This is a genomic window from Microbacterium sp. MPKO10 (assembly GCF_026107415.2).
Taxonomy (GTDB): Bacteria; Actinomycetota; Actinomycetes; order Actinomycetales; family Microbacteriaceae; genus Paramicrobacterium.
The window spans coordinates 461,374-519,044 of sequence record NZ_JAPCHX010000006.1; the positions used below are offsets into that span (position 1 = coordinate 461,374).

Genomic DNA, 57,671 nt, shown 5'->3' on the forward strand with positions numbered 1-57,671 from the left:
GCTGACAATCAGCGCACTCGCCGTCGCCCTCGTCCCCGCCGTGACCTCGGGGATCACGGGTTCGATCGCGCACGCGGCCGTCCTCATCATGGCAAGCACTGTGCTCTGCGGTCTCGGTGCGTTCCTTCCATCTCTTGTCCGTGGGATTCATCTCGGCCTCTGGATGTGGTTGGGCGGCCTCATCGCTGTGGCCGTGATGACGAGCGTTCGTTCCTATGCCCTCGTCGACCGCCGCCCGTTCGCCTGGGATGAGCTCGTGGTGTGGTCCGTAGCCGGTGCCGCTTTCACAGCGCTTGCCGGCGTCCTCTGGCTGCGGCGCAACCATCCCCAAACACGTCCCGCCATCGCCGCGATCGCCGTCGCGCCCCTCCTGCTCGCGCTTCCACTCGCCAATGTGTCCGCCATCTTCGCGGTTCCCGGGTGGATGCTCGCGCTCGTCGCCGCCGGCACCACAGGCTTCGTCGCGTATTCTCTCGACACCGCCTCTCGCCGCCGCGACCTGATCGTCTGGACGGCGACGATCGGCGCGGCTTTCCTGGCCGTCGGCACGATCACGGGCGCGCACACTGCTGTCGAGTTCGTCTCTGCACCTGTCGGTTTCGTCGCGATCGCTGTCAACCTGCGGCTGCTCGCGCGCGTGCCCGATGCGTCGTCGATGCGCACGCTCGGCGCACCCCTGGCCGCTCTGGTGCTGCCCAGTCTGCTGCAGTCCCTCTCAGATCCAGCTCCGCCCCGCATCGCCTGGCTCGTGCTCTGCATCGCAGCGATTGCCGCGTTCGGCGTGGTCACCCGGCTGAAGGCGCCGCTCATCGTGGCTGCGGCGGCAGCATCCGTCGTCTTGCTCTCATTCATCGTTCCCGTCGCGCGCACGGTGACGTCGGGGTGGACCGTTGCCGCGGCGCTCCTCGTGCTCACGGCGCTTTCCTCGGCCGTCATTCTCCGCTCACAACTCAGCGTCGCCCGGGCGGTCAGACGTATTGCGCGCATGCGCTGACGATGCAGGGTTGGCTCACCTCATGAAGGTGAGCCATTGCTTCCTTGCGGAATACTCATGGCGAAGTAAAGTTGAATGTATCAAGAGAAGAAGAGGGACGGTATGACTACTTCACAGACTGAGAAACTCACGAACGTCAACCCCGATGTCGCATCGGGCACTGCACAGTTCCTTTCACCGCTGGTCGTCGACCTCGAGGCCCTCGTCGTGAACGGAAAGCAGGCGCACTGGCACCTGCGCGGAAACAACTTCATCGGTGTTCACGAACTGCTTGACACACTTGTCGCTGACGCGCAGGGCTGGGCAGACATGGCAGCGGAGCGCGTCGTCGCTCTGGGGCTTCCTGTCGACTCGCGTCTTGCGACGGTCGCCGCGAAGACGTCGGTTCCTGAGCTGAGCGCCGGATTCCAGCAGTCGGAAGACAGCATCGCCGAGGTCGTCGCAATGCTCGATGCTGTCATCCAGACCGCTCGGACCGCCGTCGACGAACTCGACGAGATCGACCTCAACAGCCAGGACGTGGCGGTTGAGATCGTGCGGGGGCTCGAGAAGGACCGCTGGCTTCTGCTGGCGCACATCGCCAAGTAACACACACATGCGGGGCCGGATGCCGTGGGGCGTCCGGCCCCCGTGCTGTCTGCGCTGTCTGCGTGGCTTAGACCGCGGAGTGCGTCCAGCGTCCGTTCAGCAGCGTGGCTCCCAAAGGCATCGCTCTCAGGTCTTCCGGGCTCGCGGCAAGCGGGTCGCGCTCGAGAATTGCGAGGTCAGCGATGTCCCCGGTGCGCGGAGCCAATCGGCCACCCCGAGTGGATGCTGTCAGCGCATCGCGCACACTGATCGCCTGCTCCGCGTGCCATGGGTCGCGGCCGTCGCGCGAGCGCGTCACCGCCGCCGCAATCGCCACCCACGGATCCAGCGGCGCCACAGGAGCGTCTGACCCGAGTGCGATGCGCACACCAGCATCCACGAAGCTGCGCATCTGAAACGCGCGGTCCGTGCACCCTTCCCAGTACAGGTCGGCGATGTCCCGGTCGTCCATGGCGTGCTCGGGCTGGAGGCTCGCCGTCACACCCAGATCGGCCATGCGGGCGATGTCGCCGTCTCGCATGAGCTGCGCGTGCTCGATCGTTCCCGTCGCTCCCGAAGCCGCGAATCCGTCGAGCGCCAGAGCGTTGGCCCCGTCGCCAATCGCATGGACCGCGCAGGTGATTCCTGACCGTGTGGCCCGCCTCATCAACGCTCCGAGGTCCTCGGGTTGAATGTTCAGGATGCCGTGACCGGCGTCGGACCCTCGGTACGGAGAGTCGCAGAAGGCCGTGCGGGCATTGAGGGAACCGTCGGTGATGAACTTCGCGGGTCCGGTGCTCACGAGCCCGTGCGTATGCGGGATCACGAATCCCGACTGCAGTCTCTCGTCGATTGCGCGCTCTAGATCCTGCGGGTAGATGCCGAATTCCACCCGCAGATGCGTGGACCCGGCCTGCGTCCGGCGCGCCCACACGTCGTGATTCCAGGTCATCTCCAGGTCTGTGATGCCGGTGATGCCCCGGCTCGCCGCGACACGTGCTGCCTCGTCGGCCCACGCATCCGACACTGTCTCCGGGATTTCATCAAGCTGTTTCTGCACGGCGAAGGCGGCATCCTCCGTGAGCAGACCGCTGTGGTCGGACGGATAGCCGAAGCGTCGCAGAGCCGCCGTGTTGAGCCATACGGCGTGGAGGTCACCGGACAGCACGATCACCGGGTTCTCGCCCAAAACGGCGTCAAGCAGCGCCGCTCGCGGACGATCCGGCCAAAGCGCATCGCGGAATCCCACGCCGACGAGCGGCCCCTCAACGTGGTCACCCGCGGCCGCGGTGAGAAGGGCTGCCGTCTCAGCGGCGCTGGTCGCACTCGACACGTCGACGCGTCGACTCGCGATCGACCAGAGAGTGAAATGCACATGGTGATCCCAGAGCCCGGGCATCACATCGCGCCCGTCGAGATCCGTCACCTCCCCCGCGGCCGGCCGAGCGGCGGCCGGGCGGATGTCTGTGATGACAGCATCCGTGATCTCGATGTCGACGGGCTGTCGCGCCCCAATCAGCCGCGCCCGGGTCAACGTCTGCACGATTCCCTGGCCCGGATGGGCGGCCCTCAGCCGAAATGCGGTCACGAATCAGCTCACTTCTGGCAGACGGGGCACCAGTAGAGCTTGCGCGCGCCCATCTCCTCCAGCACGATATTCGTGCCGCATACCCGGCAGGGAAGTCCTTCACGCTTGTACACCCAGTGACGGTCATCACGATTCGCCATCGCGCGCACGTAGTCGTCACCGGTGAGGTCGTCCATGGTCATCATCTGGCCCGTCTCGATGCCGATGCGCAGCAGCCGCACCCAGTCGCGCCAGATTTCGCGCACCGTCTCCTCGGGCACGAGGCGTCCGGGCGTGTGCGGGTCGACCCCGGCACGGAACAGCAGTTCGGCACGGTACACGTTGCCGATGCCGCTCACGACTGACTGGTCCATGAGAAGCAGCCCGATGCGCGTCGGCTTGCGCCGGACGACGGCGGTGAAAGCGTCTTCGGCCTCGCGAGAATCGTCGTGAATCGGATCTGGACCCAGCTTCGCGATCACCGCGTCGATCTCGGCGCCAGAGCGAATCTCGCACGCCGTCGGTCCGCGCAGATCGGCGACCGTGTGCTCTGTGAGCAGACGCAGGCGCACGGCCCCGACCGGAGGAGGGGGGAAGGTCTCCCACTCCACGTCTGTGTCGCCCTTCGTCTGCTCCGACATGCGCACACGCGCCTTGCGCGGTGCGCCGATGCTCGACAGCGAGTTCTCGCCTGCGGAATCCAGAACCTCGAGGGCCACATCCGTGCCGCGCTGGTTCGTTTGCCCCATGCGGCCGTTCGCCGAGGCGATCGTGGAGTCGACAGCGATCTCGCCGGCGAAATCCCACGCTCCGTACATGCCGAGGTGGACGCGCAGCCAGACGTCGTCGCCGAAGTCGGCGAACATCTGTTTGCCCACAGCAACCACGTTCACGAGCTCACGCCGGTCGAGAACGGCGGCGCCCTCGGCGAAACGCCCCTGGGGTGAGGATGCTGTGACGCGCCGCCCCGCGAAATTGCGTGCGAACTGCCGGGCGATGCGATGAACCGAATGGCCCTCGGGCATCAGCGATCGATGTCCTTCCCCGCGATGGACCCGGTCTGCTCGTATTCCGCCAGCTGCCCGATGCGGCGGGCATGGCGCTCCTCGCCGCTGAAAGGATGCGCGATGAAGGCGTCGATGAACGAGAGGACCTCATCGTAGCTGTGTTGACGCGCGCCGATCGAGATCACGTTCGCATCGTTGTGATCGCGCGCCAATTCGGCCGTGGAGAGATTCCAGACGAGTGCGGCCCGCACCCCGTCCACCTTGTTCGCGGCGATCTGCTCACCGTTGCCCGAGCCGCCGAAGACGACGCCGAGCGCATCGCGTCCGTCACGCTGGTCGACAACGACCGCGTGGGCGGCGTTGATGCAGAACGCCGGGTAGTCGTCCTGCGGATCGTATTCCGTCGGTCCGTGGTCGATGACCTCGTGGCCCTTGTCCGTCAGGTAGTCCTGAAGCTTTCGGCTGAATTCGAGGCCGGCGTGATCCGTGGCGATGTGAATGCGCATGTGTCTATCTTGCCCTGTGCTCAGTCGAACTGCGGTCCGACGGTGCGAGAGCGCTTGAGCTCGAAAAAGCCGGGATACGAGGCAGCGGCGACGACGCCATCCCAGAGCGTCACTGCCTCCTCCCCCTTCGGAGCAGGGGAGACGACGGGGCCGAAGAACGCGACGTCACCGATCGCGATCACGGGGGTCCCGACGTCCTGCCCGACGCGGTTGATTCCGTCGAAGTGGGAGGCACGCATGGCCTCGTCATACGCGTCGCTCTCCGCAAAACTCGCGAGAGAGGCGTCGAGTCCGATCTCGGCGAGGGCGTCGGGGATCACAGCATCCGGGTCTGTTTGTCCCCCGGGATGAATGCGTGTTCCCAATGCGTCATAGAGAGGCTTCACGTACTCCTGACCATGACGCTGCTCGACAGCCGCGACCAAACGGGTGTACTTCAGCGCCCGGGGAAAGAACGCGCGGTAGTCGTCAGACACGTCCTGATCCTCGTTGAGCACGGCGAGGCTCATGATGTGCCACGTCACATCAAGATTGCGATGCTTTGCCACCTCATCCACCCATCGGGACGTCATCCAGGCCCATGGGCAGGAGGGGTCGAACCAGAAGTCAACTGCTGTCGGTGTCGATGCGCTCATACCCTCAGCCTAAGACACCCGGGGCGGCAGTACGCTGGATCACTGGACACGATCCACGCCATCGAATAGGAGATTTGAGTGCCAGGAGAAAACCTCACGCGCGACGAGGCGCGTACCCGCAGAACCCTCGTCCAGACGCACAGCTACGCGATCGACCTCGACCTCACAACCGGCCCCGACGTCTTTCGCAGCGTGACGACGATCCGCTTCAGTGCCGAAGCCGGGGCGTCGACATTCGTTGATGCACTCACGGAGACCGTGCATGCCATCACTCTCAACGGCACCGAGCTCGACACCGCGGTCGCAGACGGAGTCCGAATCGCACTCGACGATCTGCAGGCCGACAATGTGCTCGTCGTCGACGCCGACATGCGGTACACAAACACCGGCGAAGGCCTCCACCGCTTTGTCGACCCGGTTGACGGTGAAGTTTACCTGTACAGCCAATTCGAGGTTCCAGACTCACGCCGGGTGTTCGCTGTTTTCGAGCAGCCCGATCTCAAGGCCACCTTCCAATTCACGGTGACGGCTCCGGCCGCGTGGCAGGTTGTGTCGAACTCGCCGACGCCCGAGCCCTGTGATGCCGGCGACGGTGCTGCTCGGTGGGAGTTCGCACCCACTCCCCCGATCTCCAGCTACATCACGGCGATCATCGCGGGCCCCTACGAAGTCGAGCGCAGCACGCTCACGAGCCGCGACGGTCGAACGATCCCGCTCGGCGTCTTCGCGCGCAAGAGTCTCTTCGAGCACCTCGACGCCGACTACATCTTTGAGAAGACCCGGCAGGGCTTCGCCTTCTACGAAGAGAAGTTCGACCGGGCCTACCCCTTCGAGAAGTACGATCAGCTCTTCGTCCCCGAATTCAACGCCGGGGCCATGGAGAACGCGGGGGCCGTGACGTTCCTCGAGAGCTACGTGTTCCGCTCGAAGGTGACCGACGCCATCAAGGAGCGACGCGTCGTCACCATCCTGCACGAACTCGCGCACATGTGGTTCGGCGATCTCGTCACGATGAAGTGGTGGAACGATCTGTGGCTGAACGAGTCGTTTGCCGAATGGGCGTCGACGATCGCGACAGCGCAGGCCACGGAGTGGACCGAAGCGTGGACGACCTTCCAGGCGATGGAGAAGAGCTGGGCCTACAAACAGGATCAGCTGCCGTCAACACACCCTGTCGTCGCGACGATCACCGATCTCGAAGACGTGCAAGTGAACTTCGACGGCATCACCTATGCCAAGGGCGGCTCGGTGTTGAAGCAGCTCGTCGCCTGGGTCGGCGAAGAGGCATTCTTCGCCGGAGTTGCAGCGTATTTCGCGAAGCACGAGTATTCGAACACCGAGCTGACCGACCTGCTGGTGGAGTTGGAGGCGACAAGCGGACGTGACCTGTCCGAGTGGTCGCAGAAGTGGCTGGAGACGGCCGGTGTCAACACGCTCTCACCGGATATCACGGTGGATGATGACGGCACGATCACGGGCTTCGCAATTCGACAGACAGCTCCGGAGGACTACCAGACCCTGCGGCCGCACCGGCTCGCCGTCGGCTTCTACACCGTGCGCGATGGTGCCCTCGTGCGTACGGAGCGCTTCGAACTCGACATCGACGGAGCACGCACCGAGGTGCCTGAAATCGTCGGGCGTCGCCGCCCCGACCTGATCCTTCTCAACGACGATGACCTCGCCTACGCGAAGATCCGCCTTGACGAAGCGTCCCTCGCCGTCGCTATCGAACGTTTGTCGACGATCGAGAGCCCGCTCGCGCGAGCGCTCGTCTGGGGCGCGGCATGGGACGCCACACGGGATGCTGAAACGACCGCGTCCTCGTATGTCGATCTGGTCCTGGGCAACATCGCCGCCGAGACAGAGTCAACGACCATCCGGACGACACTCAGTCAACTCGTTCTCGCTGCGCGACAGTACGTTGCACCCGGCCGCCGCGCCAGCACCATCGAACGGGTCGCTGACGGACTCTGGGAGCTCGCCCGCGGTGCCGTGCCCGGCAGCGACGCGCAGTTCCAGTTCGTGAAGGTCTTCGCCACGGCAGCCACGACGTCCGAACAGTTCGACATCATCGACGGGCTGCGACAGGGGTCAACGGCGCTCGACGGGCTCACGATCGACACCGACCTCGACTGGGAGCTGCTCATCGCGCTCGCTGCCGGCGGGCGCGCAGATGACGCTGCCATTGACGCTGCCCTCGAGCACGACAACACGGCGTCGGGCCAGCAGTTCGCCGCCCAGGCACGCGCATCCCGTCCGGGTAGCGACGACAAGCGGGCCGCGTGGACCCGCATTATCGACGATGAGTCACTCCCCAACACGATCGTGGCGCACACGGCCCTCGGATTCCGACGTGCACTCGACCCGAGCGTTCTCGACGAGTTCGTCGACAGCTACTTCGACGTGCTGATCGATGTGTGGAACACCCGCACCTACAAGATCGCCGAGTATGTCGCCGAAGGACTGTACCCGGCATCTCTCGCCAACGAGCGGCTGCGTGACGCGACAGCATCCTGGCTCGACACTCATGCAGAACCCGTCGCGCTTCGTCGCCTCGTCGTCGAGAACCTCGCGGGTGTCGAACGAGCTCTCGCCGCGCAAGCCCGCGACGCTGGCTGACGATTCGTGTGACCGTCGGGCCCGTGCGACATTCGCACGGGCCCGACGACTTTTCAGCGAGATCCGATCAGACGCGGATACACTCACAACGTGCGTGCTACCGACTTCTGGCAATCCCTCGATGGATTCTTCGCGACCCCGCTCGGCGTGCTGGTCCGCGTCGTCGTCATCATCGCCGTGGCCATCGGGGTCACCTGGCTGCTCCACATCGTGATCCGACGCGCCGTGGTCTCGATCGTGAGCGGTGTGAAACGAGGGCACGGTGTCGATGACACACAAGCGCTCGCCGTCTCTCCGCTCGCTGCCGTCCGCGTGGTGCAGCGCACACGAACACTCGGGACCGTTCTCTCGAACATCATCAACGTGATCGTCGTCGTCATCACGGTGCTGCTGCTCATCCATGTGGTCGCACCGGGGATCCTCAGCTCGTTCGCTCTGCTGTCCGCCGCAATCGGTGCGGGCCTCGGATTCGGTGCGCAGAACATCGTGAAAGACACGCTCAACGGCATCTTCATGGTCATCGAGGACCAGCTCGGAGTCGGTGATGTCGTCGACGTCGGCTTTGCCACGGGCGTCGTCGAGAAAGTCGGCATCCGCATCACCCAGATCCGCGATGTCAACGGCGTTCTCTGGTTCGTGCGCAACGGAGAGGTGCTGCGGGTCGGCAATATGTCCCAGGGCTGGTCTCGGCTGATCATCGATTTGGCGATTCCTCGGGAGACAGATCTTGATGCAGTGAAACAGCAGCTGCTTACCGCCGCGCGTGCACTCGCCGATGAGCCCAAGTGGCGGCCTCACTTCCTCGACGCCCCCGAAGCCTGGGGGCTCGAGTCCATTTCTGACGATGCGGTGGTTCTGCGCATGGTCGCCAAGACGCGCACCTCGTCGAAGGACGATGTCGGGCGAGAACTGCGCCTTCGATTCGCGAGCGTGCTCGAGGCGGAGGGCGTTCCCCCGCTGTCTCTGGAGACCGTCATCCTCGCCGGTTGGGAGGGCGCAGCGAGTGTTGGCGGTGCCCGTCCGCCTCGCACGAAGCCCGTCGTCGTCAACCCGGCGAAGCTCGGCCGGAAAAAGCGCACGCCGAAGGGAGATCGATGACCGACAGCCAGGTCACCACGTTCTACGAACAGGTCGGCGGTCATGAAACCTTTGCCGCGCTTGTCCACGAGTTCTATCGAGGTGTCGCAAACGACCCAGTGCTCAAGGCCATGTATCCGGAGGAAGATCTCGGCCCAGCCGAACAGCGCCTTCTCATGTTCCTCGAGCAGTACTGGGGTGGTCCGACCACGTATAGCGAAACACGGGGCCACCCACGTCTCCGCATGCGTCATGTGCCGTACAAAGTGAACCCGGATGCTCGTGACCGCTGGCTCGGCCACATGCGCGCCGCCCTCGACGCCATCGACATCGCCCCCATCCACGAAGCGACCCTGTGGGATTATCTCGTGAGAGCAGCACACGCACTCGTGAACACGTTCGACGACTGAACATCCCTCAGCCACAAAACTGACATCCCCAGCGACAAAGGAGCCGCTTACGATGACCGATCCTCACTACAACGCCATCATCGTCGGCGCAGGACTCGCCGGCCTCGTCGCAGCATCCGAGCTTGCCGACGCCGGGTGCCGCGTCGCGATCCTCGACCAGGAGCCGCCAGCGTCATTCGGCGGCCAGGCCTGGTGGTCATTCGGCGGGCTCTTTCTCGTCGACTCCCCCGAGCAGAGGCGCATGGGCATCTCTGACTCGGCCGAGCTCGCCTGGCAGGACTGGGAAGGCACGGCAGGCTTCGACCGTGCCGAAGACGACTGGGCGCGTCGCTGGGCACGCGCCTACGTGGACTTCGCCGCAGGCGAGAAACGCTCCTGGCTGCGTGAGAAGGGGATATCCCTGTTCCCTGTCGTCGGGTGGGCCGAGCGTGGCTCCGGTGCGGCATACGGTCACGGCAACTCCGTTCCCCGGTTCCACATCACCTGGGGCACCGGACCGGGCGTACTCGGTCCGTTCGTGAGCCGCGTGCGGCAGGCGCAGGATGCCGGAACCATCGACGTCCTGCACCGTCACCGCGTCGACGAGCTCACGCTAACCGATGGCACTGTGTCCGGCGTTTCCGGCAGCATCCTCGCCGCCGACGCGTCCCCTCGGGGCGTTTCAAGCTCCCGAGAAGTCATCGGCGACTTCACGCTGAGCGCTGACTCCGTGCTCATGAGCACCGGTGGAATCGGAGGTAACCCGGACATGGTTCGCGCCCAGTGGCCCGACCGACTCGGCCCGGTTCCCGCCCGCATGCTCACCGGAGTTCCCGCGCACGTTGATGGACGTGGTCTTGCGATCGCCGAGCAGGCCGGCGGTCGCATCGTCAACGGCGACCGCATGTGGCATTACACCGAAGGCATCGCCAATTGGAACCCCGTCTGGCCAGGCCACGGCATTCGGATTCTGCCCGGGCCCTCATCGCTGTGGCTGGATCCGACCGGGGCGCGCCTTCCCGCGCCTCTCTACCCCGGCTTCGACACGCTCGGCACCCTGTCGCACCTCACAACGTCCGGGTTCGATCACTCCTGGTTCATCCTGACCCAGCGCATCATCGAGAAGGAGTTCGCGCTGTCCGGAAGCGAGCAGAACCCCGACCTCACCGGCAAGGATGTCCGGATGCTGCTGAGCAGGGTGGCGCCAGGTGCCCCGGGCCCCGTCGAAGCGTTCAAGCGCCACGGCGAAGATTTCATCGTCGCCGACACGCTCGACGAGCTCCTAGACGGCATGAGCGAGCTCGACTCCGACAACATGCTCGATGCCGCCCGGGTTCGGCGCGAGATTGAATGGCGCGACCGGCAGCTCGACAACAGCTTCTCGAAGGACGCACAGATCACTGCGATGCACGGTGCGCGCAATTACCGCGGAGACCGGCTTCTGCGCGCGGCACCGCCGCACAAGCTTCTTGATCCGAAAGCCGGCCCGCTCATCGCCGTCAAACTGCATCTGTTGACCCGCAAGACGCTGGGCGGTCTTCAGACGGACCTGGATGCGCGCGTCCTCGGCGAGACGGGCGAACCGGTTCCCGGACTCTACGCGGCAGGCGAAGCATCCGGATTCGGGGGCGGAGGGCTCCACGGGTACCGTGCTCTCGAGGGGACGTTCCTCGGCGGCTGCCTGTTCTCAGGTCGCACCGCGGGCCGGGCCATGGCTCGGGCCGTCAATCGCTAACGTCGACGCACGAGGACATGGCCGCGGTGCAGACTCACACGAAGCCAGGGTCCCGATCGCAGAATACGAGCTTCTTCGGGCTCGCCGATGAAGCCGAGGCCCTCGGCGGCGAACGCCGCACCGGCGGGCAGGTCGGGCACATCGTCGATGTCGGCGTTCCACACCGAGGCACGAATGCGCTGAACGACGGGATCGCCGGCATCACGCGGCAGATCCGCGGCGATAGTGTCGGCTCCGGAGCGCGCCGTGGACGACAGCACCTCGGTGCTGATCGACCCGATGTGCTCCCAGGCGGAGCGCGGTGGGGCGATCCCCGTCCACGATGCCTGCACGTCCGAAGGCGGCATCGTGAGCTGCGCCGAGCCCGATCCGGCGATTCGCGCGATCCGTTCACTCATTGAGTCGGGGATGACCGTGCGATCGAACTGCGCATCGCTGCTTTCGGCGAAGGTTCGCAGGCCGAGAACAGTGGCGCTCGTATCGAGAAGCCCCCGCGAGTACAGCACAGGAGCGTAGACGGCGAGCACCCCGCTCGAGGCAAGGAATCGCACGGCATCCTTGTCTATGCGCTTGGCCCGCCCGACGAACGTGCCCAGGTCTGCGACTGCATCGGCATCGTCCAACGTGAATGTCTCAGTCATGTGCTCCTAAACTTATCTCACGCCGCACCAACACCGCCCGTGAGGAGAACCCGTGTCAGACCCTGTCGAGTCGTTGCTCGGAGCCCTGGATCTCACCGATACCGGTGCCCGTACCCTCGAGGATATCTTCACGGGGCCCTCCCAATGGATGCCACAGGGTCGTGTCTTCGGCGGACAGGTGCTTGCCCAGTCGATCGTGGCAGCGGGCCGCACGGTCCCGGATGACCGCTTCATCCATTCGATGCACGGATACTTCCTTCGTCCTGGGGATGTCGACCTTCCCATCACCTTCGCCGTCGACCGCATCCACGATGGACGATCTTTTATGACCCGCCGTACCCAGGCGTATCAGAGGGGGCTGCCCATCCTCTCGCTCATCGCCTCGTTTCAGGACGATGACAGCGGCCTCGACCACGCGACGTCGATGCCCGATGCTCCCGACCCGGAGTCACTGGCGAGCGATTCCGACCTGCTCGCATCGATCGATGATCCGCGCGCACGGGCCTGGGCTGCCGATCGTCCCTTCGAGATCCGCCATGTGACTGAGCCGATCTATCTTGCGGCGCCCACCGAGACAACCTCAGAACAGGTTCTCTGGCTTCGGGCGAAACGCGACCTCCCTGACGACAGACGACTCCATCAGGCGGCACTCGCCTACGCCAGCGATTACACGCTGCTGGAGCCGATTCTGCGCAGCCACGGTCTCAGCTGGCTGACGCCGGGACTGAAGATGGCGAGTCTCGACCATGCCATGTGGTGGCACCGACCAGCCCGTGTCGACGAATGGCTCCTCTACGTGCAGGAGTCGCCAAGCGCGACGGGCGGCAGAGGGCTCACCAACGGGCGCTTTTACACGCGCGACGGCTCTCTCGTTGCGTCCGTCGCCCAGGAGGGCATGGTGCGGGTCCCGCAGGGTGACTGAGAGCCGTCACCGACGTCCGGTGAACTCGATCGGGCCCTCCGCGTAGTCCTGCCACGCTCGCCGTTCATTCGCGCTGACCCGGCGCGGCGAACCTGTCTCGGCGTTGACGAGAACGACTGTCGTTGCCGCGCAGGCCGCGGGCTCATCACCATCCTGTGTGAACACCTCGTAGCAGACATCGAGGCTCGCGCCTCCGATTCGGCCAATCCATATCTGTACATCCAGAGGCGCACGCTGATAGGAAATCGGCTTCCGGTACTCGACCTCATGGCGAGCGACGAGTGTGAGTGTTTCCGCGCCCGGCTCGGCATCGATCAGCGCCATGCCCTGATCGATGCCGTCCGAGTGGTCATCGCTGCGCCAGAACACGCGGACACGAGCTTCTTCAAGCACCCGCATCAATTCCACGTTGTTGACGTGGTTATATGCGTCAAGGTCTCCCCACCGCAAATGAACGGGAGCGTGAACCCGCATCAGTCGCGGGTCAGCTTGCGATACGTCGACCGGTGAGGCTTCGCCGCATCGGCCCCAAGGCGCTCGACCTTGTTCTGTTCGTACGCCTCGAAGTTCCCCTCGAACCAGTACCAGTTCGCGGGGTTCTCCTCTGTGCCCTCATAGGCGAGGATGTGCGTCGCAATGCGGTCGAGGAACCAGCGATCGTGTGTCACGACCACAGCACAGCCTGGGAATTCGAGAAGCGCGTTCTCCAAGCTGGACAGGGTCTCCACGTCGAGGTCGTTGGTCGGTTCGTCCAGCAGCAGCAGGTTTCCGCCCTGCTTCAGCGTGAGAGCCAGGTTCAGCCTGTTGCGCTCACCGCCCGAGAGCACGCCCGCGCGCTTCTGCTGATCGGGCCCCTTGAACCCGAATGTCGAGACGTACGCTCGCGACGGGATCTCGGTCTTACCGACCTGAATGTAGTCGAGCCCGTCGGACACGACTTCCCACAGAGTCTTGTTCGGGTCGATGCCTCCCCTGCTCTGATCGACATACGAGATCTTGACGGACTCGCCAACCTTGAGCTCGCCGCCGTCGAGTGGCTCGAGACCGACGATCGTTTTGAACAACGTGGTCTTCCCCACGCCGTTGGGGCCGATGACGCCAACGATACCGTTGCGCGGCAGTGAGAATGAGAGCCCGTCGATGAGCACACGGTCGCCGAATCCCTTGCACAGGTCACGGGCTTCGATGACGTTCTGCCCGAGCCGCGGCCCCGCGGGGATCTGGATCTCCTCGAAGTCGAGCTTCCGCGTCTTTTCAGCCTCCGCCGCCATCTCCTCGTAGCGAGCGAGGCGGGCTTTCGACTTGGCCTGGCGCCCCTTCGTGTTCGAACGCACCCAGTCAAGTTCGTCAGCGAGCCGCTTCGAGAGCTTCGCGTCCTTCTTGCCCTGCACCTCAAGCCGTTCACGCTTCTTCTCGAGATACGTCGAATAGTTGCCCTCATAGGGGTACAGGTGGCCACGGTCGACCTCGGCGATCCACTCGGCAACGTGGTCGAGGAAGTACCGGTCGTGGGTCACGGCGAGGACAGCGCCGGGGTATTTGGCCAAGTGCTGCTCGAGCCAGAGCACGCTCTCGGCATCGAGGTGGTTCGTCGGCTCGTCGAGCAGCAGAAGATCCGGCTTCTGCAGCAGCAGGCGACACAGGGCGACACGCCGCTTCTCACCACCGGAAAGCACATTCACGACCGCGTCGGACGGAGGGCAGCGCAGGGCGTCCATCGCCTGCTCAAGCTGAGAATCGAGATCCCACGCGTCAGCGGCGTCGATTTCTTCCTGCAGCGTCCCCATCTCAGCGAGGAGCGTATCGAAGTCGGCGTCGGGCTCCGCCATGGCCGCCGAGATCTCATTGAAGCGGTCGACCTTGCGCTTGATGTCGCCGAGGCCGTCCTGCACGTTCTCCAGGACCGTGCGGTCTTCGTCGAGCTCCGGCTCCTGCATGAGAATGCCGACGCTGTAGCCGGGGCTCAGCGTCGCTTCACCGTTGCTCGGGGTGTCGAGGCCCGCCATGATCTTCAAGATCGTCGACTTTCCCGCACCGTTCGGACCGACAACACCGATCTTCGCACCGGGCAGAAATGCCATCGTAACGTCGTCGAGAATCACCTTGTCCCCGACTGCCTTACGCGCGCGGACCATCGAGTAAATGTATTCGGCCACTCTTTTCCCTACACTGCTTTCATGTCCGTGAGACCGTCAGATCTCGTGGGCTCGTGATGCGTCGAACTGCCTGTTCACGCCGCACGACGACCATCGACCCGGCCGCAGATGGCCATTCGATGCGTCGTCGCATCTTCGAGGATAACGCCTCACCCTGCGTATCTGCGACGAGTGCGCAGCCCAGCACGTGATCGGTTATTCGATTGGGCGGGTGTTACCGACGAGGCAGGTGCCCGAGTCGAGCACGGGCATCACGACAGAATGGTATCCCCCGACGGCGTCACCGTTCTGCCCGATCAAACAGGCATCCTTCCAGCGCACGGAGAATTGAATGGACTCGGCACGGTTGCCGACTGTCGAATAGTCTTCGGTGACTTCCATCGCAGATTTGTCGAAACCCGCCTCGACGAGGGCGTTGATGAAGTCCATCCCCATGGCGTCAGAATTCTCGTTGAGTACGCCTTCGTTGACGGCATCGAAGTAGTCGATGTTGTCTTCGGCCGTGCCATCAGGGTTCAGCGTTGGAGCGGCATTGGGCGTTGCTGAGCTCGACGGCGCCGGTGCGCCGCTGGTCTCGTCCGGGCCCGGAGCGTTGTCTGGCTCCTCCGCGGGCGCACAGCCGATGAGTCCAAGAACGAGGAGGAGCATCGCGCCATAGGCGACTCCCCGATTTCCTCTGCGGCTCACGCTCGGCCTCCGGTTCCGGCGACACCGTGTCGCCGGAACCGAGTCTAGAAGACGACAGTGTCTTCCGCTCTCACGCGGCGTCGTGGTTGCCGCTTCTCACACCGACATCGCCCCAGCCGTTGTGCGCGAGCGGTGCGGCAGCTTCGGCAAGCGGCGATGCCGTGTCGCTCACGAGCGAACCAGTTGCCGAATCGGGTACTGGTGACGACGCGTCATCCTCGCCCTCGTCGGCATCGTCAGTGCGGGGCATCGCCGCGTCAGAGTCCTTGTGCCTACTGAACGCTGTCGTACCCCAAGAAAGGTCGTGTCCCACAGACGTCGCATCGATATCGACGGTCATTCCTTTGCCGCCTTGGTTTGACCATTCGCGGAGACGAACGCGCCCTGTGACGACGACATGATCGCCCTTATGAACGCTTGCGGCGACGTTGGTGCCGAGGTATCGGTAGGCCCCGACCGAGTACCAGTTGGTTCCGTACTCGGACCATGTGCCCGTCTGCTTGTCGTACCGCCGCAGGCTGGAAGCCAGGCGGAAATTGCACACGGGCGTTCCCGCCGCATCTCCCAATTGAGGCTCCGTCCCGACGACGCCGGTGACAGTGATCGTGTCTGCCATGTTTGCTCCTCTCGCTGTGCACCGTCCGGTCGGGCGGTGCGGCCCCGGAGACGACGCTCGTGCCGGATCAGTCGTCTCCGGAGCCGTGCAACGAGTGTGTCTCCTCGCCAGCAACTCGGCCAGGGCACGTTCTCGAATTGTGGAGCCGTGTTCTGCAGACCATGTCTGTGGACGACGAAACACGGCAGCGGGCGAGCCAAGACACCGCTCCCTCTCATCCCTGGCTATGCCGATGCCGTTCCACCAAGAACTCGGGCCGCGCTCCCGAGCCTTCCCCTGGCCGCTGCCGACCGGTTGTCGCTTCCGCACGTCACCGAACGCATCGCTAGCATTGCGCTATGACGTTCATCGCAGACACTTCCCGGTACGACTCCATGCACTATCGCCGCGCAGGGCGCTCCGGTCTTCGACTCCCCGAGCTCTCTCTCGGGCTCTGGCACAATTTTGGAGGCGAGCGCCCCCTTGAAACGCAGCGACAGATCGTCCGGCGCGCGTTCGACCTCGGCGTGACGCACTTCGACCTGGCAAACAACTATGGCCCGCCCGCGGGCAGCGCTGAGTCGAACTTCGGACGAATCTTGGCCTCTGACCTCGCCTCCTACCGCGACGAGATCATCATCTCCAGCAAGGCGGGCTATTACATGTGGCCCGGGCCGTATGGCGAGTGGGGGTCCCGCAAGAACCTGCTCGCATCACTCGACCAGAGCCTTGCGCGGATGAACGTCGACTATGTCGACGTGTTCTACTCGCACAGGCCAGATCCCGAAACCCCGATCGAAGAGACGATGGGCGCCCTCGCCTCCGCAGTGCACGCAGGCAAGGCGCTTTACGTCGGCATTTCTAACTATTCGCCGGAGCAGACGGATGCTGCAGCGGCAGCCCTTGCCGAGCACAAGGTTCCCCTCGTGCTGCACCAGCCCTCCTACAGCATGTTCAACCGGCACGTGGAATATGGGCTTTTTCCTGTGCTCGACCGCACGGGTACGGGCTGCGTCGTCTTCTCGCCGTTGTCGCAGGGCCTCCTCACCGACCGCTACCTCGCCGGCAGCATCCCCGACGGGTCACGCGCCGCCACAAGCCCGTTCCTTTCGGGCGATCAGATCGACGACACGTATTTGGAGCGTGCTCGCGGACTGAATGAGATCGCGGCGGGTCGCGGTCAGAGTCTTGCCCAACTCGCGCTCTCGTGGATCCTTCGCCAGAAGAACATCACGTCTGCGATTATCGGCGCCTCTTCGGTCGCGCAGCTCGAGCAGAACATTGCCGCTCTCGACGCACCAGCGTTGACGGCCGACGAGCTCGACGCGATCGAGCCGCTCGCCGTGGACGGCACAGGGAAGCGCTGAACCCGCTTACCCCTCGCCGTCGCTGCCGAATGTCAGTGGCCGGCCCTACCGTGGAATCACATCAACGATGGGGCCGGCCACGACATCGGGAGGAACAATGCAGACAACGGCAGCAGACACGCGACACGCTGTGACGGTTCGCGTCAACGACTACCTGTGGCGCGTCACCGCAAACGACGGATTCGTGTTCGGACATATCGAGCGCGTTCCCACTCCGCAGGGCGACCGTTATGAGGCAAAAAGGTATCAGCTCGCCGCATCGCGCTTCGTTGCGCGTGGTCGCTTCTGGCGGTTTGACGATGCCGTGGACTGCCTGCGCTTCGGGTGAGTGAAACTTCGGTGCAACCACGGCACGCCTCGCGGGAATTTGGCCCGTTTCGGGTTACTCTTGCCGCATGAACTGGTGGAACGATTTCATGTCCTGGCTGACGGCCGCGGATACACGGTCAACGATCTTCATGGCCGTCGTCATTGCCGTGTCAATCATCGTGTCGGGACTCATTGCCGCTGCCATCGGCCGTTCCGGTGTCAAACACCTCATCGCCCAGCGCGACCGCGAGCAGCGTTCTGCAGCCATCGCCACACTCATCGACGCAGCCACCGAGGCCACCGTGTGGAATGCGCTCACTCCTCAGGAACGCGTCCTTGCGGACCGCGCTGTCGGCCAGGCGGATACCACTGTTCGCCTGCTCCCGGTACGGGGCTCATCAATCGCCGCAGATTGGGCCTCCCACCAGCTCGCCGAGATGAAGCGCGCGTCGACCCGCAACGAGCCCGACCTCGCGCCTGTGATCGGTGAGTTCCGGGATCGCCTGCTCGACTGGCAGGAGCGCCCAGGCCGCGCTAAGAAGATCTTCCAGAGCGACCTTGAGCGCTGGGCATTCGGGGACTCCATCGCTGATCCCGTTCCCACCGGTCAGACGGCGAAAGCCGACTCCGCCGCTGGTGCCCCGACCCATCTGCCGGACCCGGCCCGCACGGATGCCACGACGCAGAAGCTCATCGACGACGTTGCGGCGCTCGATGCGGCGAAGAAGCGCCAGGTGCCCCCTCCGGCCGACGATGACGAGAAGACCGCGTAGCTGCTACCGCCACCACGTGTCTGCTGGTGAAACCGGCATCGTACGTTTGTGTCGCGTGCGCATGAACGCTGCTTCGATGCGCTCGGCGGTCTCGGGAGCCACGTCCTCTCCCTCGAGATAGTCGTCGATGTCCGCGTAGGTCAGCCCCAGATTCGCTTCATCCGCCTGCCCGGGGTCGTCGTCGAGAAGATCCGCCGTCGGCACTTTCTCGTACAGCCGTGCGTTCGCATTGAGCGCGCGCAGCAGATCGGCGCCCTGCCGTTTGCTCAGCCCGACAAGAGGAGTCACGTCGGCGGCGCCATCGCCGAACTTCGTATAGAAGCCGGTGATCGCCTCTGCCGCGTGATCAGTGCCGACGACAAGCCGACCGTCGCGCCCGGCAAGCGCGTACTGAGTGACCATGCGAGCGCGTGCCTTGACATTCCCCTTGTTGAAGTCGCTGATCGGCTCTCCCAGCGCACGCGCGAACTCGTCGACGACGCCGTCGACGGAGGCCTTGATATCGAGCACCGCCGTCTGATCCGGGCGAATGAACTCGAGAGCCAGAAGGGCGTCGTCCTCGTCGTGCTGAACAGCGTACGGCAGACGCACGGCGAGGAACTCCGCCTCGACACCGCGCGCTCTGCGCCGTTCGACGGCACGCTGACACAGCCGCCCCGCCAGCGTCGAGTCCTGACCACCGCTGATGCCGAGAACGAGTCCTCTCGCCCCGGTCGCCGTCAGGTACTCGTCGAGAAAGCGCACGCGACGCTCGACCTCTTCTGCGGGGTCAATCTGGGGCCGGACGCCGAGGGCGGCGATGATCTGAGCCTGGATTTCACGCATAATGTCACTGTAGCCGAGGGGATGTTTCTGACTGATGTCGCGCTATTGAAAATCACGCGATCGTGAGGGGGCCCGAACCCCCAGCGTCTCGAACCCGTCAGCGATGATGTTCACAACACCTTCGGGAGATCTTTCGAGCATGCCGCGCACGACGAGGGCAGGACTCTCACGCGCCACACGGCGGTAGCGGTTCCAGACACCGGTGCTGCACACGACGTTGACGAGCCCCGTCTCATCTTCAAGGTTCAGGAATGTCACATTCCGTGCCGTGGCCGGCCGCTGCCGATGCGTCACAACACCCGCGACGAGAAGGCGACGTCCCGTTTCTGCCGAGCGCAGATCAGCAGCGCTGCGCACGCCTCGTGAGGCAAGCTCAGCGCGCAAAAACTCGAGGGGATGCCCGTCAGGTGAGATGCCGGTCGCCCAAATATCTGACACCGTCTGCTCTTCCGGAGTGAGCAGAGAAAACAGCGGCGGCTGCACCGCGAGAGCTGTTCCCTCAAGCTGTTCCGGGCGTTCCTGTGCTGCATGCTCGGCCTGCCACAGGGCCTCTCGACGGCGAAGCCCCAAGCAGTCGAAAGCGCCCGCGTCGGCGAGCGATTCCAGCACCGTCGTCCTGACTCCCGTTCTGCGCACCAGATCGTACATGTCACGGAAGGGCCCGTTCTCGTCGCGCTCGGCAACGATTCTCTGCGCTGTCTCCTCGCCCACTCCGCGCACGGCAGCAAGGCCCAGACGAACGGCGAACGCCCCGTCACGACGATGCTGTTCCTGCGCGTCTGGTGCTCGAGGATCAAAGGGACCGACGGGAGGCTGCTCCGGAGCCACACACTCCGCCCGTGGCTCCGGTGCCGGGCCCGGCATCGCTTCGAGTGCTGGATGGATCTGCGAGAGATGCAGGTCGGGATGCCGCGTCGTCACCCCGTGCCTGCGGGCATCCGCAACGAGGCTCTGCGACGAGTAGAACCCCATCGGCTGCGCTCTGAGCAGTGCCGCGAGAAACGCCGCGGGGTAATGCAGACGCAGCCACGCACTTGCGTAGACAAGAAGGGCAAAGCTGATTGAATGGCTCTCGGCGAACCCGAAGTTCGCGAATGCCTGGATCTTGGCGTACACGGCATCCGCTTCTTTTCCCACGAGTCCGTTCGCTGCCATCCCCGCGTACAGCGTCTCGCGCAGCGTGTCGATACGTTCGGTTCCGCGCTTCGACCCCATCGCACGCCGCAGCAGATCGGCATCATCTGCGGAACATCCGCCGACCGCCATCGCCATCTGCATCAGCTGCTCCTGGAACAGCGGCACACCGAGGGTTCGCTTCAGCACGGGCTCGAGTGCGGGATGCAGATATGTCACGGTGAACTCCCCCGAGACCTCCCCCGCTGCTTTCCGGCGCTCCCACTCACGCTGCTGCATGCGCCGCTTGATGTACGGGTGCACTGCGCCGCCCTGGATCGGGCCGGGGCGTACGAGCGCCACCTCGACGACCAGGTCGTAGAACTCCCGCGGCTGCAGCCGAGGCAGCATTCCCATCTGCGCACGACTCTCCACTTGGAATACCCCGACGGTATCGGCGCGGCAGAGCACGTCGTACACGGCGGGCTCCTCCTTTGGGATCGTGTCGAGCGCCCAGCGCTCACCGCAGGAGTCAGCGACCAGATCGAAGACGTGCTGGATCGCTTCCAGCATCCCGAGCCCCAGCAGATCGAACTTCACCAGGCCCATCCAGGCGCAGTCGTCTTTGTCCCACTGCAACACGGTGCGGCCCTCCATGCGAGCATGCTCGATGGGACTCACCTCTCCAACGGGCCGATCGGTGAGCACCATTCCGCCCGAATGGATGCCCAGATGGCGTGGAAGCTTCAGCGCTTGGTCGGAGAGCTCGAGAACATTCTCGGGAATATCGTGATCCTGCGCCTCGACAGTGGCTCCCCAGCGCTCGATCTGCGTGCTCCAGGCGTCCTGCTGCCCGGGGCTGTGGCCGAGGGCCTTCGCCATGTCACGCACGGCTCCCTTGGGGCGGTAGCTGATGACGTTGCAGACCTGCGCCGCGTTGTACCGCCCGTACGTCTCGTAGACATACTGGATCACCTCTTCGCGCCGCCCCGAGTCGAAGTCGACATCGATGTCGGGCTCTTCCTCGCGCATGCTCGAGAGGAACCTCTCGAACGGCAGTCCGTAGAGGATCGAGTCGACAGCGGTGATGTCGATGAGGAAGCACACGGCAGAGTTCGCAGCCGAGCCTCGGCCCTGGCACAGGATGCCGCGGGACCGCGCGAATCGGACGATATCGTGCACGATGAGGAAGTATCCGGGGAAATCTTTCTCTTCGATCACCTGAAGTTCGCGCTCGATGCGCTCGGTCTTCGCCCGGTCGAGATTCGGGTATTTGCGTGCAGCGCCCTCCCACACCAGGTGCCGGAGCCAGCTCATCGGCGTATGCCCGTCTGGCACGGGAAGCCGGGGAAGCCCCGGGGAGACGGCGCGCAGGGGGAACGCAACCTCATCGAGCAATTCGACGCTGCGCGCGACGGCGCCGGGGTACGCGGCGAATCGGCGCGCCATCTCGTCGCCGCTGCGCAGGAAGGCGTCACCCGAAGCCGGCAGCCAGCCCTCAAGGTCATCCAGACTGCGACGGGCGCGCACCGCGGAAAGCGCCTGGGCAAGGCGGAACTGTTCCGGTCGGCCAAAGTGCACGTTTCCCGTCGCCACGACAGGCAGCCGGCGCTCGGCAGCCAGCTCTGTGAGCGCATCGTTGCGGGCGTCGTCGAGCGGCTCACCACGTGAAAAGAGCTCGACGGTGACGCTGTCCTGCCCGAAGAGGGCAGTCAGGGTGTCAAGCTGTTGTGCTGCGGCAGCGCGACCGCCGGTTTCGAGCGCCTGCCGCACAGCACCTTTGCGGCATCCGGTCAACACATGCACGTGGCCTGACAGCTGTTCGCCGAGGCTGTCGAGGCTGTAGCGCGGGCTTCCTTTCTGCGCTCCGTCTGCGAGGTTCGCATCGGTAATCGCACGCGCCACATGGCGGTACCCCTCTGCCCCGCGTGCCAGCAGAAGCAGATGAGTCCCCCGCGGGTCGGCCTCCCCGTTCTGCGGCTGCGAGAGGTCGAGCGAGAGTTCCGCACCGAATGCCGTCCTGAAGCCTGGGTGCAGCGCTGCCGCCTCAGCGAAGCGGACTGCGCCATAGAAGCCGTCGTGGTCGGTGAGCGCCATGCCGGGCAGCCCGAGATCGACGGCATCGTCGACGAGCTGCTCCGGCATGCTGGCGCCATCGAGAAAGCTGTAGGCGGAATGAGCGTGCAGTTCAGCGTAGGGCACTCCGGTTTCCGGCCGCACCGACCGCACGCGGCGCTCACTGTCGCCCTCGGGCTGCTGTCTCGTGTTCCGTTCCGCAGCGACGTGGGCGGCAGCGACGTCGGGGTCGTCTGAGAGGCGCCTCGCGAACTCGGTCCAGGGAACCGGTGGGTTATGCCATCCCATGTGTGCCCCTGATCTCAGTCATACCGCGCCTCGATGCTCCAGCGGCCGTTCTGTAGGGTCAACATCCACGCATCACCGCGGTCGTCAACGGCTTGAAACCGGTGAACCCGCTGATGTGTCCGGGCGTCCCACCAGCGCACATCGATCTTCCAGGGGCCGGCCCATCCGCGCAGCAGCCGCACCGTTCCCCCGATGGAGAGCGCAGACAGGGGCGCTGTGAGCGTCCCACGTTCAGTGATCGAGGCGACGGCGCCCTCGGTGTCGAGCACGGTCACCTCTGCGGCTTTCTCGAGCACGAGGCTCGGCGCGACACCGGTCTGTGCTCCCGGCCAGGGCTGGCCGCTGCGGTCTGCTCCCCTGCGCTTCTCTCCCCAAGGGACGAGAAGCTGGCGCTCACGCAGAAGGCGGCCCGCACCGGGCTCGATCGTGCAGACCTCGGCGTGACCGACCATGCTCTGCACACGCGTAAGTTGTGCGTGCACACGCTGATCCGCCGCATCGCCCCACAGCCCCGCTTCGTAGTGCGCACGGTCATCGAGCCCGACGACGGCAATGCGCACAGCGGCGATCGGCGCCGCCAGCGCCGCGGCTCCCGTGTGTGCGCCCTGCACCTGCCAGCGCACACGATCAACAATGTCTGCGGCCCGGAAGAACCGGGGATGCAGCCAGTGTCGCTCGCTGAGCCTGCCGCTCTCGTCGCACAGCTCGACCGAGATGCTCGTCGCCACCTTCCCCGTCGCAGTGACCTGCTCGGCCAGGGCGTCGATGTCGGCGCGCAGACTGAAAGCGATCTGATCGACGCGGTCGAGTGGTTCGTCGAACTCGCGCCGAATCTCATGCTCGACAGTGATTCCCGTGGGCACGACCATGCGCGGATCATCGCCGTTCGCCAGGCGGTGCACACGCACAGCATCCGGGCCGAAACGATCACGCACCTGATCGACGTCCAACCGGGCGTAGTCTCCGAGGAGATGAATGCCGAGCCGGTGCAGAAGCGGTCCTGCCCCCGCGAGTGCATCGGCGGGCAGCTCGTCGATCGGAACAGCGGCGACGAACCGTGCCGTCTGCTCCGAGGGAATGGCGACGATCCGCCCCGGCTCCGCTCGCCGGGCGGCGAGTTCGGCGGGAAAGATGCCGTCGGCGATGCCCGCCCGGATGTCACGGATTCCCACGGACCGCACGGCGTCCACAAGTGTCTCTGCCGCCCGGTGCTCGCCGCCGTAATACCGGCTCGGGCCGCGCACTCGCAGCACGCACAGACCCGGCTGCAGAATCTGCCCGCCGGGCGCGCGTTCCTCGACATGCTGGAACACACTCTCGAAGGCCCGATAGTCGGCGTCGATATCGTACGGTCGGATCTCGATCTGTGGACAGGCGGCCTGTGCCTCCCGCATCCGCTGCCCCGCCTTCACTCCCCAGGAAGCCGCCGCATCATTGCACGCGAAGACGGTGCCACCCACCACGAGTGCCAGAGGACTCTCGGGTGCGAGACCGCGCGCCCGCGCCTCTGCCGCTGTCGACCACCCCGGGAACCACAGCACAAGCGAGCGTGTCATCGACTGAGTCACAGGCCCTCCTTATTCGTTGCTGTGTTCGAGTCCATCACGAGCATCTGACATCTCAGAGAGCACGAACGTCACCCGCCGAGGCGCCGCCGCTCGCCCGCGCGCCGTCGCAGTCACCTGGCATGCGGCCAGGTGGCCGTGCCCGGCGCGGATGCCGCTCCACTGACGCTCCGCGACAGCCAGGCGGTCTTCGGCTCCCGCCCACTCCCCCAACCGAAGCAGTACGCTGCCCGTGCGCCGGAGCCTGGCCTCCAACCGCTGCGCCTCACCCGCTCCCACGTCCGCCGCCTCACCGAGGACGACGATGCTCATCACGTCGGCGAGCGTTGCAGACACACGAATTCCCTGCCCGCCCGGGTGCGGAACCACCACCACACGCGCGATATCAACGCCGGCGGATGCCGCTGCGGCGGCCGAGAAATCGGGCATCCCGACCACGGCGACCCAGTCGCCCGCGCGCGTCGCCTCCGCGAGAAGCATCGTGGCCAGCAACGGCGACAGCACCTCGTACACACCGCCCGGCCTCAGCCCGCCGCCCGGAAAGAGGTCGCGCAGTTCGGAGACGACGGGAACAACGGGCGCCTCGGCTCCCGCGCCGAGCGTCGCCTTCTGCATGCTGCGGATGCGGCCGTTCAGCTCTGCGAGCACTTCGGCACGGCTCGATGCGGATGCATCGACAGCATCCCACGCTCGTGCCGCACCTGTTTCCATATCGCTATAGTCGAATATTTGTTCGGCAGAGTCAACCTCGCCGACCGGGACTTCTGCCTGTCAGACGGACAGGCTACTCTGAACGCATGTGCGGACGATTTGCCATGGATGAAACCGTTGACGAGCTCATCACAGAGTTCGTCATCGTCACGGGCGAGCAGCCCGAGAACTGGACACCCGACTGGCGGAACAGCTTCAACATCAAGCCGACGCAGCACGTGGCGACGGTCTTCGAATCCGCCCGCGATGGCGCGGCTCCTGTGCGACGTCTCGAGGGTGCGCGCTGGTCGCTTCTGCCGAGTTGGGCACGCGAAGAGAAGCTCAAATACCCTACATTCAACGCACGAAGCGAGACGGCGGCGTCAAAGCCGACGTTTAAAAGCAGCGTCGTCTCGAAGCGCGCCATCATCCCCGCGCGCGGGTACTTCGAGTGGAAGACCGTCGGAAAGACGAAGACGCCGTTCTTTGTCAGAGACCCCGACCATTCCCTCGCCTTCGCCGGACTGTATTCGTGGTGGCGCGCCTCTCCTGATGACGACTGGATGCTGACAGCAACCATCCTCACCCGGCAGGCCGAGGGTCCGCTCGCCGAGATCCACGACCGTACTCCCGTCACGCTTCCGGCGCACATGCGCGACGTCTGGCTCGACGCCACGGTCTCCGGTGATCAGCAACTGGTGGATGCCGCCGTCGATACGTCCCGCCAGGTCGAGCTCGACCTCTACGAAGTCGCGCCGATCGGCCGCGACGCCGACGGTCCCGAGCTGATCGAACCGGTGAAGCCGCTCTTCTGACAGCGCGATCTCGAAGGCACTCACCCGGCATGAACCCACCGCATGCCTAGCCAAAACAGGCACTCACACGTCACCATGAGGGTATGGCGAGCTCGACGAGGCAGACGGTTGAGGTCGATGGGCGACAGCTTCAGCTGTCGAACCTCGACAAGGTGCTGTACCCGTCAACGGGGACGACGAAGCGCGACATCCTCGACTATCTGAGCGAGATCGCTCCCGTCATGATTCCGCACTGCCGCGACCGCGCGGCGACGCGCAAGCGGTGGCCAGACGGTGTCGGAGAAGACGGTTCAGGGCAGAAGTTCTTTCAGAAGGACATCGGCGAGGGTGCCCCCGACTGGGTGCGCCTTCGCAGCATCCGGCATGCCGATCATGTCAATCAGTACCCCCTGGTGAACGACCGTGCGACGCTGACGTGGCTCGGCCAGCTCGCCGCCCTTGAAATCCACGTTCCTCAGTGGCGCTTCGGGCCGCGCGGCGGGCAGAAGAACCCCGATCGGCTGGTGCTCGATCTCGATCCCGGCGACGGCGTGACAATGCGGGAATGCGCCGATGTCGCCCGCCTCGCCCATGGCATCCTGCGCGATATGGGGCTGACCGTCGTACCCGTCACAAGCGGAAGCACGGGAATCCATCTCTATGCCGCGCTCGACGGCTCGCAGACGTCGCAGCAGGTGTCGGACGCGGCGCACGAGCTCGCCCGCTCGCTCGAAGCGGACTATCCGGACCAGATCGTCAGCTCGATGACGCGCTCCGCCCGTGCGGGCAAAGTGTTCATCGACTGGAGCCAGAACAACGCGAGCAAGACCACCGTGGCACCGTATTCACTGCGTGGGCGCCCTCATCCCACTGTCGCTGCGCCGCGCACGTGGCACGAGCTGGCCTCCCCTCACCTGACGCAGCTGGACTACCGTGATGTGTTGACACGTGTGAAGCGACGCGGCGATCCCCTGTCAGAGATTGCCGAGAGCGCCGAGACGACTACGCGCGGCTCGTGAACGCAAAAACACCGCTGGCCGACGCCGTCACGATGACGGGCCGGCCAGCGGTGTGATGGTCGCTGACGATCAGGCGAGGATCGTCCACGGGTTCTCAATGAGACGCGTGAGCGTCTGCAAGAACTGCGCGGCGAGTGCGCCGTCGATGATGCGATGGTCGCTCGAGAGCGTGTACCGCATACGGTGCCGCACCACGACCTCGCCGTCCACGACGACGGCCTCCTGCTTGGTGCCGCCGACGGCGAGGATCGCGCCCTCCGGCGGGTTGATGATCGCCGTGAACTCCTCAACGCCGAACATACCGAGGTTGCTGATCGTAAACGTGCCGCCCGACATCTGCGCCGGGCTGAGCTTCTTCTCGTTCGCCAGCTTCGCGAGCTTCTTGGTCTCGACGCCCAGCTGGGTGACCGTCTTGGTGTCGGCATCGTCGATCACCGGAACCATCAGGCCCACCTCGCTCGCGACGGCAACGCCCACATTGATGCGCGAGTGGCGCAGCGTGTGGTCGGCGTCATCGCCCACGTATGATGCGTTGACCTCAGGGTGTTCCCGCAGCGCGAGAGCTGCCGCGCGCACGATCAGATCGTTCACGCTCACCTTCGGCCGGTCGGCGGCCACGAGCTGCTCGTTCAGCGATGCTCGCAGTGTCACAAGCTCCTCGGCGTCGGCGACGGCCGTCACGTAGAAGTGCGGAACCTCACGGGCGCTCTCACCGAGGCGGCGCGCGATCACACGGCGGATGCTGCTGATCGGCTGCTTCTCCGATCCGCGACGCTCATCATCTGCCGACGGCTGAGGAGCGTCCTTCGGCGCTGCCTTCGCCTCGGGCTTCGGCGCTTCAGCCTTCTTCTCGCTCGGAGCCTCCGACAGAAGCGGGTCGATGTCCGCACGGATGATGCGTCCACCGGGGCCGGTTCCCTCGACGGTGCTCAGGTCAAGGTTGTAGTCCCGAGCGAGCTTCCGGACGAGCGGCGAGGCGAAACGGCGTTCACCGTCGCCCTCCGCCGTTGCGCTCTTTGTCTCGGAAGACTGCGTGCTCGCAGCATCCGACGTCTTCTCGCCCTCAGACGGACTCTCATCCGTCTTGGCCGCTGCGTCAGCGGACTCGTCCTTCTGAGGCTCCTCCTTCGCGGACTTGTCCACCTCAGAGGTCGACGATCCGGAGTCAGAGTCGCTACCCGAGTCGCCTGATCCGTCGTCGAGCTTGGCGATGGGGGTGCCGATCGAGACGAGCTCGCCCTCCTCGACGAGGATCTCGGACAGCGTGCCTGCCTCATATGCCTCGTACTCCATCGTGGCCTTGTCGGTCTCGATCTCAACGAGGACATCGCCTTCGGCGACAGCATCCCCCGGCTTCTTGTGCCATGTGGCAATTGCGCCCTCCTCCATGGTGTCGGAGAGTCGCGGCATTGTGATTTCGATCATCATTCCGTCTTACCTGCGGCGTCCGACCGCATCGAGTGTCTGACGAATGGCGTTCTTCACGTCATCCGCTGACGGCAGGGCTGCCGTCTCAAGGGGCTTCGCATACGGCATCGGCACCTCTGCCATCGCCACGCGGCGAACAGGGGCGTCGAGGTAGTCGAAGGCACCATCCGAGATGGTGGCTGCGATCTCGGCACCGATTCCGTACGTCAACCAGTCGTCTTCGAGGACGACGGCGGCATGTGTCTTCTTCACCGATTCGACGAACGTCTCACGATCAAGCGGACGTAGGCTGCGCAGATCGACGACCTCGATGTCGAGACCCTCGCTCTCGGCGAGCTCTTCTGCAACGGCTGAGGCAACAGTGGCCATGCGCGAGTAACCGATGAGCGTGAGGTCTTTGCCCTCGCGGGTGACCTTCGCCTTGCCGATCTCGGCGGCCTCATCGCCATCAGGAACCTCGCCCTTGGTGTTGTACAGCCCCAGGTTCTCGAGGAACAGCACCGGGTCATCGTCGCGGATCGCAGCGAGCAGCAGCGCCTTGGCATCTGCAGGGGTGCTCGGCGCGACGACCTTCATTCCGGGAACGAACGAGTAGTACAGCTCGATGTTCTGCGAGTGCGTAGCGCCGAGCTGCTGTCCGCCGCCTCCCGGGGTCCGGATGACCATGGGTACCTTGGCCTGGCCACCGAACATGCCGTAGATCTTCGCCGCGTGGTTCACGATCTGATCGAGCGCGAGCAGCGAGAAGTTGATCGTCATGATTTCGACGACCGGGCGCAGCCCGACCATCGCAGCGCCGATGGCGGCACCGGTGAATCCCTCTTCGGCGATCGGCGTGTCACGAACGCGCTTCTCGCCGAACTCTTCGAGCATTCCGGCGGTGATCTTGTACGATCCCTCGAACACGCCGATCTCTTCGCCCATGAGGAAGACGTTTTCATCGCGTAGCATCTCAGAGCGCAGGGTGTCATGCAGCGCCTGGCGATAGGTCATGATGCTCATGCGCGGCCTCCGTTCGTGGGGAAGGGCGCCGGTTCGAAGAGCGGCTCACCCGGCAGTCGCCGCGAGTCGTTCGGAACGGGCGACGCGTACGTGTAGTCAAAGAGCGTCGAGACGTCGGGGTGCGGGCTGTCCTCAGCGAACTTGGCAGCATCCGCGGCGTACTTCTTCGCGTCGGCATCGATCGCCGAGATCGTGTCGTCGTCGAGAATGCCGTCCTTCTTGAGCTGGGCGGCGAAGGTGACAACCGGGTCGTTCAGCTTCAGCTTCTCGACCTCCTTGGGGTCACGGTACTTCGCCGGGTCGACGACCGAGTGCCCCTTGAGACGCTCGACCATGACCTCGAGCAGAAACGGCTTGCCCTTGCGCGCCGAGGCGACGGCACGCTTGGCCGCCTCGAACACGGCTGTCGGGTCGAGACCGTCGACGCGCTCGGATGCCATGCGGTACGCGGAGGCACGCTTGTGCAGCTCAGGTTCGGCTGAGGCCTTCTCAACGGTCGTGCCCATGCCGAGGCCGTTGTTGATGATCACGAAGACACAGGGCAGGTTCCACAGGGCGGCGATGTTGAGCGACTCATGGAAAGCGCCGATGTTCGTCGTGCCGTCGCCCATGGTGCACATGACGACGTCCTTCTCATCGCGATACTGGATGCCGAAGGCGACACCAGTCGCCAGCGGGATCTGACCGCCCACGATGCCGTATCCGCCGAGCAAGCGCTTCTCGATGTCGAACATGTGCATGGATCCGCCCCAGCCCTTGGAGACGCCGTCTGTGCGTCCGTAGAGCTCGGCCATCACCTGGTTGGGGTCGATGTCACGAGCCAGCGCGTAGCCGTGCTCGCGATAGTTCGTAAAGAGGTAGTCGGTTGGCTTGAGGGCTGCCATCAGTCCGACGACAGCGGCTTCTTCGCCAAGGTTCAGGTGACAATATCCGCCGACCAGCGCTTGTGTGTACGCGCGCGACGCCCGTTCTTCAAACCGACGGATGTTCATCATCTGACGGTAGAAGTCAATGAGCTGCTTCGAGTCCTTCTTCGGGCTGGAAGCAGCCTTCTTGCGGGGCGTTGTGGTCGAGCGTGATGTCGTCTTCCGCGGGGTCCGCGTGGCCATCAAGATCTCCCTTCGGCTCTCTTTGTAAGAGGGCCTCGTGCCATGAGCAGTCGAAATGAGACTGTCCAGTATCATTGTATTGCATCGAGTCGCCGACCGCACCTACTTTGGCGATCTGACGAACAGGAGTGCTCATGACGGTATCCAGCCGGCGCACCCCCGAGCGCAAGAGGGGTCGCCCGACAGCAGCAGAGCGCGTTCAACGCCGCAGTCAAATCTTGGACGCCGCCCTCGCCGTCTTCCTCGAGCACGGATTCGGAAACACAACGATCGAGCAGCTCGCCCAGGCCGCGCGGGTGAGCAAGCGCACGATCTACAGTTACTTCGGCGACAAGGCTGCCGTTTTCACCGAGATGGTTCAGCGCCTGGCCCGTGGAGTCAGCACGGAGCCTCCGCCGGGCGACACGCTGGAGACTCTCGCGACGCGCATCGTCACGCGTCTGCACTCGGCCGAGCTCATCGGACTTCACCAGCTCGTCATTGCCGAGTCGTCGCGCTTCCCGGAGCTGGCAATCACCCTGCACTCCAACGGTGACGAGCGCCACATCGCGCGTCTCGCGGAGCACCTGCGAACTGAGCGCGGGCCCGAGGCCGAGCAGCTCGCGCCAGCGCTGTTCACCCTGCTCCTCGGCATGCCCCACCGGATGCGCCTGCTGGGTCTTCTCGACCCGGTGACTCCGGATGCTGCGGAAGAGCATGCTCGCGCCTCACTCGCTGCCCTCGGCCTCACGCGCTGATTCAAATCGCGAAGTCGTTCGTCCCCGCGGTCTCCGAGCCGGCATCGTCGCGGCGCGCTGTAGACCCGTACGTCGAGTTCACGAGGATCGGCATGTGGTCGGAGAGTCCCCGCGGCAGCGTCGCCACGTTTCCGATCTCCAGCCCGATCGATGTCGCGAAGTCGAAGTGCCCTCGAAAGAACTTGTACCGTGTGTAGGTTCGCGCGTCGCTCAATGTGAGGTCGTACCCGCGATTCTGCACGCGCTGGGTGAGGCCGTTCTTGAAGACCGGGTAGTTGTAGTCCCCCACCATGAGCGTGGGGATGCCCGGGCCCATCCGGTGCAGCTCTTCGTGTGCCGTCCGGATTTGATTGCGACGCAGCGAATTCAGGGCCGTCAACGGAGCCGCATGAAATGACGCCACGATGACGTCGCGCCCCAGTTCACGATCGGTCAGCCGAGAGCCGAGCAGACGCTCGTAGGCGGGCCGCAGCACACGATCGTGCATGGACTTCTTCAGCGCGAACGCCTGAGTGTCGACGGCGTCATAGCGGTCGTCTCGATAGTAGATGGCAAGGCCGAGGCGGTTTCGCTGTGTCGAATCGGCGAGGCGCAGGTTTCCGATGTCACGCGGGAGCTCGGGTGTGTCCGCTTCCTGCAGGCAGACAGCATCCGGTTCGTATCTGCTGATGAGATTCACGAGCTCGCTGATGGCACGGTTCTTGCGCAGGTTGTAGCTGATGACCTTCATGACACCTCCCTCGCGTTCAGCCTACGCCGGGTTCGTGGCCCGATTCGGTGTCAACTCTCGGGCCTCTGACAGCCAACCGTGAGAAGACGAGTGTCGCGATCGAGGTTCCCAGATACACGATCCCCAGCGGATTGCAGAGCGCGATCGTCATCTCGACAGCCCATTCCTCCCCCGTGGGCGCCAAGAGCGAGCGCACGCCCTCCGCCGTGATCTCGGGCACAGTGGCGCCAAATCCGATGCCGGAGACTACAGCCAGCACGAGCGCCACCAGGGCGGGCCGGATGCTGTGGCCGCGCTGAATCGCCGCGGACAGCGAGAGCCCCGCAGTACCTAGAAGCACGAGGGCGATCGGGGCGACCGTGATTGAGAGGATCTGGCCGATGGTTCCAGGCCACCCCAGCAGGACGCGACCGAAGCCGACCCAGACTGTCACCGCGACGGCGACGAGGATCACGGCAACGGCCGTCACGACGGCGCGTCGACGTGTCGTGGACGCAGACAGAGACATCGGGAATGCCTTCCATTCGGGATGCTGTCAAGCTTGCCCGGTTCCGCCGCCGCTCTCAAGCGCTGCCCCGGGCGTTCGTGAGATCATCGGCATATGTCCGTCCACGTCATCACCGGTGCAGGCTCCGGCATCGGCGCAGCTCTCGCCCGTCTTCTTCTCGACCGCGGCGACGAGGTCTACGCTGTAGTGCGCAATGCGGGGCGAGCGAATCAGCTCTCGGCAGAGCTCCCCGGAATCGCGACGATCGTCGGTGATCTGGAGAACCCCGGCCGCCTCTCGTGGGCGCTCTCGAAGCAGCAGCTGCCGGAACGCATCGACTCGCTCGTGCATGCGGCGGGGGTTGTCGATCTGGGCGCGGTCGCCGACATCACTCCGGCCTCCTGGCAGCATCAGATCGCGGTGAATCTGCTCGCTCCCGCCGAGCTCACGCGGCTGCTCCTGCCGGTCCTGCGGGTGTCTGGTGCCCGCGTGGTCTTCGTCAACTCCGGTGCGGGCCTGCGTGCCAACCCCGAGTGGTCGGCGTACGCGGCATCAAAGCACGGCTTGAAGGCGCTTGCCGACGCGCTGCGGGCTGAAGAGCACGCAAACGGCATCCACGTGACGTCGGTGTATCCGGGGCGCACCGCAACACCGATGCAACAGAAGGTGCACCATCAGGAGGGCGCAGAGTACGTCCCCGAGCGATTCATCGACCCCGGTTCTGTGGCCAGCAGCATCCTGACGGCCCTTGATCTGCCCCGCGATGCCGAGATCACCGATCTATCGGTCCGGCCCGGCCGCTGAGCAGTTTCGACGGCGATCAGGCTCGGAAATTGCAGATGTTCATCTGAGTCCAGCACGATCGCTCACTGCGGGGTAAGATAGCCACAAGCAGTAACGAAGCAAGGGGGCATCGTGACAATGCTTGACGCCGGTGCGTCACTCGACAAAGCGTGGTACGAACGTATGGCTGAGAATCGCGAGCGTGGAGACATCACCCTGGACCGGCTTTCCGACCATGAATGGCGTGTGAGCGATCGCCGACTCGACGAACACGACGCACCCTCGGTGCTCGGCATCATCGAGCAGACCGAGGCCGGGTTCACCGTGCTCGAGATCAACGAGATGGTCGCTCAGTGGACGGCAGACTCCCTGGACGACGCCGTGTCGCTATTCGTCACGGCTGAGACCGGCTGAGGCCGTCAGCGCGTCGCCACGACTCGGGATCGGCCGAGGGCAGTGCCGTCTGCGTCTCGTGCCTCGACTTGGAGGAAGGCCGCGGTCTTGGCATCCGGAATCTCGATCGCCGTCTCGAACCCTGACCGTTTGGCTGTGGCCACGGAGGACAATTCGGACGCGTCGCTTCCCGCCAGCAAGGCCCACGAGTCAACGCGCGTCGCCCCGTTCCAGCTCATGAATGCCGTTGAGGTTCCGTCGACGGACATCGTGGCCAGATCCGGGATCGTGGTCGGCTCACCGGTCCAGGGGAACCGGTACGCCCGGTATGACCCGGCACCGACCTCTGTGAATCCCGCGATCGCGGTGCCGTCGGCGTCGAATTCGGTGACCGCGGGGGCGCTGCCCCAGCCGACCATCGCGTGGCCGTCCTCAAGCAGCTGGGTGTTGCCCATCGCATAACCCTCGTACTCACCGTAGGTCAGTGTCGTGTCGAGTTCTGCTGTCATCGCCTCCTCGTCGAGGCGGAGAATGAGTCCGGATGACACGGCTCCGTCACCTTTCACTCCGGCGTTGTTGAAGAGGCTGATTCTGCTGTTCTCGCGCCAGCGCGCATCGTGCTGCCATGAAAACTCGGTTCCCTCGCCCATTTCGACATCGCTCTTTGTGCCGCCCAGACGCCAGAGAAGCGCGCCCGTCGTGCGATTAATGGCGTAGAGAGCGCAGGTGTGCCGACACGAGATCAGCAGCCGGTCACCGTCATCGTCGATGGAGTTGACGTGGATGGGGTCAAAGGCTTTCTCGGGCGAGGTTCCCGTCGTGTCGTCATCATCGTCGATGCGTTTCTTGCTCTCGTCAAGCGCAATGTCATCGAGAATGTTCCAGTCGACGAGAACCCGGCCGGTGGCGATGTCGATCTCCTGCACACGGCAGGCAAAGGCGTACCCGTCTGTCGGGCCTCCAACACTCGACAGGTCAAGGCGCGCCACGGGATACGTGGTGACGAGAGCAGTGTCGCGGTCAGTGAGATGAAATTCATGCAGATCGGGGATCGCGCCGTGTCCGCCATGCACGGCCGCGATCTCCGTGTAGCTCGTGTCGAGGATCCGACCGGTCCCGTGCCCGTTGCCGCTCGCGACGCGCCCTTCCCAGAAGGTGAGGACGGGCTTGCCCTTGTATGTCTGCACACGCACGTCCGTGGTGTCGACGCCGTTCGGCGCAATCCAGATGGGCTCACCCGAACTGTCGATGATCGCACCCGTGAGAATGCTGTCTCGAGGGCTGAGGAATGTGTAACCGGGGCTCAGCTGTGCGCCATCGGTCGCCCAGGCCTTCACAACGGGAAGTGTCAGTGCCGTGCTGACGAAGCGGTGGACCTTGATCTCGTCATCGTCCTCCGATGGCTGAGAATCCGACTTCTCATCAGCTGGCTTCTGGGCGGGAACGAGCTGCAACCCGCCCCAGGTGGCACCCGCGCCCACGATGGCGCCTCCGACGGCCGCGAGAGAGATTGTGACGAAACTACGTCGGCGCAGGGCCGGCTGCTCTGTACGATCTGTCGAATTCATGATGTGACAGTATCACCAGCCACATCAGCAGCCTCGTAGACTTCTGTGGTGATGCAGTGCTCTTACTTTGATGCTGGCGTGTGCCGTTCGTGCACGCTCATGGGCACGGAGTATTCCGCACAGCTCGCTGACAAACAGCATGACTGCAAGACCTTGCTTGCAGCCCACAGCCGATTGGAATGGCTGTCGCCGATCACAAGCTCAGAGGCCGGGTTCCGCAACAAGGCGAAGATGGCCGTCGGTGGCACCGTTGACTCCCCCACGCTCGGCATTCTCGACGCCCAGAAGTCTGGCGTCGATCTGCGCGGCTGCGGTGTGCTTCAACCGGGCCTGCGCGATGCTCTTCCCCGCATCGCCTGCTTCATCAGCCAGGCACGCATCGCGCCGTACGATGTCGCGGCCCGGCGCGGAGAGCTCAAATACGTGTTGTTGACGGAAGCGCCGTCTGGCGAGCTCATGCTGCGGTTCGTCCTGCGCTCGCGCGAAGCGCTCAGCCGCATTCGCAAGCATCTTCCCGGTCTGCAGCGCGCACTCCCCCGGGCGCGCATGATCTCCGTCAACCTGCAGCCGGAGCATAAAGCGGTCCTCGAAGGTGACACGGAGATTCCGCTGACTCCGGCGACCACACTTGCCATGCGCACGAACACCATCGATTTGCGGCTCGGCGCCAAGAGCTTCTTCCAGACGAACACGGCGATCGCCGAGCATCTGTACACACAGGCTGCCGACTGGTGCGCCCACAAGAACCCTCGTTCAGTGTGGGACCTCTACTGCGGAGTGGGCGGTTTCGCTCTCCATGTTGCCGCGGGAGCTCGCCACGTGACAGGCATCGAGGTGAGTGCAGAAGCGATCGAGAGCGCAACGGCGACTGCCACCGCTGCCGGGATCGGCAATGTGCGATTCATCGCCGACAATGCCCTGCGCTTTGCCCACGAGTCACGGGCGGCGGACATTCCCGATCTCGCGATCGTGAATCCGCCGCGGCGTGGCATCGGTACCGACCTGGCGCACTGGCTCGACGACAGCGCCGTCCAGACGGTCATCTACTCCAGCTGCAACGCCGTCTCGCTCGCCCGCGATCTTGAGGCGATGCCCGCACTCGCTCCCGTGCAAGCCCGCCTGTTCGACATGTTCCCTCAGACACGGCATTACGAGACGATGGTCCTGCTCGAACGTCGCTGACGGTGCCGTGCGGCGATGAGCGCCGAACATCAACCGATGCCATCCACGATCGCATCGCCACGCACGCCACGCCCCCTGTTGCATCTCCGATGACAAATCGGGCGCCCGAGACAAGTGCGGCAGGGTGTGACAAACTCGAAGACGCGGGAGTGACGTCCGCGCCGCGTCTTCGTCGCGAGACCATCCAATCGCCCGTTCTTTCTTCGTTCAGTAAGGTGACGCCCATGCCAGATTCCTCTGCCTCCGCTACAAACGGCTCTGACAACGACGAATTCTTCGACACGTTCATCCAATCTCGTCCCGACGAGCAGCCTTCGTTCACCGTCGCTTTCCGCGGCTACGACAAAGACGAAGTTCACTCGGCGATCAGCGACTTGGCCGGTCGTCTGCAGCGCGCGACTACCGCTTTGGATGAGGCGCTCGTCCGGCATCGTGACGAGCTGGAACGCGCGCGGACTGAGACATCAACAGCGTCGACCGAGCTGGAAGACGAGCTCGCCGCCGCGCAGGCGCGTGCCGCCGATGCCGAGAAACAGGTGCAGACCCTCAGCGCTGAGCTGATGGAGCGACCGGCCACCGAAGACGGCGATGAGGACGAGGATCCGGTGCAGTCGCGCCAGCAATTCGAAGCGGTCCTCAAGGTCGCCGAAGAGCAGGCGAACGCGATCATCCAGAACGCCACCATTCAGGCAGAGCGTCTGCTTTCCGCCGCACGCGATCAAGAGAACTCTCGCCGCGCGGAACTCGACGCCGATGTGGCGCGCATCACCCAGCAGGCCGAGCACGACGCCGACCAGGTGCGCCTTCAGATGGACACCGAGTACACGGCGCATGAGGCACGGATCGAACGCGAACGAGCCCACGCCGACGAAAAGGTAGCACAGGCCGAGCGCGAAGCAGCTGCCATCCGCACCGAGGCCGAGAAAGGCGCTGCTTCGCTGCGCGCTCTCGTCACGCGTGAGACCACGGAGCAACGTGCCGAGGCTGAGCGCGAGGTTCGTGAGATGAACGCCCGCGTGCTGGAGTTCGAAGAGACTCTCACACGGCGTCAAGACGACGCGCAGCAGGAGTTCCTCGTGTTGCACAATCAGGCAGTGGCGCACGCGGAACGCATCACCGCCGACGCCAACGAGCAGGTGGAGTCGTCGCTCGAGCACGCTCAGCGCATCTCGAGCCGTGCGGATGACTATGAGAAGCTTATGCGCGCTCAGGCTGGGCAGATCGAGGCCGATGCCCAGGTGCACGCACGTGAGGTGCTCGATCGGGCACAGGTGAAGGCGAAGAAGATCGTCGACACCGTCATTGAGCATTCAACGTCGGTGCTCCGCGATGCGGAAGACCGCACCCGCGAGCTTCGTTGGCAGCAGCAGCAGCTCACCAGTTTCATGTCTGAAGTTCGCGAGATGATCCGGCCCGAAAGTGGTGCCTCCGCGGCCCTCCTCGCCGATGCCGAGGCGGAGCAGGCCGATGATGAGGATGCTCGTGACGGCCACGACGCCACAGAGGGGGATGATCCCGCGGCGATCGCCAAGGATTTCGTCATCGAGACACCTCCCGAGGCTCCGCTCGAGCCCGAGAACGAGGATGCTGTCGAAGACTGAGGCTTCCCGTGTCGACGGAGTCCGCCGTCCCGTTCCTTACCGCGCGCTCTCCGTCGTCTGCGTATCCATCGAGTATGCCTCGCACTGCATGGTGGACGCGTTAGAGTCGATTAAGCGATCGGCAGATGCCTTTGGCTCCACAGGCTGCACAGCGGCCCCGTCGATCGGCAGGTGTGATTATCTCTTCACCCACTCTCACCCCGTACCCGTCGTCTACACTCGGCCCCGTCCGACAGACCTACGCGGGAACAGACACGTTCCCGCCCATCGCTCGTGCGTACAAAGAGGTTTCGCAGGTTGCCCGCGAATCGGGGCTCCTCCGTCGTGCCCCGTGGTTCTACGCCACGGTCGGCGCGGCCCTTGCGCTCGGTCTCGCCGGTGCGATCGCCGGATTCGTCCTTCTCGGTGACAGCTGGTTCCAACTGCTCATCGCGGGCGCCCTCGGCATCCTCTTCACCCAGATCGCCTTCCTCGCCCACGAGGCAGCACACCGGGTGATCCTGAAGACCGGGCCCATGAACGACAGGCTCGCCCGTGTACTCGCCGGCCTCGGCGTCGGCATGAGCTACTCGTGGTGGGACTCGAAGCACTCGCGGCACCACGCGAACCCGAACAAGGTCGGAAAAGACCCCGATATTGCCGTCGACACCATCTCGTTCCTTGAAGAGGATGCTGCCGAGGCTCGCGGTTTTCGCCGTCTCATCACCCGCAAACAGGGGTGGCTGTTCTTTCCGCTGCTGACCCTCGAGGGTCTCAACCTGCACTACCTGAGCCTCAAGCACCTCCTCACCGAGCCGAAGGTGAAGGGCCGTTGGATTGAGCTCACCTACATCACCGCGCGTTTCGCGCTGTACCTCACGCCGATCTTCCTGTTCCTGCCGCTCGGCATGGCGTTTGCCTTCCTCGGCGTACAGCTCGCCGTCTTCGGCGTGTACATGGGTGCAGCGTTCGCTCCCAACCACAAGGGGATGCCGGTGATCGCGCCGAACGCCAAGCTGGACTTCTTCACGAAGCAGGTACGCACCTCCCGCAACATCGCGGGCGGCTGGTGGGCCACCTGGCTTCTCGGCGGGCTCAACTACCAGGTTGAGCACCACCTCTTCCCCAGCATGGCGCGCCCGCATCTGTCCAAGGCTCGTGCGATCGTGCGCACGCAGTGCGACGCGCTGGGCGTTCCATACACCGAGACGACCCTCTGGCGCTCCTACGCGATTGTCATCGACTATCTGAATCGCGTCGGTCTCGCCGCCCGCGACCCCTTCGACTGCCCGGCAGCCGCGCAGTTCCGGCGCGGATAGCCGCGCCCGCCCTACGATAGGGCCATGCACCGCAGCATCCCTCGCTCTTCCATTATCTGGAGCCTGCTCCCGTACGCGCTGATGGCCGTCACACACGTGGCGGCCTTAGCAGCGTCCAGTCCCCTTGCGGCGCCGACGAAGCTCTTTCTGATGCCGTTGCTGCTTCTGCCCGTGGCCGTTCATGCGCGTCGGCTGCGCTCCCCCGGCGCGAGAGTTCTGCTCGTTGTTGCAATCGTTCTCTCCTGGCTGGGCGACGCCGCCGGAGCATTCTTCCCGTTTGCCCCGGAACTGCCGATGATGCTGCTCTTCTTCGGACTCGCGCACGTGGCCTACATGGTGTTGTTTGGCCGCCACGCGCGTGTTCGCCGCGTCCCACTGTGGGCTCTTGTCTATGCGGCGTGGTGGGGCGCGATGATGCTCATGCTCTTCCCGCACGTCGGCGGGCTTCTGATCGCCGTCGCCTGCTACGGCCTGGTGCTCGGCGGCACGGCGGCCCTGTCGGCGCGCTGCACGCCAGTGGTCGCAATCGGCGGCGCATTCTTCCTGCTGAGCGACTCGCTGCTGGCCTTCCGACTGTTCCTGCCGGCGGCGATGCCTCCGTGGACGAGCCCCGCGGTCATGGCAACTTATGCGCTCGGTCAGGGGCTGATCGTGGCCGGTGTCCTCTGGACGCTGAGCCGCCCGGACCATCATCCGAACCCCGCCGACCGACTGTCGGCCGCGTGAGCAGGGATTCAGAGCAGGAAGATCGGGATCATCCCTGGGTTGTGCGCGTGCACGAGCACTGAGAAGACCACGGCATCGAACAGCAGATGCACGGTGACGACATACCCCAGTGAGTGCGTGCGCATGAAGATCACTCCCTGCAGCAGCGCGAACGGGATCGTCAGCACAGGCCCCCACGCCTGATATCCGAGCTCCCACAGGAACGACACGAAGACCACCATCTGCAGGATATTGGCAATGCCGTCGGGAAGGTGGCGTCGGAGCAGCGTGAACACGGTGCAGATGAAGAACAGCTCATCCCAGATCCCGACGGCGCCGACGCCGACGAACAGACGCCCGATCAGCTCCGGCGTGTCCACGACGGGCCAGTTCATGTAGACGCCGCTCGTGATGAAATAGAACGGCAGAATCAGCCAGCCCAGCACAAGGACGGCGGCGAGCCATCCCCAGTGCAGGCGTCCCCACTTCTCGCCCGTGCGCCAAGGAAATCGGGTCGCACGATCGCGGAAGAGGAATCTCGACACCAGATACGGCACCGCCACAGCACCGCCAAGCGCGAAAGTGAACCGCAGCATCGCCCCGTTGTCGAGTTCCGCGGCCAGCGGGATGGAGCTGACGATCAGCATGCCGAGAGCGATGAGTCCAAGATCACGGGTGAGGGAGGGGCCGGATGCGGTGATGCGACGGCGTTCCCTCAGCGCCGCCGTGCCCACACCCGCCGCGATGAGCAGCCAACCGGCCCACGCCACCTGAAGAACGAAGAAAGCTGGGGCTGCAGCGCAGATGAGAGCGGCCGGCACGATCGCCGCCCTGGTGTCGATGCGTCTCGCCTCGGCCATGGCCCCAGCGTATCGGCACTGAGCAGACGAATTGGAATGCCGTCAGCCGTCGAGCGTCTGGGCGAACAGGAAATACCATCCGGTCCGCCACCAGAAAACGATAAAGGCGCTTCGGGCCGCGTGGACACAAACAAGTCTTCGATGAGATGCGCGAGCGGCGTCGTCACCGTCGGACGCCGGCGCGACCAGATGACGCGCACAATCGTTGCAATCACGCAGACAAGGTAGACGGTGAGCGTGTCGACGTCGTCATATTCTGAATCTAAGCCTCGTTGTTTCGGATGGCTTCCGCATGATTTCGCGGTATACAAGAAGTCTTGTTGAATCGACGCATCGCGTTTAGCGTTGAGGTCATGGAGCAGATCGAGACCATCACCGCGATTCACCACCCTGTGCGCCGTCGCATTGTCGACCATCTCCATCTGTGCGAAACTGCCCAAGTGGGTGCGCTAGCCGCGGCGCTCAACCAGCAGGTGGGCAGCATCAGCCATCACCTCCGGATGCTGGAGCGGGCCGACGTCGTGGAACGCGTCGAATCTCCTGATGGCGACAAGCGCACGAGCTGGTGGAAGCTGAAGCGAGCCACGTTCACCTGGTCGATCACCGACTTCGACGATTCACCGTCCGACAGGATGCTGGCGCGCGAGGCCGAGCGCGCGAACGTCGCCCTGCAGCTGCGTCGTCTCGACGCGTGGAAGAAGCGCGCATCGCAGCATCCGGAGTGGGAGGGCTTCAGCACCGACACGCTCACCTGGGCGACACCACAGGAGCTCACCGAGCTGTCGGACGCGCTCAGGGCCACGCTCGCGGCATGGACCGAGAGCATCGATACCGAGGACGGTCAGGAGCGAAGCCCTGTCTTCTTCTTCGCCCACGGGTTTCCGACGACTCCGTAATCACCCCGCCTCCAGCATCACCACACATGATCAAGGGATCACTATGACCTCTGTCGAGCCACAACTCCTGCGCGAGCCCCCACCGTTTCGCCGAGACTTCTCGGTACACGCATGGATCGGCATCAAAGCACTCTCAGACGCGGGCGACTCCATCTGGACGATCGCGCTCGCCTGGACCGCCGTCCAGATCACCTCCCCCGCGGTGGCCGGAATCATCGTCGCCGCGGGCACCGTGCCCCGGGCAATCATTCTGCTCTTCGGTGGCGCACTCGCCGACCGCGCAAATGCCCGTCATGTGATGATCGTCTTCAACAGCATCCGCATCGCTGTGCTCGTCACCGTGGCGCTCTGGGTCCTCGCGGCCACACCGTCAGTCATCGTCCTCCTGATCGCGGCCATCGCCTTCGGCGTGTGCGACGCCTTCTATGAGCCATCCGCCGGCACGATCTCACGTCAGCTCGTGCGCACGGAGGATCTGCCGTCGTACTCTGCGGTCATGCAGACGGCCACGCGCTTGGGAACCATGGGCGGCGCGGCCATCGGCGGGGTCCTCGTCGCGCACACGGGCATGGTGGGAAGCGCCTCGGCAAACGCCGTGACGTTCGCGGTCGTCGTCGCGTTCCTCGCCATCTGGCTGCGCCCGCGCTTCGCCCTTCCCCGTGACGACAAGGAGTCTGCTCTGCGAGGAATCGCGCGCGGATTCATACACCTGAAGGATGCTCCGACCACGCGGACGCTCGTGATCGCCGTGTCTGGCCTCAACCTGGCCGTCGGCCCGGCCATGGGCATCGGAATCGCTCTGCGAGCAACCGATCAGGGCTGGGGTGCCGAGGCTGTCGGCATCTTCGAGGCACTCGTCGGTGTCGGCGCTGCGATCGGTGCCGCAGGGATCGCGAAGTGGCGGCCGCGTCGTGAGGCGAATGCAGGCTTCCGAGCCCTGGTTGTGCAGGGGGTGGCGATCCTCTTCCTCGGTATCGGGCCGATCTGGGTCGTCGGAGCCGCAGCATTCGTGATCGGTCTGACCGCGGGCTATGCCTCGGTGCTGCTCAGCTCGACCTTCGCCGCCACTGTCGACACGTCCTTCCTCGGGCGAATGAGCGCCATCACCCGGCTCGGCGACGACTGCCTCATGCCGCTCGCGATGGCCGGATTCGGGGCACTGGCATCCGTCACCGCACTCTGGGTACCGTTCGCGCTCTACGGAGCGGGCCTCGCGTGTCTGATGGTCTTCCCTCTGAGCAACAGGATGCTGCGCACCATGTCGCTCCGCCCCGCGAAGACGTCACCGAACGCCGAAGCCTGACGTTCAACGACGCAGCACGACGAGCTGCTGCGTCGCGCGTGTCATCGCCACGTACCGGTCGACGGTGGCTTCCGTCGTCGATACGCTCTCGGGCGACTCGATCAGCACAACGAGGTCGAACTCGAGGCCCTTGCTTGACGCCGCGCTGAGCGAGCGCACGCGGGCGGTATCCGTCCGGTCGGGGTCGCCGATCACGCACGCGATGCCGTCCGCGTGGTCGGCAAGCCACGCGTTCAGGATGCTGTCAAGCTCGGCGTATTCCCCCGTGGCCACGGGCACTCCGGACTCCCGCACCGACATCGGCACGTTCGCGTCGGGGAACACCGAGCGGATCACGGGCTCGGCAGCATCCATGATCTCTCCAGGCGTCCGGTAGTTGATGCGCAAATTCGTCTGGGCCGCCGTGTCGACCCCGATGCGGGCGAGGCGGTCTTCCCAAGCCTCGGTGAACCCGTGGCGGGCCTGTGCGCGGTCCCCCACGATCGTGAAGCTTCTCGACGGGCAGCGGCGCAGCAGCATGAGCCATTCGGCGTCTGTGAGTTCCTGCGCCTCGTCGACGATGATGTGGCCGAAAGGCCCGGCAAGCGTGTCGGGATCGAGGTGCGGGAGCTGGGATTCGTCGATGAGCGAATTGTGGGTATCGCTGACGTTCAGCATGGGCAGTACACCTTCGCCGTCGTCGTGCACGTGCGATTCGAGCAGTCTGTCGATGACGTGACCCATGGTGTCCTGCTGACGTTGCAGGGCAGCCTCACGCTGACGCCGCACATGCACCTCGGCGGGGTCACCCGCGCGGAGCCGGGCAGCATCCAGAATCGGCAGATCCGCGAACGTCCAGGCTTGTGGCTCATCGCGTGTCAACAATTGAACCTCGTTGGCAGACAGGTGCGGGGCGCACTGGTGGAGATACGCAGGTACCGACATCAGGTCGGCGACGATCCCGACGGGGTCCAGCAGGGGCCAAGCTTCGTCGAACGTGGTCAGCAGATCATTGTTGCCTCGCAGGGAGCGGCGGAGCGCCTGCTCGGGAATATCATCGGCGTAGGCGTCGACGACGACGTCTACGAGCTCGGTCCAGACCTCTTCGCGCGCGTCGTTGTGAGCCATTCCGGGCGTCGGGGCCGCGAACGCTGTCTGCCAGTCATGCGGCGATATCGTGACGAGTCCCCACTCGGTCTCCAGATGTAGGTCACGGTGTGGCGGCCGCTCGTAGTGCTTCACCGCCCGGTCGATGGTGCGTGTGAACTCCGGCGAGGCCTTCAGTGCGGCCACCCGCGCGTCTGCCTCAGCGACAGCATCCGCTCCTTGCGGCACCATGTCGGCGATCGTGCATACCTGTGCGCCGTCTTCCCCAAGGCTCGGCAGAACATCTGAGACGTAGGCGAGATACGGTGACGACGGGCCGACAAACAGCACACCGCCGGCGCCGCGCCCGATACGGGGATGCGTGTACAGCAGATACGCCGCACGGTGCAGGGCGACAACGGTCTTGCCCGTGCCGGGGCCGCCGTCCACCACGAGTGCGCCGCGGGAGTCAGCGCGGATGATCGCATCCTGGTCCGCCTGGATCGTGCCGAGGACGTCTCTCATGCGCGCTGATCTGCTCGCCCCGAGGCTCGCGATGAATGCTGACTGGTCGTCGAGCGCTGATGAGCGCTCGACGGCGTCCTCGGTGAATGCTTCATCCCAGTAGTCCGTAATGCGTCCGCCTGTCCACCGGTAGCGGCGGCGGCTGGCCAGACCCATAGGTGTGGCGTGCGTGGCACCGAAGTACGGTTCGGCAGCCGGGGCCCGCCAGTCGACGAGCAACATGTCGCCTTCGGCGTCGGTGACGCTGAGTCGGCCGATGTAGAGCGGAGGTTCTCCCCCGTCGGGCACGATACGTCCCAAGCACACATCGAGCCCGAAGCGGCGGAGCAGCCGCAGACGCGATGAAATCCGGTGAATCTCAAGGTCGCGATCAAGAGCCTTCTGCCCGCCTCCGGCGGGTGCTCGCCGGAGCTCGTCGCGACGGCGCGTGAGGTCATTGACTTCCTGGTCTATCGCGTCGGCGATCGCAGCCAGATGCGCGTCATCATCGGCGACGAGTTCGGGGGTTGCCCGCGCGGCATGTTCAGCGGGCAGGTTGAAGACGGACGTTCTGACAGATGACACAGGCGACTCCTGGGTGATGACGAGTGTGCGACGGCGAATGGCTGGCGGATGCCGCGGGCGCGGCGAGCGTGGAGGCTCTATTCTGCGCCCTTGAGGGGGCCTTGCCGCAAGTGGGGTGTCGCCAGATAGACTGGAAGTGCGACAACACGTTATGGTGCCAGCGCACTCTCAGGCTCAGGTGGCCGACGGGGACTCATGACCGATTCATACGCTTCAACCGGGCTGCTCGCCAATGCGTTGCAGCAGCTTCACGCCCACGGCACCATCTCTCTGACCGGCCGCCCGACGGGCCCCAACGAGCGATGGCGGAAGCGCCAGAAGACGATACTTCTTGTCTTTTCGATCATCAGCATGATCGGCACGGTGACGATGATCACCGGCATTATCGTGCGAGGCACCGTCGGCTATTTGCTGCTGGTACCGCTCGGTGGTTTTGTGATGTTCGTGGGAGGCGTCAGCTCTTTTGCCATCGCCCTCGTCGGTGGCGCGCAGCGCTCCCGTGTTCGCGCGGACCTGCAACCTGTCGTTCTCGACGCGTGGGGAATTCGGCTGCGCGGGTTTGGTCCGATTCCGTGGGGTGATGTGGGACCGCCGGAATACCGGCGAATCATGACGAAGAATGAGCCTGGTGGCATGTGCGCGGTGATGCCTCTCACTCCCGTCGGTCACGCGCGGGTGAATGCGCTTCCGGTCTCGATTCGTGTCCTTGTCGGTCCGAAACCCTACCTTCGTCTCGACGTCCCGTACCTGCTGCTTCCGGGAATCGAGGGGTACACGGAAGCAGACGTGATCCAGCTGTTTGGCACGGCCCGCGACATGTTCAATCGGCGTCCGTGAGGAATCTCGTTTCGGCCCGGTCCACGATGTGCTGAGGCGTGATGACGCACGTGTGTCGTTGCCGTCGCCGTCGGTATGGGCGGGAGCTCTTTCGTGACCGGGGCGCAGTACCGTGTCGACGGTCGCATTGGCGCTGCGCAGGAGTGATTCGTCGTCAGAGTCATTCGGCGTGCACGGCGAAAAGTCGCAGAAACCAATGCGTTTCCGCGACTTTTTGTCGGGTTGACAGGATTTGAACCTGCGACCCCTTGAAAATCCCTGGTCAGAGCGGGTCTTTCCGAAAATCTTGGATTGTCTCGGGTTCCCTAGTGTGGACTGGGAAGTAGGCGTTTCGCCTCCCTCCAGTGTACCCGATCATCGCCGGTCCGCCAGGAGTGATTGAGATGGGTTCCTGGTGGGCGACGGGAACCTAGCCTCAAGTTGGGATCCGCGTGTAATCAACGCGCCATGCGTTCCGCATACCCGATGAGGCTGGTCAAGAGCATGAGTACTTGGATGCAATTGCGCTTACTATACTGTCGAGGAGTCACGCTGTGCACGCTCGCGTGGCGCGAGTAGTAGTGCGGCACCTGATCGCCTTTGTCTTTCCAGAACTCCTCGTGGGCATTCCAGATCGGCAGCCATACCAGCGCCTCGCTAACACCCATCTCGTCGATGGCGTTGGGAACGTCAGCGCCCTTCTTGCGATTGGTAATGAGGCCGCGGTCCCTACGGTCGGGATAGAACTCGTAGATGAGCGTGTCCAGTGTGGCGGTGAACATGGCCTGAGCCGATCGAGTGTGACCGGCGCGCATCGCACCGAGTCCGTCAAGTGCGAACTCGACGGCACTCCCGATGACACTCTCACGGGCGTCCTCCAGCACGTCCGCGCAGTCCTGGATGAGTGATCCGTAGCAATTGCTCAGAATCTGCCTGCGAGTCGGACGGTCTTTCGCTTGAAGCAGCCGCACAGCCGTGCGCCCACGGGGAACCAAGTAGAGCGGAATTCCTTCTTGCTCGAGAAACGAGTGAACCTCGGTCGCGCGGATATCGTCCGCATACTCCTTGAGGTTCGGCGGCAAGAATGAACGGTTGATCCCGCGCAGTAGCTCCGGGTCGAGGAGCGGCTTGAGAGAGGCCCGTAGGCCGTCTAGCATCGTTGATTGCTGATCGGTGATCCGCCTGATCATCGACTCGGTCACCGGGCTCAGTGCGAGCCCCTTGAGTGCGGGAAGACTGATCGACGGAACTGAGAAGGTTGGCAGGTTCACCGTGATCGAAGCCAGCTGCTTCTGAATCTGCTCATTGAGTGGCACAGTGATTGATCGGGTCAGCGCTTCTGTGTCCGGGAGATTTCTTTGCAGTTGCTCGAGGATGCTCCGGTTGAGCGGTTCGACCAGATCTTTTGTTATAGACGAAATATCAGGTATGAGTGATTGCAGTTGCGCCTGCATCTGCTTCTGCCACGGCTCGAGAGTCCTAGCGATGTAAGTATCTATATCCGGGAGTACGGACCGAGTGAACCTCGGGGGCAGGTGAAAACCGGTGATCCCTATGTGCCGATCAGTAGCTACTTCAGTATCGGCCTCATCAGGTTCACTCTCATCGGGATCGTTGGAATCTTGGTTCATCATGATCGAAGCTACAGGTTCGAGACCCTGAATCTGGCACGAGGCGCGTACCACGGGCACTGCCGCGTCGGCGCGCATGGCGAGCGCAGGTCTAAAGCTTCTGTACGAGAGAAAGCCTCTCTGGCATGGATGAGCGCTACCAGCTATTCATCAGTTCGACCTTCGACGACCTAATCAACGAGCCCTCTGCCGTAGCATGCGTGGATTCCGTGACGCCAAACCACACTAGGTCATCCCAGCTCGATGCGACGAGAAACCTTCGTCTCAAGTCCATTGCCATGATGATCCATGCGCGACAGGCTCAGAATGAGGTCAAGGGGTCCGAGAAGTGCTTTGACCTCAGACAGTCCCTCCTGTGTCAGGACCACCGCGCATCCCTCCGACACTGCGTCATCGAACATCTGACCGTACCGACCCCAGGTGCCATTGGTCCAAATCGTGGTCGCGGCCGCCGGGCAGCCTGTCGCCGTTCGCCAACCCCCTATGCTCTTTGAGTCAGACTTCCAGCCCAGAAGGCTGGCAAGACCCGGGTGTAGCGCCAACCAGTTTGCATGCCGTTCCATGAACGCATTGCTCTCGTTTCGAAGCAGGAACGGTGCCTCGTCAAGCTCACCCAGGGCAAGTGAAGTTGCGGCGAGATCGGAAGTCCACGCATTCACCCTGACGACGGTTCGCATCCGTGATTCGCCGCGTCGGACGATATCGCATGCGAAGTGCTCTTCGACATGCGGCCAGTTCAAGATCGCTAGGTTGCCCCGCGCGCCGATGATCTGATCCGGACCCGTCTGGAACGAACGGACATACTCATCGATGCGGGCTTCAGCTCCCGCCGCCCAAGCTTCCGCAGTCTGATCGTGACCTGCCGGCGGGTGAGCCGGGAACATGTTCGGCATCCGGTCGTACCCTCGTCCGACCATTGCGACATCTCCCGTCCTCAGCACGCTCTCAACGTGCAACGGCAGGGGGCCAACTCTTCCGGAGTCGACGAGGTCACCTAGTACGTACCCAAATGCAGCCCTGGATGCGAGAACCACCGAACTGGGGTGAATCAGTTTCATTCCTGCATCGAGCAAGGCTGACTTGGCGGGTTCGGACTCGGGCAGGTTCTCAAGCGATTTTGTGGCATAGTGGCCCGCCACCGTAATGATCGTATTGACGTCCAGGCCGGACACGCGTGCCAGGAGCCGATATGCGCCTTCGAAAGGCGCAAGGAAGGGCGGGTCAGCGCCGAGGCGTGTTTCGGGCTCCGGTCCGTAGTTTTCTGGTAGTTGCAGGCTGTAGATGGCTGGCAACGAGCGGGCAATCCTCAGCTCATGGCTGGCTGAATCTGGCGCTGAGAGCCGCCGGATGACGAAATTCTGGTGCGTTGTAATGCGTGCGCGCAACGGGTCCAGCGCTGGATCTCTAACCGAGCCAGCCGCGGCCAGACAGGCGGCAACAACCTCGAGCACGTCGTCTGTTACATCTGTGTCGACGAGCCGTAGCAGTGCGTTTACGATTTCCTTAGAACCGCGTTTCAGTGCGGAGACGATCACCTGCACCGTTCCATCTCGTACCGGCCAAATTGGATGCGTCAGGTGCATAGAAACCAACTCCGCAACCGCTTCAGCCGCTGTTAGCGGCGAAGCGGAACGCTGACCAGGCAGAGCCGCTGCGATCCACCACTTGAGTGAGGGAGGTTCTGTCACAGGTGACGGCATCTGAAGGTTTTCTGATAGCCCGTCGAGGTATTCGCGGACGATCTCCCAGAATTCAGGACCGGAAGTGTCCGCACCGAAAGTCGCGAAGATCTCGTCAACGTCCGTGTTCAGCATGCTGCTGTACCAGTACTCATCGGTGACGAATCGGACGAAGTCTTGCGCCGCATCGGTGGGAGTCATCGCTTCGGTAACAACCAGCAACCGGATCGCGTCGCGTCTCACCGTATCGCGGACGCTAGACCAAGCACCGAGCGGAGCGCCGGTGAGCGCGTCTCGGGCAAGCACTTGGGAAGTTTCGATTCGCCCCTCGCCGAGTTCCCGTTCTGCGGCCCAGACAAGAACCTTCCCTTCATGCCGCGTCCCTGTGAACACGTCCGTGATAACACGCGCGTCGACCGCAATGAAGTTCTTGGCCAGCACGGGTATCCAGTCGAAATACGATGAGGTCGACTCCTCGGCGACGAGAGCACGGAGTGATTCGAGATCAACGGCGCGCGATTGAACCTCGGACGTCGACAATCGGGTCTCGCTCCGCAACTCCAGGCCGCCGTACTCATCGCTTTCGCGCGGCTGCGGGTTCTCTGATTCGGGCGTCTTCCCGAGGGCTGCTGCCCATGACTCCCGAGTAGTCGGCAGGGCGACCTTGGCAAGCTCTGCCTTGAGGTTGCCAAGGACAGCAGGTGCCGCACACTTTGCGAGCGCTTCCGCCAGCCCGGGGTGAAACGAGTTGCCAGCGGCTGCAATGACAGCGCTGGTGAACTCTGACGCAAGCTGAATCGACTCGCGATCGAGGTTACCTACTCGGAGAAGGGCAGCAAGCAGGTTAGCCATCGCGATAGTGTGGGAAACTGCGCCATGTGCGACGAGGTATTCGAACGTATTGAGAGCGGTCCGGGGGGATGCCGATGCCAGGGATTCTGGCAAATACTCAGCGCCGATGCCTTGGTCGGTGAGGGGCTGTGCGGCAGCGAGTACCCGCGCAAACCACATTGCTTCGTCATCCAGATTTTTCAGGCGGGGTGCGGCACGGCCAAACCACTGCACCCAACGCGCAAGTTGGTAGTCGTTCCGTGACCCCAGCCCGAACGAGGTTCGCCAGATCGTCAAGCAGACGCGCTTGGCTTCCTCTGGTAGCCCTACGTCGGAGTATGCGTCCACAAGAGCGACGAGGTCAGCGAGGGCACCGTTGATACCCTGTTCCGGCGCCTCTGCCTCGAGTTTTGCGAGCGAATCGTTCAACCACTCAGGGGCCGCACCGGCTGCGCCAGTCAGTTTGACGCCAAGCGCAACGCGGAGTGCCGAATGCCAATCCTGTCCTTGGGAAGCAAACTTTCTGCTCATTGCTTGCTCGTAACGATTAATTAGCTTTGGGCTGACGGCTTCGAGAGCATCGATTGCGAGGTGATGCAGTTCAATTCGTTTGCCGCGCAGCGAGTGGAGCGAATGGTCGGGTCGCCTACCCGTCGTTAGCGGGAAGAGTGTCGTCACGACACTGATCGCTTCCCACGCCTCATCTTCACCGACGTAGGCTCCGGCTGCAACGAGGGCATGCGTAAGCGCAATGTGACGTACTAACAGGTCGATTCGCTGAACGAGCCGTATCGCTTGGGTGTCGCGATGGATGGGGGCGCTGCTTTCGATGTTGTTTCCGGCCGGTGTAGCCGTAGCGGTCGGGCACGACGATATCGGCCCTGCCTGGAACGAAGCAGGTCGGCGACCGAGCTTGATCTCCAACTCGTGACGAAGCCGCCAATAGTAAAGGTGGTTTGCGATCGCGCTGGAGTCCCCGGAAGCGCCGAGCTCGGAGAGGGTCAGCGTGTTGGAGAAGCTCGTTCGCAACAGCGTTTCGAGCGCGCGCTCTGCGGAATCGTAGTCCGCTTCAAGGAAAGCAAGGTTGAGGAGGGTGGTCTCGCGGACAGGGATGCCCCTGAGGGTGGAGCGAAACGCTTTGAACGTCTCGACGCACTCGTCGAACGATTCAAGGGTGCCAATAAACGCAGAGTGAACCCGGACGCGGAGGTCGGCGAGCAGCGCGGTCAGGTCCGACGTTCGCTCCTTGGACAGCTTCTTGCGGCTTAGGAGCTCGGTTTCGTCAAGGAGCATTGAATCGATCGCCTGCAATGTATCCGACGATATGACATTGAGCTCCTTAAGATAGGCCGATACCGTTTCATCGAAGAGGTTGTAGGCACGGTAGAACTCCCATTCGCGGTCGCCGACCTGGGTCGGTAGCTCGGCTGTCATCCTGGCCAACGCGGCATCAAGGGGAAGGAAATAGGCCGCACACCGGGCCCACGACTCCGCTATATCCGACTCGGTCCGCACACCGTACGCTCCACCGGGCTGCTCCAACCCGAAGTGCTGGAACAACCTGAAAACGCGTTCGCCGGCGGAATTGCTCTGTCTTGCCAGGTCGGCCGCCAGGTTGTAGGCCTGCGCGAGCGGAACACGGAGGGTTTGCTCATCGCCGACGTAGTCGATCGCGGACTCCACGAGGCCGGCGTGCAGCAAGACTCTGCACACGTCAACATCCTCGATTTCAGACGACTTGTCAGAGATCTCTGAAAGCATAAGCAACCCGCGAAGCAGACCAGTGAAGTCAGCTCGCTGTGCTGCCGCACTCAATACGAGCTTCGTGTCGTCGGCGATCTCCGGAGCGGCACGTAACTCACGAAACTGACGCCGAAAGCGGTCCTGGGTCCCGAGACGCAACACCGCATTGAAATCATCAGCTTGATATCGGTGAAACAAGGCCTGCGCAGCATAGACCGAATCGGCACTTGATTCACAGATGTCGGCAACTTCGAGGTGGGCTTCTTTGTCGACCGCAGGGTCCGGGGTACGGTCGTCACCGATCGACGTTCGTTCGCGGGCAAACTGCCGGAACGAATCGTGGAAGAACCGCCACCTTCCCCGCTCTTGCCGGAAGAGATAGCGCAGCTGTGTCCTGAACCGCCGCGTGGTCGAATCCGTAGCCCACGTGCTCATCCACCGAAGATCGAACCCAATTCGCAGTCGACTGCAAATGCGCAAAACCCGTTCGAGTTCCCCGTCCGCATCCAGAGAATCCCAGGCAGCGCGATAGAGCATGGCGATGTCGCCATCATATTGCGGCACCATCGCAACAAAACCACCCGGGTCATCACCGGTGTAGTCGCCCATGCGGGATAGCAAGTAAACAAGCGACAGCGGATGGCCCGCGCTGCGGGCTGCAATAATTTCGTGGACTGATCGAGTCAACCCTTTTGTCGCATCGAGCCGCTCGCAGACCTCGATGACCGCGCTCTTATCGAGTCGCTGATGCTCCAGATTAATTTCAGTGCCAGCATCCTCAATGAACTGTTGTGTCTCGCCGCGCAGCGGGCTGAGATCTCGTGACCCGACGAGGAAGATCACGCCTACGGGAATGTCGCTTGGTGCGGGCAGTTCTGCCGTAAGTGCGTCGTTCCCCGAGTAATCCCGTTGTACATGGTCGAGACCGTCGACGACGACGACGGTTCGCCGGCCATTTGCTGCGTAATCTTCCGCAGCCGCATCCAATTGCTCCTGAACTGACTGACGGAGTTCGTGCACGGTCCGCGCTGGTAGCTTCTTGGGCCCCGGACGCAACCCAGCATCACGGAGCATGGTACTGAGGTCGTGGAGGAACCATTCCGCGGACAATCGGTTCCGTGCGTTGCCGGCGCGACCTGGGATGAACGCGTAGTAGCGCACGACGCGGTCGGGCAGCTCAGCAAGCGTCTGTGCCAGAAGAGTCGACTTACCCGCCCCCGGCGCACCAGTGATCGCAATGTATCCGGCTGTGGTGTCTCCAAGCTTGTCCCGCAGCAGCTCGATCGCGCCCGTCAACGGAGAGTAGGTCGCTTTATCTATGGGGAACTCGTGGACGCTGCGAAACGACGTCCGGTTGCCCCAGTTCACGAGGGCGAGCACTTGGTCGCGATCCAGTTCAACAGGTCCGCTCGCATTGCCGACTTCGCGGAGCAAGGCATTCGAGAGTGCCCTCAGGTCTTCGCCCCTGGTGCCGTCCGCACGGTCGAGAGCTTCACTTAGGCCGAGCTCAAGTCGAACCGCTGGGATGAATCGTAAAAAGTCGTCTTGATCAAGACCAGAGCCCTCCTGCAGCCGTTGCAACGGTATACGCCACTCCGGCAGATCCTCTACGGTCTTGCTGCCTTGTATAAGCGGCTCCAAGGCCCTTGCAGTGAACGCTCGAAAATGGCCAGGAGACGGATTCCCCGGCACGTCCGTAACGTGGTCGGAAGTCGAGTACGTCGCCGCCATCGACAGATGCACGGTCAGCGGTCGTTGATCTTTGGCTTCCAGCTGCTGCCACCCACGAGCAAGCGCCCTCCACAGCGAGTCGGTCGGTTGCTTTGCTGCGGTCCTACCAGCCCGGACAAGGTCATTGAACGTCATCGTCGCTCGACTTAACTGTCCTTTGAATTGGTATGCCTCCCGTCGGCCTTTGAGCGACAGCAGGAGGTCATCAACTTGACCGGCACCGGTCGAAGCAAGCACTAGTTTGTCGAATTCTCCATCGACGATTGCGTCGTACACCAGGCGTGCCACGTGATCGTACTGCCACCGGTAGCCGCGCAGCGCGCTCTGTTCACCCGGCAGCGGCGACTGCGTCATATACCCATTCTCCTTGCAAGCCCAATCGGTTCATTGAACCACGTCCCGCGCCGGACAGAGGCACCAAGGAGACGAAACGAAACTGCAGGGAGTCTCCGACGCTATTGTTCCTCATCAGTAGTATTCCTGCACGTACCCCAGCGCCTTCTCGAAGACGTCGTTGTCACGAATCTTGAACTGCACGTACAGCGTCTGCCGCAAAGCCTTCCGCACTTCCCGATCCCCTTCGATCGTGGACTGCCATCCATCGAACCGCACCGCCTTCACAACTTCGTCGATGCGGTCAACAACGTTGGACACGATGATTGGCGTCTCGTCACCCTTGAGCGCTTCGAATAGCTCGGTGAGCGCAGCTTTGCCCTTCTCTTCGCGAGGGACCTCATTCTCCGCCTTCTCGGCGGCGACGGTATCTCGGGCGAGTTCGAGCAACTCACGGAGGAACTCGAGGCTGGACTGCTGAATGTCGGCGTATCGCTCGCGTAGTATGTTGAGACGTTGCCCGAGTTCGATGAAGACAGGGTTGTTCAGGTGGCGGGCGATGCGTGCGGTGATCTGTTTCTCGATTTCCTCAGCCGACACGTCGGCGCGCTTGCCGGTCATCAGGTCTTCGATCGTCTGAGCGTCGAGCACGATGGTTTCTTCACCCTGGGGGATCTCCACAGTGATGTTCTCATTGATCAGCTCGATGGTCTTCGCGCCCAGAGCGTGCCAAACAAGCCGCCCGGTGATGTCGGCCGGCCGCACCGACTCATACACATCGGTGAGCCAGCGGTAGTCATCACGGAACTCACGCAGCATCGGGTCTGGGCTCAGCGCTTCCCACAACTGCGACACCACGCTGTAGGCAAGGCCGAAGGCATCCTTGGTGGCGTCGTCCGCGATCGCGGTCTGAGCCTGAATCAATCCCTCGTAGCCCCCGACCGAGCGATCCACTCCGGGGAAGAACGCCAGTGCGGCAGACATCGCCGGCGCAAGTTGCGACTTGAGCTCCTCGATATTGGTGATGACGTGCTGCACGGATGCTTCATCGAATGCGAGAGACTTCGCGACGTCGTCGAAGATGCCGAGGTAGTCGACGATCAGCCCGTGTGTCTTGTTTGGCGGGTACACCCGGTTCGTGCGGGTGATGGCCTGCAGCAGCGTGTGTTCTTTCAACGGCTTGTCGAGGTACTGCGTCTGCAGAATCGGTGCGTCGAACCCCGTGAGTAGCTTCGCCGTCACGATGATGATCTTCAGCGGATCAGACGGGTCATTGAACCGGGCGAGCACCTGTTCCAACTCGTCGGCACCAGGGGTCCATTGGGCCCAGTCGGCCGGGTCCGTGCGTGACTTTGACATGACGATCGTGGATGCCTCGGGCGGCAGCATTGTGTCGAGGGCGGCCTTGTACGCCACGCAGGATGCCTTGTCGTATGCGACGAGCTGCGCCTTGAAGCCCTCCGGCTCGACCTTCGTGGTGAAGTGGGCGGCGACGTCTTCGGCTATCTGCCGGATGCGTTCGGGCGCCTTGATGAGCACCTCAATGGATGCTGCCTTTTTCGAAAGAGTGATCTTCTCGTTCTCGCTCAATCCGCGCTCTTCAGCGAGCTCCTCGAAGGCAGTGTCGATGTTCTCCTGATCCAAATGGATCTCCGACAGTCGTGGCTCGAAGTGCAGGGGCAAGGTTGCACCATCTCGAACAGAGTCTTGGAACGAATAGCGGGAAAGGTAGCCGCCCGCATCTTCAGAGGAACCGAACCACATGAACGTGTTGTGGTCTCGCTTGTTGATCGGGGTGCCGGTGAGACCGAACAGGAACGCGTTCGGCAAAGCCTGGCGCATCCGCTGTCCGTAGTCGCCTTCCTGGGACCGGTGCGCTTCATCGACCATCGCGATGATGTTTTGCCGGTCATCGAGTACGCCTTCCACCTCACCGAACTTGTGGATCGTGGTGATGATGATCTTCCGCGCACCCTGGCTCAGGAGTGTCTGTAGTTCCTTGCGGGAGTCTGCCGAGACGAGACCCGGAACATCGGATGCGTTGAACGTTCCGGTGATCTGCGTGTCTAGGTCTATGCGGTCGACCACGATCAGGATCGTCGGATTTGTCAACTCGGCCATCGCACGCAACTTCAGCGCGGTGAACACCATCAGTAGCGACTTGCCCGAGCCCTGGAAGTGCCATATGAGGCCCTGCTTCACTGCGCCGTGCAGCACACGCTGCACGATCAAGTTCGTTGCTTGGAGCTGTTGAAACCGCGCGATCACCTTGATCTTGCGGTGCTTCGAATCTGTTGCGAACACCGTGAAGAAGCGTAAGAAATCGAGAACGGATGCCGGTGCCAGCACACCATTTACGGCGTCCCTGACGACCTCAAGCCCGACCTTCGCGGGCGCGTCAGGATCAGCCTCTTCTTCACGCCACGTTCCCCACAGTTCAACGGGCATGCCGACCGATCCGTAGCGGAAGTCTTTGCCTTCGGTGGCGAACGACAGTACGTTGGGCACGAAGAACTGCGGAACGCTGGCCTCGTAGTCATCGTGGATCTGTGCCGCGGCATCGATCCACGTGTACGCGGCACGAATCGGCGTCTTGGCTTCACCAATCACCAGCGGGAACCCGTTGCACCACAGTACGAGATCGAACCGCTTACCGAGCCGACCCAACTGGAACGTGACCTCGGTAGAAACGATCCACTGATTTGACGAATCATCCTCGGGGTGATCGAAGTCGATCAACCGGACGGTCGTGTGCTCGCCGTTGGGGCCGAATGGCATCGATTTCTGGCCGGTCAACCATGCCATGAGCTCTTCATTCGCGACAACCGGATGGGGGCTGTTCCGAGCTGAGATCAGAATTGCGCGAAGCACGTGGATGACCTCGTCTGCCTTACGTGGGTCTGCTTCGATCTCCGGATTCAGACGGATCAGTGCCGCCGTGACGAGACCTTCGAGGAGTACCTCGTCCGTCCGGCGCGGAAGTTCGCTGCCTGGCAAGAATTGCACGTCGGGTGTGGCGATCAGGTCACGGATGTAATCACGCACCGTGTTTGCCTCGTTGAACTGGGCCATCAGATCCCTCCGAAAACATCGAGAAGCGTCGAACCCGTCAACGCAGTAAGCGCTCTCGCCTCCGAGTTGACAGATGAGATTGCCGCATCCAGTGCGGACAAGGCATTCGTGACCTGCTCGATCTTGTCCTCGCTGAGTGTGGGCACGGGCCCCGCGAGGATCTTGGCCTGGGAAATGTTCTTGGCTTCGGTCCCATTTACGACTTCACGGACGTACGACCTATATCCAGGAGAGCGAAGGGCGGCCAAGAGCACCCGTGCGGGGTATCCAGACTTCGGTACCAACCGCAGAGTCTTGTCGCTGAGCATAAGGTTGGGGTAGTCGCCGTCGACAAGGCATGGCCGCGCGACGTTGTCAACGATTGCATTCGCTCGAGTGACCAGCACATCTCCGGCACGAATGCTGTCGTATGCACGGAATTCTGCGGCGTTGAGAAGCAACTTGTTCTCGCCAGGTTTGAACGTATCGTGGCCGACGGCGCTGACTTTTAACACGCCCAATTCCCCACCCTTCGCAGGCTCCGCTGAGGCGCGCGGACTCCTACCCGCGTCAATTCTTTCCACCCAATCGGCAAGTCGGCCTGGAGTTGCGGAGGTTGCGGCGAACTCGAATGTCGCGGTGGCGAGAGACATGAGTTCAGTGGCCACTGACTTTGCGGTCTGCTTGGCTCCTTCGATTGTCCA

At 63.6% G+C, this 57,671-nt stretch carries 47 protein-coding genes (2 of these 47 only partly in view); 22 read left to right on the forward strand and 25 right to left on the reverse strand.

Annotation, left to right across the window (positions count from 1 at the left end; genetic code table 11):
* A protein-coding gene (locus tag OK352_RS15785; protein WP_265142457.1) for an SCO7613 C-terminal domain-containing membrane protein crosses the window boundary here: on the forward strand, positions 1–994 show its 3' end. Its footprint begins 2,429 nt before the window's first position; only the last 994 of its 3,423 coding nucleotides appear in the window; the start codon falls outside the window, past its left edge; the stop codon is at positions 992–994.
* Between the two features lie 102 nt (positions 995–1,096).
* Positions 1,097–1,582, forward strand: coding sequence for a Dps family protein (locus tag OK352_RS15790; protein ID WP_265142458.1), 486 nt, complete (start codon positions 1,097–1,099; stop codon positions 1,580–1,582).
* 67 nt (positions 1,583–1,649) lie between these two features.
* Here the strand turns inward: OK352_RS15790 and OK352_RS15795 are convergent, their stop codons facing one another.
* From OK352_RS15795 to OK352_RS15810, 4 genes are read right to left on the reverse strand one after another with little or no spacing between them, the layout of a single operon-like run.
* Entirely contained in the window at positions 1,650–3,149 is a 1,500-nt protein-coding gene (locus OK352_RS15795; RefSeq protein ID WP_265142459.1) for an amidohydrolase, read from the reverse strand.
* An 8-nt stretch (positions 3,150–3,157) separates the two neighbouring features.
* Positions 3,158–4,153: an Fpg/Nei family DNA glycosylase gene (locus OK352_RS15800; RefSeq protein WP_265142460.1), complete on the reverse strand. Its 996-nt coding sequence runs from the start codon at positions 4,151–4,153 to the stop codon at positions 3,158–3,160.
* Positions 4,153–4,641 (reverse strand): ribose-5-phosphate isomerase, encoded by a 489-nt coding sequence (locus OK352_RS15805; RefSeq protein WP_265142461.1) that lies wholly within the window; start codon positions 4,639–4,641, stop codon positions 4,153–4,155. Before OK352_RS15805 ends, OK352_RS15800 begins: the two co-directional genes overlap by 1 nt.
* 20 nt (positions 4,642–4,661) lie before the next feature.
* Positions 4,662–5,276: a mycothiol-dependent nitroreductase Rv2466c family protein gene (locus OK352_RS15810; RefSeq protein WP_265142462.1), complete on the reverse strand. Its 615-nt coding sequence runs from the start codon at positions 5,274–5,276 to the stop codon at positions 4,662–4,664.
* A 78-nt stretch (positions 5,277–5,354) separates the two neighbouring features.
* Between OK352_RS15810 and pepN the strand changes: the two genes are divergently transcribed.
* From pepN to OK352_RS15830, 4 genes are all read left to right on the forward strand, one after another.
* Positions 5,355–7,895, forward strand: coding sequence for an aminopeptidase N (pepN, locus tag OK352_RS15815; RefSeq protein WP_265142463.1), 2,541 nt, complete (start codon positions 5,355–5,357; stop codon positions 7,893–7,895).
* A 90-nt stretch (positions 7,896–7,985) separates the two neighbouring features.
* Complete coding sequence (locus OK352_RS15820) at positions 7,986–8,993, forward strand: mechanosensitive ion channel family protein (RefSeq protein ID WP_265142464.1); 1,008 nt, start codon at positions 7,986–7,988, stop codon at positions 8,991–8,993.
* Positions 8,990–9,382: a globin gene (locus tag OK352_RS15825; protein WP_265142465.1), complete on the forward strand. Its 393-nt coding sequence runs from the start codon at positions 8,990–8,992 to the stop codon at positions 9,380–9,382. Before OK352_RS15820 ends, OK352_RS15825 begins: the two co-directional genes overlap by 4 nt.
* A 52-nt stretch (positions 9,383–9,434) precedes the next feature.
* Positions 9,435–11,096 carry an FAD-binding dehydrogenase gene (locus OK352_RS15830; protein ID WP_265142466.1) on the forward strand — a complete coding sequence of 554 codons (1,662 nt, stop codon included), beginning with the start codon at positions 9,435–9,437 and terminating at the stop codon, positions 11,094–11,096.
* Here the strand turns inward: OK352_RS15830 and OK352_RS15835 are convergent.
* Complete coding sequence (locus OK352_RS15835) at positions 11,093–11,737, reverse strand: DUF8185 domain-containing protein (RefSeq protein WP_265142467.1); 645 nt, start codon at positions 11,735–11,737, stop codon at positions 11,093–11,095. The two genes, OK352_RS15830 and OK352_RS15835, sit on opposite strands and share 4 nt — an antisense overlap.
* 52 nt (positions 11,738–11,789) lie before the next feature.
* On the opposite strand from OK352_RS15835, the gene OK352_RS15840 reads away from it, so the two are divergent.
* Positions 11,790–12,659, forward strand: coding sequence for an acyl-CoA thioesterase (locus OK352_RS15840; protein ID WP_265142468.1), 870 nt, complete (start codon positions 11,790–11,792; stop codon positions 12,657–12,659).
* Positions 12,660–12,665: 6 nt separating this feature from the next.
* Here the strand turns inward: OK352_RS15840 and OK352_RS15845 are convergent, their stop codons facing one another.
* The 4 genes from OK352_RS15845 to OK352_RS15860 form a co-directional block, all read right to left on the reverse strand.
* Positions 12,666–13,133 carry an acyl-CoA thioesterase gene (locus tag OK352_RS15845; protein WP_265142469.1) on the reverse strand — a complete coding sequence of 156 codons (468 nt, stop codon included), beginning with the start codon at positions 13,131–13,133 and terminating at the stop codon, positions 12,666–12,668.
* The gene (gene ettA, locus OK352_RS15850; RefSeq protein WP_265142470.1) at positions 13,133–14,815 is read right to left on the reverse strand and encodes an energy-dependent translational throttle protein EttA; all 1,683 of its coding nucleotides are present in this window, start codon (positions 14,813–14,815) and stop codon (positions 13,133–13,135) included. The genes OK352_RS15845 and ettA overlap by 1 nt, the downstream gene beginning before the upstream one ends.
* A 195-nt stretch (positions 14,816–15,010) precedes the next feature.
* Positions 15,011–15,502, reverse strand: coding sequence for a DUF6993 domain-containing protein (locus tag OK352_RS15855; protein ID WP_265142471.1), 492 nt, complete (start codon positions 15,500–15,502; stop codon positions 15,011–15,013).
* 70 nt (positions 15,503–15,572) lie between these two features.
* Complete coding sequence (locus OK352_RS15860) at positions 15,573–16,118, reverse strand: single-stranded DNA-binding protein (protein ID WP_265142472.1); 546 nt, start codon at positions 16,116–16,118, stop codon at positions 15,573–15,575.
* 338 nt (positions 16,119–16,456) lie between these two features.
* Between OK352_RS15860 and OK352_RS15865 the strand changes: the two genes are divergently transcribed.
* From OK352_RS15865 to OK352_RS15875, 3 genes are all read left to right on the forward strand, one after another.
* Complete coding sequence (locus OK352_RS15865) at positions 16,457–17,464, forward strand: aldo/keto reductase (protein WP_265142473.1); 1,008 nt, start codon at positions 16,457–16,459, stop codon at positions 17,462–17,464.
* Positions 17,465–17,561: 97 nt separating this feature from the next.
* Positions 17,562–17,792 (forward strand): hypothetical protein, encoded by a 231-nt coding sequence (locus OK352_RS15870; RefSeq protein ID WP_265142474.1) that lies wholly within the window; start codon positions 17,562–17,564, stop codon positions 17,790–17,792.
* A gap of 67 nt (positions 17,793–17,859) precedes the next feature.
* Positions 17,860–18,546 carry a hypothetical protein gene (locus tag OK352_RS15875; RefSeq protein WP_265142475.1) on the forward strand — a complete coding sequence of 229 codons (687 nt, stop codon included), beginning with the start codon at positions 17,860–17,862 and terminating at the stop codon, positions 18,544–18,546.
* A 3-nt stretch (positions 18,547–18,549) separates the two neighbouring features.
* On the opposite strand, the gene nadE is transcribed toward OK352_RS15875, so the two are convergent.
* From nadE to OK352_RS15895, 4 genes are read right to left on the reverse strand one after another with little or no spacing between them, the layout of a single operon-like run.
* Complete coding sequence (gene nadE / locus OK352_RS15880; protein ID WP_265142476.1) at positions 18,550–19,371, reverse strand: ammonia-dependent NAD(+) synthetase; 822 nt, start codon at positions 19,369–19,371, stop codon at positions 18,550–18,552.
* A 42-nt stretch (positions 19,372–19,413) separates the two neighbouring features.
* Entirely contained in the window at positions 19,414–22,848 is a 3,435-nt protein-coding gene (locus OK352_RS15885) for an error-prone DNA polymerase (protein ID WP_265142477.1), read from the reverse strand.
* Between the two features lie 14 nt (positions 22,849–22,862).
* On the reverse strand, positions 22,863–24,416 hold the full coding sequence (locus tag OK352_RS15890) for a DNA polymerase Y family protein (protein ID WP_265142478.1): 1,554 nt from the start codon (positions 24,414–24,416) through the stop codon (positions 22,863–22,865).
* A 9-nt stretch (positions 24,417–24,425) separates the two neighbouring features.
* Positions 24,426–25,124: a hypothetical protein gene (locus OK352_RS15895; protein ID WP_265142479.1), complete on the reverse strand. Its 699-nt coding sequence runs from the start codon at positions 25,122–25,124 to the stop codon at positions 24,426–24,428.
* Positions 25,125–25,210: 86 nt separating this feature from the next.
* Between OK352_RS15895 and OK352_RS15900 the strand changes: the two genes are divergently transcribed.
* Positions 25,211–25,918, forward strand: coding sequence for an SOS response-associated peptidase (locus OK352_RS15900; protein WP_265142480.1), 708 nt, complete (start codon positions 25,211–25,213; stop codon positions 25,916–25,918).
* A gap of 83 nt (positions 25,919–26,001) precedes the next feature.
* Entirely contained in the window at positions 26,002–26,916 is a 915-nt protein-coding gene (ligD, locus tag OK352_RS15905) for a non-homologous end-joining DNA ligase (protein ID WP_372338116.1), read from the forward strand.
* A 69-nt stretch (positions 26,917–26,985) separates the two neighbouring features.
* Here the strand turns inward: ligD and OK352_RS15910 are convergent, their stop codons facing one another.
* From OK352_RS15910 to pdhA, 3 genes are read right to left on the reverse strand one after another with little or no spacing between them, the layout of a single operon-like run.
* Positions 26,986–28,344 (reverse strand): dihydrolipoamide acetyltransferase family protein, encoded by a 1,359-nt coding sequence (locus OK352_RS15910; RefSeq protein WP_265142481.1) that lies wholly within the window; start codon positions 28,342–28,344, stop codon positions 26,986–26,988.
* A 6-nt stretch (positions 28,345–28,350) separates the two neighbouring features.
* Positions 28,351–29,346 (reverse strand): alpha-ketoacid dehydrogenase subunit beta, encoded by a 996-nt coding sequence (locus OK352_RS15915; RefSeq protein WP_265142482.1) that lies wholly within the window; start codon positions 29,344–29,346, stop codon positions 28,351–28,353.
* A complete protein-coding gene (gene pdhA / locus OK352_RS15920) occupies positions 29,343–30,455 on the reverse strand; it encodes a pyruvate dehydrogenase (acetyl-transferring) E1 component subunit alpha (RefSeq protein WP_265142483.1) in 1,113 nt (370 codons plus the stop codon). Before pdhA ends, OK352_RS15915 begins: the two co-directional genes overlap by 4 nt.
* 134 nt (positions 30,456–30,589) lie before the next feature.
* On the opposite strand from pdhA, the gene OK352_RS15925 reads away from it, so the two are divergent.
* Positions 30,590–31,192, forward strand: a complete 603-nt coding sequence (locus OK352_RS15925) for a TetR/AcrR family transcriptional regulator (RefSeq protein ID WP_265142484.1) — start codon at positions 30,590–30,592, stop codon at positions 31,190–31,192.
* A gap of 1 nt (position 31,193) precedes the next feature.
* Here the strand turns inward: OK352_RS15925 and OK352_RS15930 are convergent, their stop codons facing one another.
* Entirely contained in the window at positions 31,194–31,922 is a 729-nt protein-coding gene (locus OK352_RS15930; protein WP_265142485.1) for an endonuclease/exonuclease/phosphatase family protein, read from the reverse strand.
* 16 nt (positions 31,923–31,938) lie between these two features.
* Positions 31,939–32,430 carry a hypothetical protein gene (locus OK352_RS15935; protein WP_265142486.1) on the reverse strand — a complete coding sequence of 164 codons (492 nt, stop codon included), beginning with the start codon at positions 32,428–32,430 and terminating at the stop codon, positions 31,939–31,941.
* 93 nt (positions 32,431–32,523) lie between these two features.
* On the opposite strand from OK352_RS15935, the gene OK352_RS15940 reads away from it, so the two are divergent.
* Together OK352_RS15940 and OK352_RS15945 are read left to right on the forward strand one after the other, a co-directional pair.
* Positions 32,524–33,213: an SDR family oxidoreductase gene (locus OK352_RS15940; RefSeq protein ID WP_265142487.1), complete on the forward strand. Its 690-nt coding sequence runs from the start codon at positions 32,524–32,526 to the stop codon at positions 33,211–33,213.
* A 111-nt stretch (positions 33,214–33,324) separates the two neighbouring features.
* A complete protein-coding gene (locus OK352_RS15945) occupies positions 33,325–33,606 on the forward strand; it encodes a hypothetical protein (protein WP_265142488.1) in 282 nt (93 codons plus the stop codon).
* Positions 33,607–33,611: 5 nt separating this feature from the next.
* Here the strand turns inward: OK352_RS15945 and OK352_RS15950 are convergent, their stop codons facing one another.
* Positions 33,612–35,153, reverse strand: a complete 1,542-nt coding sequence (locus OK352_RS15950; protein ID WP_265142489.1) for an arylsulfotransferase family protein — start codon at positions 35,151–35,153, stop codon at positions 33,612–33,614.
* A 51-nt stretch (positions 35,154–35,204) separates the two neighbouring features.
* Between OK352_RS15950 and rlmC the strand changes: the two genes are divergently transcribed.
* The 4 genes from rlmC to OK352_RS15970 all read left to right on the forward strand — a co-directional run bounded on the left by rlmC (position 35,205) and on the right by OK352_RS15970 (position 39,960).
* Complete coding sequence (gene rlmC / locus OK352_RS15955) at positions 35,205–36,335, forward strand: 23S rRNA (uracil(747)-C(5))-methyltransferase RlmC (RefSeq protein ID WP_265142545.1); 1,131 nt, start codon at positions 35,205–35,207, stop codon at positions 36,333–36,335.
* A 224-nt stretch (positions 36,336–36,559) separates the two neighbouring features.
* A complete protein-coding gene (locus tag OK352_RS15960; RefSeq protein WP_265142490.1) occupies positions 36,560–37,936 on the forward strand; it encodes a coiled-coil domain-containing protein in 1,377 nt (458 codons plus the stop codon).
* Positions 37,937–38,061: 125 nt separating this feature from the next.
* Positions 38,062–39,234, forward strand: coding sequence for a fatty acid desaturase family protein (locus tag OK352_RS15965; RefSeq protein ID WP_372338117.1), 1,173 nt, complete (start codon positions 38,062–38,064; stop codon positions 39,232–39,234).
* A 24-nt stretch (positions 39,235–39,258) separates the two neighbouring features.
* Positions 39,259–39,960 (forward strand): lysoplasmalogenase family protein, encoded by a 702-nt coding sequence (locus OK352_RS15970; protein ID WP_265142492.1) that lies wholly within the window; start codon positions 39,259–39,261, stop codon positions 39,958–39,960.
* Positions 39,961–39,968: 8 nt separating this feature from the next.
* On the opposite strand, the gene OK352_RS15975 is transcribed toward OK352_RS15970, so the two are convergent.
* Positions 39,969–40,799: a CPBP family intramembrane glutamic endopeptidase gene (locus OK352_RS15975; protein ID WP_265142493.1), complete on the reverse strand. Its 831-nt coding sequence runs from the start codon at positions 40,797–40,799 to the stop codon at positions 39,969–39,971.
* Between the two features lie 353 nt (positions 40,800–41,152).
* On the opposite strand from OK352_RS15975, the gene OK352_RS15980 reads away from it, so the two are divergent.
* Together OK352_RS15980 and OK352_RS15985 are read left to right on the forward strand one after the other, a co-directional pair.
* Positions 41,153–41,695 (forward strand): ArsR/SmtB family transcription factor, encoded by a 543-nt coding sequence (locus tag OK352_RS15980; protein ID WP_265142494.1) that lies wholly within the window; start codon positions 41,153–41,155, stop codon positions 41,693–41,695.
* Between the two features lie 43 nt (positions 41,696–41,738).
* Positions 41,739–42,998, forward strand: a complete 1,260-nt coding sequence (locus OK352_RS15985) for an MFS transporter (RefSeq protein ID WP_265142495.1) — start codon at positions 41,739–41,741, stop codon at positions 42,996–42,998.
* 3 nt (positions 42,999–43,001) lie between these two features.
* Here the strand turns inward: OK352_RS15985 and helR are convergent, their stop codons facing one another.
* Positions 43,002–45,152, reverse strand: a complete 2,151-nt coding sequence (gene helR / locus OK352_RS15990) for an RNA polymerase recycling motor ATPase HelR (RefSeq protein ID WP_265142496.1) — start codon at positions 45,150–45,152, stop codon at positions 43,002–43,004.
* Positions 45,153–45,347: 195 nt separating this feature from the next.
* On the opposite strand from helR, the gene OK352_RS15995 reads away from it, so the two are divergent.
* Entirely contained in the window at positions 45,348–45,989 is a 642-nt protein-coding gene (locus OK352_RS15995; RefSeq protein ID WP_265142497.1) for a hypothetical protein, read from the forward strand.
* Positions 45,990–46,426: 437 nt separating this feature from the next.
* Here the strand turns inward: OK352_RS15995 and OK352_RS16000 are convergent, their stop codons facing one another.
* The 4 genes from OK352_RS16000 to OK352_RS16015 all read right to left on the reverse strand — a co-directional run.
* Entirely contained in the window at positions 46,427–47,602 is a 1,176-nt protein-coding gene (locus OK352_RS16000) for a hypothetical protein (RefSeq protein WP_265142498.1), read from the reverse strand.
* A gap of 227 nt (positions 47,603–47,829) precedes the next feature.
* Positions 47,830–53,937 carry an ATP-binding protein gene (locus tag OK352_RS16005; protein WP_265142499.1) on the reverse strand — a complete coding sequence of 2,036 codons (6,108 nt, stop codon included), beginning with the start codon at positions 53,935–53,937 and terminating at the stop codon, positions 47,830–47,832.
* A gap of 114 nt (positions 53,938–54,051) precedes the next feature.
* Entirely contained in the window at positions 54,052–56,988 is a 2,937-nt protein-coding gene (locus tag OK352_RS16010) for a type I restriction endonuclease subunit R (RefSeq protein WP_265142500.1), read from the reverse strand.
* Positions 56,988–57,671: the 3' portion of a restriction endonuclease subunit S gene (locus OK352_RS16015; protein WP_265142501.1), read on the reverse strand. Its footprint extends 483 nt past the window's final position; only the last 684 of its 1,167 coding nucleotides appear in the window; its start codon lies beyond the right edge, outside the window; its stop codon occupies positions 56,988–56,990. The genes OK352_RS16010 and OK352_RS16015 overlap by 1 nt, the downstream gene beginning before the upstream one ends.

Coding starts and splice junctions, on each gene's coding strand:
- OK352_RS15790 (WP_265142458.1), top strand. CDS start 1,097: ATGACTACTTCACAGACTGAGAAACTCACGAACGTCAACCCCGATGTC.
- OK352_RS15800 (WP_265142460.1), bottom strand. CDS start 4,153: ATGCCCGAGGGCCATTCGGTTCATCGCATCGCCCGGCAGTTCGCACGC.
- OK352_RS15805 (WP_265142461.1), bottom strand. CDS start 4,641: ATGCGCATTCACATCGCCACGGATCACGCCGGCCTCGAATTCAGCCGA.
- OK352_RS15810 (WP_265142462.1), bottom strand. CDS start 5,276: ATGAGCGCATCGACACCGACAGCAGTTGACTTCTGGTTCGACCCCTCC.
- OK352_RS15825 (WP_265142465.1), top strand. CDS start 8,990: ATGACCGACAGCCAGGTCACCACGTTCTACGAACAGGTCGGCGGTCAT.
- OK352_RS15830 (WP_265142466.1), top strand. CDS start 9,435: ATGACCGATCCTCACTACAACGCCATCATCGTCGGCGCAGGACTCGCC.
- OK352_RS15835 (WP_265142467.1), bottom strand. CDS start 11,737: ATGACTGAGACATTCACGTTGGACGATGCCGATGCAGTCGCAGACCTG.
- OK352_RS15845 (WP_265142469.1), bottom strand. CDS start 13,133: ATGCGGGTTCACGCTCCCGTTCATTTGCGGTGGGGAGACCTTGACGCA.
- OK352_RS15860 (WP_265142472.1), bottom strand. CDS start 16,118: ATGGCAGACACGATCACTGTCACCGGCGTCGTCGGGACGGAGCCTCAA.
- OK352_RS15865 (WP_265142473.1), top strand. CDS start 16,457: ATGACGTTCATCGCAGACACTTCCCGGTACGACTCCATGCACTATCGC.
- OK352_RS15870 (WP_265142474.1), top strand. CDS start 17,562: ATGCAGACAACGGCAGCAGACACGCGACACGCTGTGACGGTTCGCGTC.
- OK352_RS15875 (WP_265142475.1), top strand. CDS start 17,860: ATGAACTGGTGGAACGATTTCATGTCCTGGCTGACGGCCGCGGATACA.
- nadE (WP_265142476.1), bottom strand. CDS start 19,371: ATGCGTGAAATCCAGGCTCAGATCATCGCCGCCCTCGGCGTCCGGCCC.
- OK352_RS15885 (WP_265142477.1), bottom strand. CDS start 22,848: ATGGGATGGCATAACCCACCGGTTCCCTGGACCGAGTTCGCGAGGCGC.
- OK352_RS15895 (WP_265142479.1), bottom strand. CDS start 25,124: ATGGAAACAGGTGCGGCACGAGCGTGGGATGCTGTCGATGCATCCGCA.
- OK352_RS15900 (WP_265142480.1), top strand. CDS start 25,211: ATGTGCGGACGATTTGCCATGGATGAAACCGTTGACGAGCTCATCACA.
- ligD (WP_372338116.1), top strand. CDS start 26,002: ATGGCGAGCTCGACGAGGCAGACGGTTGAGGTCGATGGGCGACAGCTT.
- OK352_RS15910 (WP_265142481.1), bottom strand. CDS start 28,344: ATGATGATCGAAATCACAATGCCGCGACTCTCCGACACCATGGAGGAG.
- OK352_RS15915 (WP_265142482.1), bottom strand. CDS start 29,346: ATGAGCATCATGACCTATCGCCAGGCGCTGCATGACACCCTGCGCTCT.
- pdhA (WP_265142483.1), bottom strand. CDS start 30,455: ATGGCCACGCGGACCCCGCGGAAGACGACATCACGCTCGACCACAACG.
- OK352_RS15925 (WP_265142484.1), top strand. CDS start 30,590: ATGACGGTATCCAGCCGGCGCACCCCCGAGCGCAAGAGGGGTCGCCCG.
- OK352_RS15930 (WP_265142485.1), bottom strand. CDS start 31,922: ATGAAGGTCATCAGCTACAACCTGCGCAAGAACCGTGCCATCAGCGAG.
- OK352_RS15935 (WP_265142486.1), bottom strand. CDS start 32,430: ATGTCTCTGTCTGCGTCCACGACACGTCGACGCGCCGTCGTGACGGCC.
- OK352_RS15940 (WP_265142487.1), top strand. CDS start 32,524: ATGTCCGTCCACGTCATCACCGGTGCAGGCTCCGGCATCGGCGCAGCT.
- OK352_RS15950 (WP_265142489.1), bottom strand. CDS start 35,153: ATGAATTCGACAGATCGTACAGAGCAGCCGGCCCTGCGCCGACGTAGT.
- rlmC (WP_265142545.1), top strand. CDS start 35,205: ATGCAGTGCTCTTACTTTGATGCTGGCGTGTGCCGTTCGTGCACGCTC.
- OK352_RS15960 (WP_265142490.1), top strand. CDS start 36,560: ATGCCAGATTCCTCTGCCTCCGCTACAAACGGCTCTGACAACGACGAA.
- OK352_RS15965 (WP_372338117.1), top strand. CDS start 38,062: ATGCCTTTGGCTCCACAGGCTGCACAGCGGCCCCGTCGATCGGCAGGT.
- OK352_RS15970 (WP_265142492.1), top strand. CDS start 39,259: ATGCACCGCAGCATCCCTCGCTCTTCCATTATCTGGAGCCTGCTCCCG.
- OK352_RS15975 (WP_265142493.1), bottom strand. CDS start 40,799: ATGGCCGAGGCGAGACGCATCGACACCAGGGCGGCGATCGTGCCGGCC.
- OK352_RS15980 (WP_265142494.1), top strand. CDS start 41,153: ATGGAGCAGATCGAGACCATCACCGCGATTCACCACCCTGTGCGCCGT.
- OK352_RS15985 (WP_265142495.1), top strand. CDS start 41,739: ATGACCTCTGTCGAGCCACAACTCCTGCGCGAGCCCCCACCGTTTCGC.
- OK352_RS15995 (WP_265142497.1), top strand. CDS start 45,348: ATGACCGATTCATACGCTTCAACCGGGCTGCTCGCCAATGCGTTGCAG.
- OK352_RS16000 (WP_265142498.1), bottom strand. CDS start 47,602: ATGATGAACCAAGATTCCAACGATCCCGATGAGAGTGAACCTGATGAG.
- OK352_RS16005 (WP_265142499.1), bottom strand. CDS start 53,937: ATGACGCAGTCGCCGCTGCCGGGTGAACAGAGCGCGCTGCGCGGCTAC.
- OK352_RS16010 (WP_265142500.1), bottom strand. CDS start 56,988: ATGGCCCAGTTCAACGAGGCAAACACGGTGCGTGATTACATCCGTGAC.